Annotated in this window: 52 protein-coding genes, 4 pseudogenes and 1 other annotated feature (2 of these 57 cut by a window edge); of the genes and pseudogenes, 40 read left to right on the top strand and 16 right to left on the bottom strand. The window is 70.4% G+C overall.

The features are described from left to right. The 9 genes from J8J14_RS14005 to J8J14_RS13965 form a co-directional block, all read right to left on the bottom strand. On the bottom strand, positions 1–372 hold the beginning of the coding sequence (locus J8J14_RS14005; protein WP_209380145.1) for a sugar phosphate isomerase/epimerase family protein. Its footprint begins 465 nt before the window's first position; only the first 372 of its 837 coding nucleotides appear in the window; it begins with the start codon at positions 370–372; its stop codon lies off the left edge, out of view. After that, positions 369–1,847, bottom strand: a complete 1,479-nt coding sequence (locus J8J14_RS14000; protein ID WP_209380144.1) for a YcaO-like family protein — start codon at positions 1,845–1,847, stop codon at positions 369–371. Before J8J14_RS14000 ends, J8J14_RS14005 begins: the two co-directional genes overlap by 4 nt. Beyond that, positions 1,844–2,695, bottom strand: a complete 852-nt coding sequence (locus tag J8J14_RS13995) for an MBL fold metallo-hydrolase (protein WP_209380143.1) — start codon at positions 2,693–2,695, stop codon at positions 1,844–1,846. Before J8J14_RS13995 ends, J8J14_RS14000 begins: the two co-directional genes overlap by 4 nt. Beyond that, on the bottom strand, positions 2,686–3,738 hold the full coding sequence (locus tag J8J14_RS13990; protein ID WP_209380142.1) for a Gfo/Idh/MocA family protein: 1,053 nt from the start codon (positions 3,736–3,738) through the stop codon (positions 2,686–2,688). The genes J8J14_RS13995 and J8J14_RS13990 overlap by 10 nt, the downstream gene beginning before the upstream one ends. Then, the gene (locus J8J14_RS13985; protein ID WP_209380141.1) at positions 3,732–4,841 is read right to left on the bottom strand and encodes a class I SAM-dependent methyltransferase; all 1,110 of its coding nucleotides are present in this window, start codon (positions 4,839–4,841) and stop codon (positions 3,732–3,734) included. Before J8J14_RS13985 ends, J8J14_RS13990 begins: the two co-directional genes overlap by 7 nt. Further along, positions 4,838–5,746 carry an HD domain-containing protein gene (locus J8J14_RS13980; RefSeq protein WP_209380140.1) on the bottom strand — a complete coding sequence of 303 codons (909 nt, stop codon included), beginning with the start codon at positions 5,744–5,746 and terminating at the stop codon, positions 4,838–4,840. Before J8J14_RS13980 ends, J8J14_RS13985 begins: the two co-directional genes overlap by 4 nt. Beyond that, positions 5,743–6,948 carry an inositol-3-phosphate synthase gene (locus tag J8J14_RS13975; protein ID WP_209380139.1) on the bottom strand — a complete coding sequence of 402 codons (1,206 nt, stop codon included), beginning with the start codon at positions 6,946–6,948 and terminating at the stop codon, positions 5,743–5,745. Before J8J14_RS13975 ends, J8J14_RS13980 begins: the two co-directional genes overlap by 4 nt. A 147-nt stretch (positions 6,949–7,095) precedes the next feature. Then, positions 7,096–8,073, bottom strand: coding sequence for a Bug family tripartite tricarboxylate transporter substrate binding protein (locus tag J8J14_RS13970; protein WP_209380138.1), 978 nt, complete (start codon positions 8,071–8,073; stop codon positions 7,096–7,098). Between the two features lie 99 nt (positions 8,074–8,172). After that, positions 8,173–8,928 carry an aspartate/glutamate racemase family protein gene (locus J8J14_RS13965; protein WP_209380137.1) on the bottom strand — a complete coding sequence of 252 codons (756 nt, stop codon included), beginning with the start codon at positions 8,926–8,928 and terminating at the stop codon, positions 8,173–8,175. Between the two features lie 146 nt (positions 8,929–9,074). On the opposite strand from J8J14_RS13965, the gene J8J14_RS13960 reads away from it, so the two are divergent. Genes J8J14_RS13960 through J8J14_RS13945 form a run of 4 tightly spaced genes read left to right on the top strand, consistent with a single transcriptional unit; the run spans position 9,075 to position 13,614 of the window. Continuing rightward, entirely contained in the window at positions 9,075–10,229 is a 1,155-nt protein-coding gene (locus J8J14_RS13960) for a 2-methylaconitate cis-trans isomerase PrpF family protein (RefSeq protein ID WP_245215768.1), read from the top strand. Then, positions 10,226–11,209 (top strand): quinone oxidoreductase family protein, encoded by a 984-nt coding sequence (locus J8J14_RS13955; RefSeq protein WP_209380136.1) that lies wholly within the window; start codon positions 10,226–10,228, stop codon positions 11,207–11,209. The genes J8J14_RS13960 and J8J14_RS13955 overlap by 4 nt, the downstream gene beginning before the upstream one ends. A gap of 51 nt (positions 11,210–11,260) precedes the next feature. Then, complete coding sequence (locus J8J14_RS13950; RefSeq protein WP_209380135.1) at positions 11,261–12,223, top strand: Bug family tripartite tricarboxylate transporter substrate binding protein; 963 nt, start codon at positions 11,261–11,263, stop codon at positions 12,221–12,223. Next, positions 12,223–13,614, top strand: a complete 1,392-nt coding sequence (locus tag J8J14_RS13945; RefSeq protein WP_209380134.1) for an MmgE/PrpD family protein — start codon at positions 12,223–12,225, stop codon at positions 13,612–13,614. Before J8J14_RS13950 ends, J8J14_RS13945 begins: the two co-directional genes overlap by 1 nt. Before the next feature lie 93 nt (positions 13,615–13,707). Here J8J14_RS13945 and J8J14_RS13940 read toward each other — a convergent pair whose 3' ends face one another. Then, positions 13,708–14,616: an acetamidase/formamidase family protein gene (locus J8J14_RS13940; RefSeq protein ID WP_209380133.1), complete on the bottom strand. Its 909-nt coding sequence runs from the start codon at positions 14,614–14,616 to the stop codon at positions 13,708–13,710. A gap of 367 nt (positions 14,617–14,983) precedes the next feature. Here J8J14_RS13940 and J8J14_RS13935 point away from each other — a divergent pair, with 367 nt between their 5' ends. Then, complete coding sequence (locus J8J14_RS13935; RefSeq protein WP_209380132.1) at positions 14,984–15,913, top strand: hypothetical protein; 930 nt, start codon at positions 14,984–14,986, stop codon at positions 15,911–15,913. 241 nt (positions 15,914–16,154) lie between these two features. Here J8J14_RS13935 and J8J14_RS13930 read toward each other — a convergent pair whose 3' ends face one another. Beyond that, positions 16,155–16,442: a DUF4242 domain-containing protein gene (locus J8J14_RS13930; protein WP_209380131.1), complete on the bottom strand. Its 288-nt coding sequence runs from the start codon at positions 16,440–16,442 to the stop codon at positions 16,155–16,157. A 454-nt stretch (positions 16,443–16,896) separates the two neighbouring features. On the opposite strand from J8J14_RS13930, the gene J8J14_RS13925 reads away from it, so the two are divergent. The 11 genes from J8J14_RS13925 to J8J14_RS13875 all read left to right on the top strand — a co-directional run bounded on the left by J8J14_RS13925 (position 16,897) and on the right by J8J14_RS13875 (position 26,825). Beyond that, positions 16,897–17,136 (top strand): DUF3126 family protein, encoded by a 240-nt coding sequence (locus J8J14_RS13925; RefSeq protein WP_342452450.1) that lies wholly within the window; start codon positions 16,897–16,899, stop codon positions 17,134–17,136. Positions 17,137–17,448: 312 nt separating this feature from the next. Next, positions 17,449–17,844 carry a response regulator gene (locus tag J8J14_RS13920; protein WP_209380129.1) on the top strand — a complete coding sequence of 132 codons (396 nt, stop codon included), beginning with the start codon at positions 17,449–17,451 and terminating at the stop codon, positions 17,842–17,844. Positions 17,845–18,201: 357 nt separating this feature from the next. Continuing rightward, positions 18,202–18,858 (top strand): GntR family transcriptional regulator, encoded by a 657-nt coding sequence (locus J8J14_RS13915; RefSeq protein ID WP_280842953.1) that lies wholly within the window; start codon positions 18,202–18,204, stop codon positions 18,856–18,858. Beyond that, entirely contained in the window at positions 18,855–20,009 is a 1,155-nt protein-coding gene (locus tag J8J14_RS13910; RefSeq protein ID WP_209380127.1) for a mandelate racemase/muconate lactonizing enzyme family protein, read from the top strand. The genes J8J14_RS13915 and J8J14_RS13910 overlap by 4 nt, the downstream gene beginning before the upstream one ends. 10 nt (positions 20,010–20,019) lie before the next feature. Beyond that, positions 20,020–21,015, top strand: coding sequence for an ABC transporter ATP-binding protein (locus tag J8J14_RS13905; RefSeq protein WP_209380126.1), 996 nt, complete (start codon positions 20,020–20,022; stop codon positions 21,013–21,015). Further along, positions 21,012–22,001, top strand: a complete 990-nt coding sequence (locus J8J14_RS13900) for an ABC transporter ATP-binding protein (RefSeq protein WP_342452447.1) — start codon at positions 21,012–21,014, stop codon at positions 21,999–22,001. The genes J8J14_RS13905 and J8J14_RS13900 overlap by 4 nt, the downstream gene beginning before the upstream one ends. After that, positions 21,998–22,930, top strand: a complete 933-nt coding sequence (locus J8J14_RS13895) for an NAD-dependent epimerase/dehydratase family protein (RefSeq protein ID WP_209380125.1) — start codon at positions 21,998–22,000, stop codon at positions 22,928–22,930. Before J8J14_RS13900 ends, J8J14_RS13895 begins: the two co-directional genes overlap by 4 nt. Continuing rightward, complete coding sequence (locus tag J8J14_RS13890) at positions 22,927–23,397, top strand: RidA family protein (RefSeq protein WP_209380124.1); 471 nt, start codon at positions 22,927–22,929, stop codon at positions 23,395–23,397. Before J8J14_RS13895 ends, J8J14_RS13890 begins: the two co-directional genes overlap by 4 nt. Positions 23,398–23,460: 63 nt before the next feature. Further along, positions 23,461–25,077: an ABC transporter substrate-binding protein gene (locus tag J8J14_RS13885; RefSeq protein ID WP_245215767.1), complete on the top strand. Its 1,617-nt coding sequence runs from the start codon at positions 23,461–23,463 to the stop codon at positions 25,075–25,077. A 6-nt stretch (positions 25,078–25,083) separates the two neighbouring features. Continuing rightward, positions 25,084–26,031, top strand: coding sequence for an ABC transporter permease (locus tag J8J14_RS13880; RefSeq protein WP_209380123.1), 948 nt, complete (start codon positions 25,084–25,086; stop codon positions 26,029–26,031). Beyond that, a complete protein-coding gene (locus J8J14_RS13875; protein ID WP_209380122.1) occupies positions 26,028–26,825 on the top strand; it encodes an ABC transporter permease in 798 nt (265 codons plus the stop codon). Before J8J14_RS13880 ends, J8J14_RS13875 begins: the two co-directional genes overlap by 4 nt. Before the next feature lie 189 nt (positions 26,826–27,014). Here the strand turns inward: J8J14_RS13875 and J8J14_RS13870 are convergent. Next, positions 27,015–27,494 (bottom strand): annotated as a pseudogene (locus tag J8J14_RS13870) (ATP-dependent DNA helicase); the annotation flags it as partial. Between the two features lie 39 nt (positions 27,495–27,533). Next, positions 27,534–28,696, bottom strand: a pseudogene (locus tag J8J14_RS13865) (IS3 family transposase). Then, positions 28,350–28,466: a sequence feature (AL1L pseudoknot), on the bottom strand. It overlaps the preceding pseudogene by 117 nt. 182 nt (positions 28,697–28,878) lie before the next feature. Between J8J14_RS13865 and J8J14_RS13860 the strand changes: the two are divergent. Together J8J14_RS13860 and J8J14_RS13855 are read left to right on the top strand one after the other, a co-directional pair. Further along, complete coding sequence (locus tag J8J14_RS13860) at positions 28,879–29,040, top strand: hypothetical protein (protein ID WP_209380121.1); 162 nt, start codon at positions 28,879–28,881, stop codon at positions 29,038–29,040. 39 nt (positions 29,041–29,079) lie between these two features. Then, the gene (locus J8J14_RS13855) at positions 29,080–29,256 is read left to right on the top strand and encodes a hypothetical protein (protein WP_209380120.1); all 177 of its coding nucleotides are present in this window, start codon (positions 29,080–29,082) and stop codon (positions 29,254–29,256) included. 49 nt (positions 29,257–29,305) lie between these two features. On the opposite strand, the pseudogene J8J14_RS13850 reads toward J8J14_RS13855, so the two are convergent. After that, positions 29,306–30,411 (bottom strand): annotated as a pseudogene (locus J8J14_RS13850) (transposase). Here J8J14_RS13850 and J8J14_RS13845 point away from each other — a divergent pair. Continuing rightward, entirely contained in the window at positions 30,322–30,657 is a 336-nt protein-coding gene (locus J8J14_RS13845) for a hypothetical protein (protein WP_209380210.1), read from the top strand. The pseudogene J8J14_RS13850 and the gene J8J14_RS13845 overlap by 90 nt on opposite strands. 223 nt (positions 30,658–30,880) lie before the next feature. On the opposite strand, the pseudogene J8J14_RS13840 reads toward J8J14_RS13845, so the two are convergent. Continuing rightward, positions 30,881–31,720: pseudogene (locus J8J14_RS13840) on the bottom strand (IS5 family transposase). A 166-nt stretch (positions 31,721–31,886) separates the two neighbouring features. Beyond that, a complete protein-coding gene (locus tag J8J14_RS13835; protein ID WP_209380119.1) occupies positions 31,887–33,323 on the bottom strand; it encodes a TRAFs-binding domain-containing protein in 1,437 nt (478 codons plus the stop codon). A gap of 484 nt (positions 33,324–33,807) precedes the next feature. On the opposite strand from J8J14_RS13835, the gene J8J14_RS13830 reads away from it, so the two are divergent. The 21 genes from J8J14_RS13830 to J8J14_RS13730 form a co-directional block, all read left to right on the top strand. Beyond that, entirely contained in the window at positions 33,808–35,664 is a 1,857-nt protein-coding gene (locus J8J14_RS13830) for a hypothetical protein (RefSeq protein ID WP_209380118.1), read from the top strand. Next, entirely contained in the window at positions 35,661–36,395 is a 735-nt protein-coding gene (locus J8J14_RS13825; protein WP_209380117.1) for a hypothetical protein, read from the top strand. Before J8J14_RS13830 ends, J8J14_RS13825 begins: the two co-directional genes overlap by 4 nt. Continuing rightward, complete coding sequence (locus J8J14_RS13820; protein WP_209380116.1) at positions 36,392–38,026, top strand: peptidoglycan-binding protein; 1,635 nt, start codon at positions 36,392–36,394, stop codon at positions 38,024–38,026. The genes J8J14_RS13825 and J8J14_RS13820 overlap by 4 nt, the downstream gene beginning before the upstream one ends. Before the next feature lie 214 nt (positions 38,027–38,240). Next, positions 38,241–38,396: a hypothetical protein gene (locus J8J14_RS13815; protein WP_209380115.1), complete on the top strand. Its 156-nt coding sequence runs from the start codon at positions 38,241–38,243 to the stop codon at positions 38,394–38,396. A gap of 261 nt (positions 38,397–38,657) precedes the next feature. Further along, positions 38,658–39,329 carry a LuxR C-terminal-related transcriptional regulator gene (locus tag J8J14_RS13810; protein ID WP_209380114.1) on the top strand — a complete coding sequence of 224 codons (672 nt, stop codon included), beginning with the start codon at positions 38,658–38,660 and terminating at the stop codon, positions 39,327–39,329. Between the two features lie 183 nt (positions 39,330–39,512). Next, positions 39,513–41,207, top strand: a complete 1,695-nt coding sequence (locus tag J8J14_RS13805) for a hypothetical protein (RefSeq protein ID WP_209380113.1) — start codon at positions 39,513–39,515, stop codon at positions 41,205–41,207. Between the two features lie 27 nt (positions 41,208–41,234). Beyond that, positions 41,235–41,630, top strand: coding sequence for a hypothetical protein (locus J8J14_RS13800; RefSeq protein ID WP_209380112.1), 396 nt, complete (start codon positions 41,235–41,237; stop codon positions 41,628–41,630). Between the two features lie 19 nt (positions 41,631–41,649). Continuing rightward, positions 41,650–42,807: a hypothetical protein gene (locus J8J14_RS13795; protein ID WP_209380111.1), complete on the top strand. Its 1,158-nt coding sequence runs from the start codon at positions 41,650–41,652 to the stop codon at positions 42,805–42,807. Further along, positions 42,804–43,454, top strand: a complete 651-nt coding sequence (locus J8J14_RS13790; RefSeq protein ID WP_209380110.1) for a hypothetical protein — start codon at positions 42,804–42,806, stop codon at positions 43,452–43,454. The genes J8J14_RS13795 and J8J14_RS13790 overlap by 4 nt, the downstream gene beginning before the upstream one ends. Continuing rightward, entirely contained in the window at positions 43,451–44,473 is a 1,023-nt protein-coding gene (locus J8J14_RS13785; protein ID WP_209380109.1) for a hypothetical protein, read from the top strand. Before J8J14_RS13790 ends, J8J14_RS13785 begins: the two co-directional genes overlap by 4 nt. Beyond that, the gene (locus J8J14_RS13780; RefSeq protein ID WP_209380108.1) at positions 44,470–45,129 is read left to right on the top strand and encodes a phage baseplate assembly protein V; all 660 of its coding nucleotides are present in this window, start codon (positions 44,470–44,472) and stop codon (positions 45,127–45,129) included. Before J8J14_RS13785 ends, J8J14_RS13780 begins: the two co-directional genes overlap by 4 nt. Beyond that, positions 45,129–45,530, top strand: coding sequence for a PAAR domain-containing protein (locus tag J8J14_RS13775; protein WP_209380107.1), 402 nt, complete (start codon positions 45,129–45,131; stop codon positions 45,528–45,530). The genes J8J14_RS13780 and J8J14_RS13775 overlap by 1 nt, the downstream gene beginning before the upstream one ends. 1 nt (position 45,531) lies before the next feature. Then, positions 45,532–45,993: a hypothetical protein gene (locus J8J14_RS13770; RefSeq protein WP_209380106.1), complete on the top strand. Its 462-nt coding sequence runs from the start codon at positions 45,532–45,534 to the stop codon at positions 45,991–45,993. Further along, on the top strand, positions 45,990–47,741 hold the full coding sequence (locus J8J14_RS13765; RefSeq protein WP_209380105.1) for a baseplate J/gp47 family protein: 1,752 nt from the start codon (positions 45,990–45,992) through the stop codon (positions 47,739–47,741). Before J8J14_RS13770 ends, J8J14_RS13765 begins: the two co-directional genes overlap by 4 nt. Continuing rightward, complete coding sequence (locus J8J14_RS13760) at positions 47,738–49,015, top strand: hypothetical protein (protein ID WP_209380104.1); 1,278 nt, start codon at positions 47,738–47,740, stop codon at positions 49,013–49,015. Before J8J14_RS13765 ends, J8J14_RS13760 begins: the two co-directional genes overlap by 4 nt. A gap of 4 nt (positions 49,016–49,019) precedes the next feature. Then, positions 49,020–49,520, top strand: coding sequence for a hypothetical protein (locus J8J14_RS13755; protein WP_209380103.1), 501 nt, complete (start codon positions 49,020–49,022; stop codon positions 49,518–49,520). Positions 49,521–49,533: 13 nt separating this feature from the next. After that, positions 49,534–50,496 carry a hypothetical protein gene (locus J8J14_RS13750; protein WP_209380102.1) on the top strand — a complete coding sequence of 321 codons (963 nt, stop codon included), beginning with the start codon at positions 49,534–49,536 and terminating at the stop codon, positions 50,494–50,496. Between the two features lie 3 nt (positions 50,497–50,499). Next, on the top strand, positions 50,500–52,020 hold the full coding sequence (locus J8J14_RS13745; protein WP_209380101.1) for a coiled-coil domain-containing protein: 1,521 nt from the start codon (positions 50,500–50,502) through the stop codon (positions 52,018–52,020). Further along, on the top strand, positions 52,017–52,925 hold the full coding sequence (locus J8J14_RS13740) for a hypothetical protein (RefSeq protein ID WP_209380100.1): 909 nt from the start codon (positions 52,017–52,019) through the stop codon (positions 52,923–52,925). Before J8J14_RS13745 ends, J8J14_RS13740 begins: the two co-directional genes overlap by 4 nt. 9 nt (positions 52,926–52,934) lie before the next feature. After that, on the top strand, positions 52,935–54,467 hold the full coding sequence (locus J8J14_RS13735; RefSeq protein WP_209380099.1) for a hypothetical protein: 1,533 nt from the start codon (positions 52,935–52,937) through the stop codon (positions 54,465–54,467). Next, a protein-coding gene (locus J8J14_RS13730; RefSeq protein WP_209380098.1) for a coiled-coil domain-containing protein crosses the window boundary here: on the top strand, positions 54,464–56,045 show its 5' end (the start). 1,649 nt of this gene lie beyond the right edge of the window; only the first 1,582 of its 3,231 coding nucleotides appear in the window; it begins with the start codon at positions 54,464–54,466; the stop codon falls past the right edge of the window. The genes J8J14_RS13735 and J8J14_RS13730 overlap by 4 nt, the downstream gene beginning before the upstream one ends.

Raw genomic sequence — 56,045 nt, 5'->3', positions numbered from 1 at the left:
GCGCGGCACGCCGGCCCAGAAGGAAACCGCCTCCGCGCCGAGGATGGCACCGATATCGGTGGCGCGGTTGAGGAAGGCCACGCGCCGGTCGCGCCCCTCGCGCGTGGGCGTCAGCAGCGTGGGCTCGTGCTTCGCGCGCGGGTCCAGGAGATAGCGCGCGCCCGTCTCGATCACGCAGCCGAGCTTCCGGGCGGCCAAGTCGCGCGCCAGCGCCTCGGCGCGGCGTTCCCAGCCTTCCTCCATCGGGTCGAGGTGATGGTGGTCCAGAGTCAGCGCCACGCCGTGGTAGCCGGCATCGGCGATGATCGCGACGGCATCGGCCAGCCGGTGATTGGCGGCGCCATTGGTGTTGTAGGCGAAGCGAAGGCTCATGCCGGCACGGCCTCCCCGCGCTGGGCCGCCAGCGCGAGTTGGGCGGAGAAGGTCCCGCTCTCGCGGTAGAGCGGGTAGAGCGTGCCGACGAGGCGGTCCGCGAGCGCGGCGTCGAACCAGGCGGGGCCGCCACAGCGGGCCTCGTCCTCCGGGCGCAGGCGCACGCGCTTCGCGCCCTCCCGCGGCGCGCTGAGGATAAGCGGGTCCGAACGATCGCGCAGGCGGCGCACGCCGCGCCAGCCGATGCGGTGATAGCTCATCGTCTCGCTCTCCAGGCCGGGCACGATCACCTTCACCACGCGCACGGCATGATCAGGCGGGGAGCAGTCCACCGTGAGCACCTCCAGCCCCTCGGCCGCCAGGCGCTCCACGAGCAGTGCCAGCCGGTCGCCGGAATTCGCGACGGCGGCGGCCGGAACGGTGGGAAGGGAGGAGAAGGGCCGGCGGCTGCGGGAGGAGAGGACGTTATCGGCGAGGCGCCCGCGCAGCACGGCGGCGTCCTTGTCCATCCACTCCACCATGGCGTCGAGGGCGCGGGACTCCTCCTCCTCATACATGGCCACCCCGATCTGGCGCTCGACGTAATCGGCGGGGAGGGAGGCGCGCAGAAGGGGGATGGGCCCGTGGGTGGCGGCCTTGCGGGCGCGGGAGCCGCAGAACTCCAGCAGTGCCTTGCGGAGCGTGCGGTCCCGGTCCGGGCTGACCGCCTCGCCGCAGGAGGTGACCTGGATCGGTGCGGTCGGACGGCCCCGGTCGTCTCCCACGACATAGAGATTCGCCATGCCGAAATCCGTGGCGGCGAGCTTCACCATCACGTCGATCCCGAGGGAACGGAGATGGTCCAGAAGCCCCCGCACCTGCGGGTCCGGCACCGCGTCGGGCTCCACCACTGCGCCCTGGTCGAGCGCGCGGTAGGACAGGACGTTACCGTCCCGCTGCAGAGCCTCCATGATGCCGTGGGCGATGGCGTGCTCCATGTCGAAGCCGGCGCCCAGCCCGTTGGTGATGGGGGTGATGAGGCGCGGCGCTTCTCCCAGCTGGTAGGGATAGGCGGCCACCCATTCGCGCGGCACCAGCACCGCCTCGCCCGAGGGCCAGCGGCGTGCCTCCACCCAGGAGAGCTCCATCTCCGGCGCGTAGCGCGATCCGGCGGGCAGGCAGAGGGTGAGCGGATCAATGACGGCACGGCTGCGGGAGAGTTCGGCATAGCTGCCCATGACACGCGGCAGCTGCTTCACGGCCACGCCGCAATGCACCTCCTCGCAGAGCTCGCCGAGGGCGCCGACCTCTGCCTCCACCTCGGTGAAGCCGTAGCCATAGCCCGTGGTAGCGGGCTCGTTCTCAAGGATGAGATTCGCCTGCACCACGGGAATGCCGGTGCGATCCAGATGGTCGATCCGGAAGATGGTGACGTGGGCGTCCTTGGGCATGGTGGCGCGGAAGGCATCCGCAACCCGGCGCAGTTCGTCGCTCATCTGGCGTTCTCCTCCGCGCGGCGGCGCAGTTCTTCCATGGGGATGTGACGCACCCCCGGCGGCCCGCGCAGCTGGTCGTCCAGCACCGCCAGCGCGATGTCGCGGGTGATGCCCCGCGCGTGCTCGAAAGGGGTGCAGACCGTGTCGAAGGCCATGCGGCCGATGACGTCGCGGTACTTGCGCACCTCGTTCGGCGTCAGCGGGATGTCCTTGTGGAAGGCCTTGTGGGTGGAGACAGCGAGGTTCTCGCCATCCGTCCCCTGGTCCACCTTGAAGGCGTCACCGCAGAAGAGGGTGTTGCGGGCGGTATCGTGCAGCACCGCCTGGCCTTCGTAATGGCCGCCGACATGCATCAGCACCTGGCCCGGCCGCAGCTGCAGCGCCTCGTCATAGGGCCAGGTGACGCGGAAGGCCTTTGTCATCCGCAGGTCATCCTTCTGGATGGCCAGGACCTCGGGCTGGAACACGTCCTGCAGCTGCCACAGCGCGCCGTAGCCGTGGCAGTGCGAGGCCGCGAGGAAGCGGATGCCGCCTAGGCGGCGGATCTCCTCGATCATCGCGGGCGTGTAGTAGGGGGCCGCCTCGAAGGCGGTATTGCCGTCCTCATGCAGCAGCAGCCAGCCCGTGCCGTTCAGGCCGAAGGGCGGGCTGGTGGTGAAGGCCACCATGTCGCGGTCCAGCCGCTTCCAGGAGCCGGTCAGCCGCGCGGCCACCTCCTCCTCGGGCAGGAAGTGCCAGCCATCATGCGGCAGGTCGTTGCGCGTATCGTCGCAGACCGGGCAGGAGCGCGGTTCGAAATGCTTCTGCCAGAATCCGCAATTCGCGCAGGCCCAGGGTGTCAGTGGCATGCGGGGTCCCCGGCATAGGCGCGGTGCAGCAGCTGCATGGTGTGCAGGTCCCGCGAAGCGCTGAAGCTGGTGCGGTCGCCACTGGCCAGGGCCCTGGCGAAAGCGGCCATCTGGCGCGCGAAAGGCGAGGCCTCGGCATCCGGCACGGGCAGGGCGGCACTGCGGCCGAGCCGGTCCGTGTGCGTCACCCGGCCGCCGGCATCCTGGCCCATGGTGTTCTCCGCCAGGATCTGGCCCGTGCTGCCCAGCACCTCCAGCCGGCGGCGCGGAAGCGCGTCGGGGCAGTTATAGGCGACGTGCATTTGCACCAGCACCCCGCCCGCCGTGCGCCCGATGAGCAGCGCGCCATCATCCACGGCATAATCCTGCACCCGGCGCTGGGTGAGCGCGGCGATCGTCTCGATCGGCTCGCCCAGCAGGTAGTCCGCCAGGTCGAGGCCGTGCGGGGCAAGGTCCATCAATGCCCCGCCGCCGGCGCGGGCCGGATCGGCGCGCCAGTTGTCCCCCTCCCCCGTCACGCTCCATCCCGGGCCGAGCCAGCAGGCATAGGCGATGCGGATCGCGGTGGGCGTGCCGATCAGCCCGCCGGAAAGCGCCTCGCGGATCGCCGCATGGGCGGGGTGGTGCCGCTGGTCGAAGGCGGTGCCGTAGAGGATTCCGGCGCGTCGCGCGGCTGCTGCCATCGCCTCGGCATCCGCCAGCGTCGCGGCCATGGGCTTCTCGCAGAGCACCGCCTTGCCCGCGGCGGCGCAGGCCTCGACCGCGGCGCGGTGCAGGTGGTTCGGCGTGGCGACATAGATCGCCTGCACCGCGGGATCGGCCAGCATCGGCGCGAGGTCGCCATGAAGCGCCGCGCCCGGATAGGCGGCGCGGGCGGCCTCCCGCGCAGCGGGGCTGGGATCACTGACGGCACGCAGCGCGTGGCCGGCCGCCAGCATGGCCGGTGCTGCGTAGTCGCGCGCCACCCAGCCATATCCCACGATGCCCCAGCCCAGGCTGCGCGAGGGGGAGCAGGCCACAGGGGCCACCAGCGCCGTCACCATCGCTCGGGCAGGTCCAGAAGTTCGCGGCGCAGAGCCCAATGCGCGGTGGCTGCGCCGGACAGCGCGCGTTCCGGTGCGTCCGACGCCGCGGGATAGGTCGCGCGCGGCCCGTATTCCCGCGCGTAACGCTCGGATGGCCAGGCAATGACGCCCTCGTGCAGGAGCGGGTTGCGGCGCAGCGCCACGCCTTCGGGCGGAAGGGCAAGGCGGCCCGTCACGGCCTGGGCGGGAAGAAGGCCGGGGCCGGCGGCGACCGAGAAGGCCTCGGCGCCCATGAGCGCGGTGGGCGGGGCGGATTGCGGCACCCGTTGCTCCAGCGCGGCGCGGGTGAGCTCGGCGTCGTCATACACCCTGCCATCCGGGAAGAGGGCCGCCAGCTCCTCCGCCGTTACCGCAGCGCCGGCGGAAAGGTTCGGCCAGTCGCGATTGTGGACATGGGCGATGGCAAGCCAGCCCGCATCGCCGGCCAGGCGGCGGAGCCGGGCCAGGATCGCGCCCTTGGGCTCAAGGAAGTAGAAGGCGTCGTGGCAGGCCACGAGGTCGAAGCGCGCATCTTCCGCGACAGGCCAGGGGGCAAGGGCGGCATCCAGGCAGACCAGCTCCGCCGCGGGCGCCACCCAGTGGCGCGCCACCCAGAGCTTGGCGAAGACCACATCCGCACCCGTGCAGGCCACGCCGCGCTGCAGCAGCGCGCGCAGGTAGTGGCCGATGCCACAGGCAAGTTCGAAGGAGCTGCGTGGAGCGGTCCAGTGCGCCTCCATCAGCGCCAGGCCCGCAAGGAAGGTCGGGTCACTCCAGCGATGCGCGAAATAGTCGCCCACGGGTCCCCAGGCGAGATGCGCCATCGCCTCGCGCAAGGTCAGCGCCGCGCGGTCCCGCACCAGGGCGCGCAGCGCGGCCTCATCGGCAGTGGGCCCACGCCACCAGTCATCCTGGTCAGCGAGCAGCTGCACCAGCGCGCCGTCCCGATCGCCCTTGTCCAGCCGGGCCAATGCCTCCCCGGCCAGCTCGGGGCGGGAGGCGCGGGCGAAGACGATGCCGTCGATCACGGGCCAGCGGCGCCCAGCCGCATCGCGGACGGAGTGCGGCGTGTCCGGTGTCATGCCGCGAGGCCCATGGCGGAGAGCAGACGGTCCTGGAAGCCGCGCACGGGGCCGGCATGCACCAGCTCCATGTCCTGCAGCACGTAACGCATGGTGGCCTTGCCTGCCCGCAGGTGCTGCTCGATTTGCAGCACGCGGTCCAGCGTGTCCGCGGCATGGAAGGCGCGGCCCTCGGGCGTGCCGGCATCGGGCAGGATGCGGCGGGCCTCCCGCACCTTCTCGGCCACGGCATCCGGCAATCCGGCCAGGGCCATCTCCGTGGCGCGGGCGAAGGCTGGTTCCAGCTGCTCGCCCAGCAGCACCTCTCCGGCGAATCCGGAATCCGGGATGATGGCGTTGTGCAGGTGGTGCGCAAGGGAGGCGAGGAAGACGATGCCGGGCCGCGCGCCATAGAAGGGCGCGAGGATCACGCCATAGACGGCGGTGATGAGGCAGTGCTCTGCGTGGTTCTCCGGCGGCTCGAGCAGAAGGCGCGGGCGCCCGGGGCATGTGACGCCCGCGCGGGGCTGGCGCGCGAGCTGCGCGACGAAGGGCGGCGGCGCGGCCTCCGCATCGGGCAGGGCGCGCAGTTCGGCGCGCAGGGCGGGATCGATCTCCTCCGCGGCCTCGTCCAGGGCACGGGCGAGAATAGCCTCGGCCCCTCCCCGCTCGATGCCTAGGGTGGCGAGCACGCGGCCATCGATGTCGCCCAGGCGGGTGGCAGCGAGGGCGGAGGCCGTGGCGGCCCGCCAGGTCTCATCGGGGGAGCGACCGGAGGCGAGGGCAGCCCAGGCCGCCGCGAAATGCCGCTCCGCAATCGAGCCCTCATGGGCGGCGGAGCGGATGCGCTTGAGCTCGCCCAGTTCGCGCAGAAGGCCGAGGATGCGCGCCGGCGGGGCCTCCGCGGGCGCGACCCCGTCAGTCACTGCGCGGAGCCCTGTGGCGCCCCCAGCCAGTCCATCAGCATGCGTTCCTGCAGGTGGAAGGCGTGCTCAGGCGCATGGCCGTTCGCGACCATCGGGGCCTTGAAGAAGACCGAGAGCTGCTCCTGCACGCCGCCCTGGCCACGCTGCTGGGCGAGGTCGAGCACACGGGCGATCTCCAGCGCGAGCGGAGCGGCCAGGACGCTGTCCTTGCAGAGAAAGTTCACCTTGATCTGCATGCGGTGGCCGAGGAAGCCGGAGATGTCGATATTGTCCCAGGCTTCCTTGTCGTCGCCGCGCGGGCGGTAGTAGCGGATATCCACCAGGTGGTCCTCGACATGGTAGCCCAGCATGCTGTCCAGCACGTTCCCCTTGGTATCGAGCTTCGATGCCAGGCTGTCCGGGTCGCGCAGCGCCTCTCCGTCACGGTTGCCGAGGATATTGGTGCTGAACCAGCCATCCACGTGCAAGGCGCGCGCCTTCAGGGCGGGGGCCAGCACGGTCTTCATCATGGTCTGGCCTGTCTTGCCGTCCTTGCCGGCCACGGGAACGTTCCGCTGCTTGGCAAATTCCTTCAGCGCGGGGGCATCGGCCGCCAGCGATGGCGTGAAGTTGCCATAGGGCACGCCGCTCTCGATCGCGGCATAGGCATAGAGCATGGCCGGGCCGATGACCGGGTCGTTGCGGTCCAGCGCGCGCTCGAACGCATCCAGCGAGTGCAACGCCTCGTCATCGCCGGGCATGCGCTCGGTCGAGGCAAGATTGATCATGACGACGCCTTCCGCCCTGCTGCTTTCGCGGAAACGGCGCAGGTCGTCACTGATCGCGCGAACGGCATCGCGATGGCTCGCCGCCTCGTATTTATTGGCGCCGCTGACACCGCGGCAGAACGCGCCGCTTCCCACGGCGGGCCAGGGGCGAATGGCCGCGAGGGCATCGCCGGCTTCGGAAAGCTGCGCGTCGCTCAGCACACGATGGCTGCCGGCGGCAGCGGCAAGGTCGGAGCCGTCCAGGTCCCAGCCGCCGAAGGTCATGTCGCGGTAATCGGCCATTCCGGCAATGGAAAGATCCGCGAGGGGAAGCCCATCGAGCCTGTTGGAACCGCGGCGAATAACCTCGACCCCCGCGACGGCCGTGGTTGCCACGGCACCGCCGACACCAACGATCGCAACACCAAGGCGGCGGCCCGAACCAGAAAGCGGCATGGTAGATTCCCGACTATTCTGCTTGGTCAATTAGGGCGGCTCAGAACTCTGCCAGTCACGTCTTCGTGCGTATCACCCACTCTGAAGCCAGCGATCGCCAATGCCCTGCAGGACGGGCCCTTGCGCCACAGGTCGCCTTGACCGTCGCTATTCCGCCCGGATCCCGAGGCGGTGAATCAGGTCCGACCAGTAGACCAGTTCGGATCCGGTGAAGGCTGCCAGTTCCGTGGGGTTCATGTAGGCCGCGTAGGTCCCGCTCTCCTCGCAGCGGCGGCGGAACTCCGGCATTTCGGTTATGCGCCGGATCTCGGCGGAGAGCTTTTCCACCAGGTTCTGCGGCGTGCCGGCGGGCGCGTAGATGCCGAACCAGGCCTCCAGCTCGAATGCGGGGAAACCCGCCTCGGCAGTGGTTGGCACATCCGGCAGCATCGGGTGGCGGCTCTGGCTCGTAATCGCCAATGCCCGGATGGATCCGTCCCGCACGAGGCCCACCACGGCGGGTGGCGTGGTGATCATCAGGTCGATGCTGCCGGCCACGAGGTCGTTCATCGCCGGGCCCGCCCCCCGATAGGGCACGTGGACCATTGGCGCACCGACGCTGCGGGCGAACTGCTCGCCGCCGATGTGCTGGATCGTGCCCGCGCCGGATGAGGCGTAGTTCAGCCGCCCGGGGTTGCGGCGCGCATAGTCGGCCAGCTCGGCCAGGGACTGCACGGGCAGGCCCTTCTTCACGACAACCACATGCGGCGCCCGCAGCACCAGGGCGACCGGTGCGAAGCTGCGTACCGGGTCCCACGACAGGTTCGGGAAGAGCGCGGGATTGCCGACATGGGTGCCGGAGTAGGCGAGCAGCAGCGTGTATCCATCCGGCGCGGCACGGGCCACCGCCATGGCCGCGACGTTTCCGCCGCCACCCACCCGGTTCTCGACGACGAAGGCCTGGCCAAGCGAGCGGGTGAGCGCGTCACCCAGCAACCGGGCCGTGAAGTCCCCGCCCCCGCCGGGCGCGGCCGGCACCACGATGGACACGGAGCGTTCGGGATAGCGGACCGCCTGCGCGCGCGCGGGCGCCGCGGCGCCCGCGATGCCCAGAGCCAGCAGGCCGCGTCGCGTGCCCTCTATCATGCTGCTGCTTCCCGCCATTCCCCGAACCGGAATGGGACCGGGGACGTCTCACCATAGCCGAACCTGCCGGGCCGTACCCGGGGATTCCTGGCGCGGGCTCTATGGCGCGGAGCGCTCGAAGGCGCGGGAACGCCGCCAGCGTACCCGGCTATGCCGCAGGTGGAGCCCCGCAAGCATCGCCGCCAGCCTCAGGGGAGCGCCGATCCCCTCCACCACGGGGACGCCGACCTCCCGCTCCACCCAGGCCGGGTCCAGGAGCACGGGGCATTGCGTCACTCCCATGGCAAGGATCACGTCGCAGCCTGAATCCCGGACCAGGCGCCGCGCCCCTTCGACGAAGTTCTCCGTCATCGCCGCGAGATTGGCGCTCAGGTCCGGCAGGTCGAAGCCCGAGGCGCGCCAGGCCACGACCTTCCTCTCCATTCCGTAGCGGCGGACGATGGCCTGAAGGAGCGGGATGAGGTCATCGTGGTAGACAAGCGCGCCGAACCGGTCACCGAGAAAGCTGGCCATGTGGAGCATGGCTTCGGTCGGCGCGATGACGGGGATGTCCACTACGGACCGCCCGCCATCGACGCCGAGGTCGAGCGTGCCAAGCGGCACGACGGCGTCATAGCCCTCCAACTCCGCTTGCCGGAAGGCGGCGATAAAGGCGGGCGCGGCGAGTTGAACCTCGGCTGGCGTGAGGCCGTGGACGAAGGGCGACGCGGGCGTTCGGATGATGCCGATCTCGACCTCCGGGGAGGCATAGGCCAGGGCTGCCGCCTCCCGGCGGCGGAACTCCTCCTCCGGGTAGTCGCCGATGACGAAGGCGACACGCACGGGGTGGCGCAGCCTGCGGCGCGTTTCGGTCACTTGTTTCCTCCGCAGGCTGCCAGACCCGAGCGCGGGTGCCGGGAACGGCCGTGTGACAGGTCTTTGAGCGGAAACCGAACCTGCCCCAAGATGACCCGCCCAGCCCCGACAAGGGGCGAGCCGCGCATCTTAAGGGAGGAACGAAGTTGGTCCAGCACCCGATACCCGCCGTTTTCATGCGGGGCGGCACCAGCAAGGCGATCATGCTCCACGCCCGCGACCTGCCCGCGGACCGGGAAGCCTGGGCGCCGATCTTTGCCGCGGCCATGGGTGCGCCGGATCCCTACGGGCGGCAGCTGGACGGCATGGGAGGCGGCGTCTCCTCGCTTTCCAAGGTCTGCGTGCTTGCCCCCTCCGCGCGGGAGGATGCGGATGTGGACTATACCTTCGCGCAGGTGATGATCCGCGAGGCGCGCGTGGACTACCGGCAGAACTGCGGCAACATGAGCTCCGCCGTCGGTCCCTTTGCGCTGGACGAGGGCCTCGTGGCGGCCTCGGCCGATACCGCCACGGTCCGTATCTTCAACACGAACACAGGAAAGATCATCCACGGCACCTTCCCGGTGGAGGAAGGCCGGGCCCGCTACGATGGGGATCTGTCGATCCCGGGTGTTGGCGGCGCCGGTGCGCCGATCCGCCTGGACTTCCTGGCACCCGGTGGCGCCACGACCGGCCGGCTACTGCCGAGCGGCGCGGTGCTGGACCGGCTGGAGGTGCCCGGTTTCGGCATGATCGAGGCATCGCTGGTGGATGCTGCCAATGCCGCTGTGTTCGTCCGGGCGCGCGACGTGGGCCTGACCGGGACGGAACTACCCGACATGCTGGAATCCCGGCCCGAGGTGTTGGCCCGACTTGAGGCCATCCGCCGAGCCGCCTCTGTCCGCATGGGCATTGCCCTGGATGCGGAGGCGGCCGGGAAGGTGACAAGCGTGCCCTTTGTCGCTGTCGTGGCACCGCCCACCGATGCGCCGAGCCTGTCCGGCCAGAATGTCCGTGCCGCCGAAGTGGACCTCGTTGCCCGCGTCATCTCCAATGGACAACCACACCGGGCCCTTCCGCTGACGATCTCCCTCTGCACCGCCGTCGCCGCACGGATCGCGGGCACGGTGGTCGCCGAGGCGCTCTCTCCCTCCGCTGGCAATGGCGAATTGCGGCTGGGAATGCCCTCCGGCGTGCTGACCGTCGGCGCGGAGGTCGCACGGGAGGGCGGAGACTGGGTCGCCCGCGCTGGCTCGTTCTACCGCACGGCGCGGCGGCTGTTCGAGGGGCGCGTGCTGGTCCCCGGCAGCGCTTTCGCATGAAGGCGGTCCGCATCGCGCGCTATGGCGGCCCGGATGTCCTCCTGCACGAGGACATCCCCGTGCCGGAGCCAGCCCCGGACGAGGCGCTGGTGCGCCTTCGCCATTCCGGCATCAACTTCATGGATGTCCACACCCGGCAGGGAAAATATGAGGGTTCCCGCACCTATCCCGTCCGCCTTCCAACCACCCTCGGCATCGAGGGGGCGGGCGAGGTGGTCGCGCTCGGCCAGGATGTCCGGGATCTGCGGGTGGGGGATCGCGTCGCTTACTGCCTCCATTGGGGCAGCTACGCCGACTATGCCACCGTCCCGGCCTGGAAGCTCGCCCCGGTGCCGGACGCGCTGCCGCTCGACCAGGGAGCGGCCGCCATGTTCCACGGGCTGACGGCGCATTATCTCGCTCATGATCTCGGCCGCGCCGGGCCGGGCGTGAGCTGGCTGGTCCACGCGGCCTCCGGCGGGATCGGACAGCTTCTGGTGCAGATGGGCGCGCAGCTCGGGGTTACGGTCTACGCCACGACCTCCACGCCGGCGAAAGCGGCCGTCGCGCGCGCACGCGGCGCCACGGAAGCCGTGCCCTATGAGGGCTTCGCCGAGGCCGTGCGCGAGATGACGAGCGGTCGTGGGGTGGACGTGGTGTTCGATCCGGTCGGCCGGCCTACCCTGCGGGAGAGCCTTCGCGTTGCACGGCGGCAGGGGCTGGTGGTCAACTTCGGCGCCGTTGGCGGCGCGGTGCGCGACCTTGACCCGATCGAGCTGGGAGAGGCCGGGTCGCTCTTCCTGACACGCCCGCGGCTGGCGGACCACCTGCCGGATGCCACCACGGTCCGTCGCCGCGCAGCGGATGTCTTCAGGGCACTACTGGACGGGACACTGAGCATCGAAATCGCCAGCCGCCACACGATGGAAGATGTCGCGGTGGCACACGAGGAATTGGAGTCACGCCGGGCCGTGGGGAAGCTGATCCTCGACCTGCACTGAGCTTCGAAAACAACCAACCTTCAACGAAAACCAAAAGAGGGAACGACCGAAGTGACGACACGCCGCAACCTGCTGCTCACGGCGCTCGCCGCGCCGTCGATCGCGCGCGCCCAGGGCACCGCGCACTTTCCCAACCGCCCGATCCGCATCATCCTGCCCTACGGACCTGGTGGCCAGTCCGATACCGTCGCCCGCCTGATCGCGCCTCATATGGGAGCGGTGCTGGGGCAGTCGGTCGTGGTGGAGAACCGGACGGGCGCGGGCGGCTCCATCGGCGCCGGGATCGTCGCCGCCGCCCCGGCAGATGGTCACACCCTGCTCTTCGACGCGCCATCCTTCCTCATTGTTCCGTTCGCCGTGAAGAACCTGCCCTTCGACTATGAGAAGCACTTCACTCCGCTCGGGATGGCGGTGTCGCAGCCCTACATCCTCGGCGTCACAGCATCCTTCCCGGCGCAGGACATCGCGAGCTTCGTTGCGCACGGGCGAACCGGAAAGACGATTGGCTTCGGCACCCCGGGCGTCGGGAGCATCGGGCACCTGGCCGGCGCCATGCTCGGCAGCCGCGCCGGAATCCTGATGGAACATGTAGCCTATCGCGGTGGCGCGGATGCTGCGCGAGACCTCGCTGCCGGGAACCTGGAAGCCGCGATCATCACGCCCAATTCGCTCGATGCAATCGTGCAGTCAGGCCGCGCCCGTGCCCTGGGGCAGACAAGCGAGCGCCCGAGCCCCCTGCTGCCAGGCATCCCGACGATTGCCTCGGCCGGCTTCCCCGGCTTCGACCTGACGAGTTGGAACGCGGCCTTTGCCCGCAGCGGTACACCGGAGCCGATCCTCGATGCCCTGGAGCGCGCCTTCCGGGCCGCCGTGGATAACCGGGAGGTGCAGGACGCCTTCCGCCGCATGGGCGGCGAGCCAGGCACGGAGAGTCGTGCCGCCTTCGGCGAGCGGCTCGCGCGGGAGCGCGCCGTGGTCCGGAATATCGTCGAGAGTACGGGGATTGCCTTCTGATGGCGCTGGCGCCTCTCTCCATCCAGATCGCGGAATTCGTCGCCGCGATCTCCCTCGATCGGCTGCCCGACAGCACCGTGCGTGCCGTAAAGCGCCTCGTCCTGGACACATTGGGCTGCGCGCTGGGCGCGGCGGGGGCGGAGCCGGTGCGGATGCTGGAAGCGATCCTGCCCCCGCCCGGTACGCGCAGCGCGCGCTGCATCGGCAGCGGGCGGCACACGACCGCGGAGGGGGCGGCCGGTGTGAACGGCGCCCTGGTGCGCTACCTCGACTTCATGGACGTGTACTGGTCCCGGGACATTTGCCACCCTTCGGAGAACATTCCCGTCGCGCTGGCCTGTGTAGAGGAGGCGGGCGGAACCGGCCGCGCGCTGATCGAGGCGATCGTTGCCGGCTACGAAGTGCAGATCCGGCTCTGCGATGCCTTCTCCTTCCAGGACCGCGGGTTCCACCACGTCAGCGCCGCCGGCTTCGTCGTGCCCTTCGTCGCCGGCAAGGCCTGGGGACAGGCGCCCGCCATGATGGCGCATGGAAGCGTGCTGGGCGGTAGCCGCCACCTGACCCTTGGCGTCCTGTCCTACGGTAAGCTGAGCATGGCGAAAGCGATCGGCTACCCCGCCAATGCGGCGGAGGCGATCACGGCGGCCCGGCTGGCCGGCGCTGGCTTTACCGGCCCGCTGGCTGCCTATGAATGGCTTTTTGGCAGGACAGCAGGGCGAGAGGAGGATCCAGGCGCCCTCGCGCTCGATTTCGATAGCTGGCGGCTGGAAAAGGTCAGTCTCAAGCAGTTCCCGGTGCAGTACGCCCTCCAGGCACCCGTGGCAGCGGCGATCCGGCTCCACGGTGAGCTTCGCGACCGCCTCGACGAGGTGGCGGCAATCCGTGCGCGGGTCCGGCCGGAAACCCTCGCCCGCGCGGCGGATCCCGAAAAGTTCCGGCCCACGGACCGCGAAACCGCCGATCACAGCCTGCCTTCCTGCATTGCCATGGCACTGTGCGATGGGATGCTGACGGAGCATCAGTTCGAGGCCGCGCGCTTCCGGGATCCGGACGTGATGCGGCTCACCGCCCTGGTCGAGCCCGTGGGCGACGCGGAATTCGAGCGTCGCTTTCCCCATGGCCGTCCCGGTGCGGTGGAGGTGGTATTGCGGAACGGCGGCCGGTTGGAGGCCGCGGAGGAGGTGCCCTTGGGGGACCGCGATCGCCCGATGGAGGACGCCGCCGTCCGGGCCAAGTTCCTCTCGCTAGCCGAGCCGGTCATAGGTGCCGACCGGGCAGCCCGGATCATGGCCCTCGTGGAGGAGTTGGAGTCGCTGCCCTGCCTCGACCAACTGCTTGACCTCTGCGCGGCACCTTCAACCTGCCTTCCTGAAGGCGAAAAGGCTGAATGATCAGAGCGGGATGAGGGCAGTGGAATGATGGGAGCTGCCCCGGGCTGCCTGTGATCGGCAGCTGAGGCGCCCCCATGGCAGGCTCCCCCGGTGCTACAGCTTTGTCAGCCAGCGCTTGGCAATGCGGCAGGCGACCGTGAAGGCGGGGTTGAAGACATTGCCCACATCATACCGGACGACTTGGCCCATCAGATGGCTGGCGGCCCGCGCGTCCAGCCCATAATCCTCGCCAAGCCACCGCGACATCTCGGTCGTGGCATGCTGCAGCGCCTGATCGAGCGGCCGGGCATTGCCGATGGTGAAGATGTCGTCGGCCGTCTCGCCGCGCGGCCAGGAGATCGTGCGCTTCAGGACACGGAACGTCACCTCCATCTCGAAGGAGGTTTCGATGCCCGTGCCGACGATCTCACCATCGCCCTGACAGGCATGGCCGTCACCAAGATAGAAGAGCGCCCCCGGCACGGAAACCGGGAACCAGGCCGTCGTCCCCGGCGCAAACAGGCGGTAGTCCATATTGCCGCCGTTCTGGGCGCTGGTTGCGGTGGAAAGCGCCTGCCCGCCTGCCGGCGCGACCCCGAAGCAGCCTATCATGGGTTGCAGCGGAGGAGAGAAATCCTCAAGTCCTCTCACCGGCTCCCTCAGCCGCACCGTCCCTGCCTCGCCATCGATCTCCCATACATGACGCTCCGACGACGGCCTGTCTTTGATCGCGGCTGGTTCGAGCACGGTGAGGGCAAGGGGCGAATAGGTCCATCCGGTTGCCCGGCTAGGGGTCAGCCGGTCGATATGGACGGCCAGCGTGTCTCCGGGTTCGGCCCCTTCGATATAAAAAGGTCCTGTCATCGGGTTCGGCCGGCTTCCGACGGCAATCTCACGGGCATCAAGGCCGGACGCGTCGATCGTGTCAGTCACCACCGTATCCCCGTCGGCGACCCGAAGGCACGGTTCTGCGGCGCCGATCACGCTGAAATAGCGGGTCGGGCGAAAGCGATGCGTGGCCATCGGGCTCCTCGTGAGGTCTCTTCGGTGCAGGCCATGGCGTGTGAGCAGGTGGCGCTACAGCTGCGCCGGGAACGCTAGGAACCGGTTGTGGGCCGGTCAACACCGCCTGCGGGATATGGGCTTTGCTGCCTGTCCGTCGTCGGATGCTTTGGGACAGGTGAGGATCTGACCTGACAGCGCTGGGCCGACATGCGCAGCTTGGCCGCCTCATTGCACCCTGGTGAATTCAGCCGAGTGGGCTTCCATCTTTACGAGCGGTTCCGTCCTGAGGTCCCGGCCGACGTTCGGGGCTGGGGAGCCAAGGGAGAGCCGAACCTCCACGAGGTGCGGGAGGCTGCCCGGAGATGAGCGGCGAAGGGAGCAACCGGTGACCGACGAAGGCGTGGATTTCACTGCCACACAGCAGGCCGCCGACAATGGCAGCCCCGGAGCGACGGCCGCCTTCCCGTATGACCGCATGACAGTGGAGCGCTTCCGGGAGGCCTTCCCTCGGGCACGCTGGCGCGACGACCTGCGGGCTTGGTTCGTGCCAGGCACCCGGGCCGAACGCCGCCTGACGGCATGGATGAGCCGGGAGTGGTCGGGCGTGCTGGCCTATGCCGACCAGCGCGGCCGCGACGCCTTTGCCTTCGAGCCGATCACGAGCCCCTACCTGGAGGTCGCCGATGACTTCGTGGTCCGCACGCCGTATTCCCGGACCGCCATTGCCGAGCTGCGCCAGGTGCCCTGGGCCCGATGGGACCCGGCGCTGAAGGCCTGGCGCGTGCCATTCCGATCCTTCGAGGAGCTGCGCAGGCGCTGGCCTGCGATCGAGACGGCGGCCCGCCTGGCTGAGCCTGGGGAGCGACGGAAACGTGAGGAGAGCCGCAAGGCCTCGCCTGAGCATGGGGAGAGGCAAGCTGAAGCTGCCGAGCGCCGTCGGAGACGCTACCCCGTGCCGGAGGATGCCCTGCCACCGGTCGGCCGCGTTCTGATGACCCATGTGGGATGCGTCCTGTTCGAAGAGATCACAGGCGAACTTGTCGAGCCCGCGGTCGCCGCGGCTTTCTACCCCGCTGTCACCAGCGGGCCCGCTGCGCTGGTCTGGGCAGCGTGGCGCAGGCCCAGTCATGCCGAGTTGGTTCAGGCCTGGCCCGCACGGGTGCCGCCCGGCCCAGCCGAGCAGGCGCGCGGCTGGTGGCAGCCGACGATCGAGACATTGCGAGAGGAACGTCGCAGGGCGGCATCGCTGGAACGTGCGCGGGAGACGCGTCGGGCCAAGCGCGTTGCGCCACCATCCTCCGAGCAGGAAAGCTAACTTGTTACGACGATGGCTTCGCTTCCGTAGGCGGTAAATTCTTGCCGACGGTGGAGCGCCGCTCCGGGTGGCGAAGCGACCAAAGCTGACGTTGAGATCGGTCCATGACGCTGGTGCGGGGGACGCGATGGGAGATAGGGATGAGCCGCCTGGAGGCGGTACCGGCCTGGTACCCGACCTGTTCAGCCCGATCAGGTTTGCCCCGCCTGCAGCACCATTCGGTCGCGGGCACCCCAGGTGTTCAGGCCTGGGTGGCACCTTCAGCGGTGGTCGGATCGATCATCCGTTCGACCTTGCTGATCTTGTTCGCCGGGAAGCCGCCGCGCTGAGCGTGGTCGCGGATCATCTCCTCGTTTGGCGCAACGTAAATGCAGTAGATCTTGTCGCCCGTGACATAGCTTTCGACCCACTGGATCTCGGGGCCCATCTGGCGGATCACGTCGCACGACGTCCGCGAGGCGCTTTCCAGGTCCTGCGCCGAGGCTTGGCCAACACCTGGCATGTCGCGCTCTATGACGAACTTGGGCATCTTCGGTCCTCCGGCGCTTGCGTGAAGTACCCGTCGGCTCTTGCCACGGTATGCGCCATATGAGCATCGATACAAACCTAATCTGCACCTACGCTGGCCAGCATCCCTCCCACGGCCGACCTGCATACGGATGCAAGGCCCCGATAGGCTCAAGGAATGCGCCCCTACGGGAGGAACTCTGTCAGTGCGTGGTTTTCGGATACTCCGCTGCCCGGGCCACCTTTGCCTCTTTCGATCCGCTAAAAGTGAGTAAGAGACGCACGGACCCATGCCGTGCCAACCTGCTCACCTATCCCGGCCCAAAGCCACACATTCCAGGTTACGGCGAGGCGCAGCAGGTCCTTCCCTCATCGGCGGCCATCTCTGTTGCAGGGGGACTGTCTCTGGTAGATGAAAGTGGCGTTGTTCGAGAAGGTGGGAGTTGCCAGGGTTGACAAGGTCTGAGATTGAGCGCGTGCAGGCCTACCTCCGTCGGCTGCTGGGGACGGAGCGCATCAGCATCGTAGCCCCGAAGCAGGCGGGAATGAGCGTCGAGGTCGAGGCCGGGGGCGAGGTGATCGGCACGCTCCACCGCGATGCCGAGGACGGCGAAGTGTCCTACGCCGTGCACCTCACCATTCTTGAGGAAGACCTACCCCCAGCCGCCCAACCCGCGCCGGCGCTGATTTCCGCCACATCCAAGCGAAAGCGCTGACGGTCCCGGTTACGCCGGCACCGTTACAGCGTCCGCTACGGAACTGAACCCCGCCGTGGTGCAGCAGAGGATGCTGGGGAGCGCCGCTTGCAGGGAGCAGGCCTCCTCTGTCCGGATCCGGGAAGCCTTGGCACGGCTACGACAGGCTACATGTCTGAGGGTGCCATCTTCTTTAGGGTACGGAGGTTTCGACGACGCTGTGACCGATGGCTACGGGTTTTGGCCCGTCGGGGGCAGCCGCTTTAATCTGGGCCGGCATTTGGTGCCGATGTAGGCTTCAGGCATACGACCATTCTCATCCAGGGAGTTCATATGGCCTCGGAATTTCAAGGTCGGCGTATCCTCGTGGTCGAGGATGAGCCGCTGGTCACCTTCCTGCTGGAAGACGTGCTGATGATCGCGGGTGCGCAGGCTGTCGTGCAGGCCGCGAGGGTTCCGGAGGCCCTGTCGGCCATCACGAAAGCCATGTCCGAGGGCGGAATCGACGCCGCCGTGATCGACTATACGCTCGCCGATGGCCGTTCGGCCCTCCCGGTCGCGGATCGCCTCGCCGCGCTGGGTGTGCCTTTCGTTTTCGCGACCGGCCTCGAAGCATCAGCAGTGAACAAGGGGCAGCACGTGGACGCGCCCGTTATCACCAAGCCCTATGACCCCGACGAGGTCGTGTCCTGCCTCGCCGGACTGGTGGGCAGGATTTCGGCGGGCTAGTGCGGTTGAGGGCAACTCGGCCAGCAACTCTCTCGGTCGGCGCTGAACTCTAGCTCTGACGCAGTTCCTCTGAAATTGGCTGCTGGCCTGCTGTGGCAGTCAGCAGAGGGTGGGGTGGGCCAGGCTGTCTGGGACTGGCCTCGCCTCGTTGGTGCCCCCCATGGAGCGGCGGCACTCGCGGACCGGGCCCGACACAAGCCAGCTGGAGAGACTGGGGTACCACCCGGCCTGGAGCGCAGGCGCATCGTCGCCCTGCTGCCCGACAAAGAGACGGCGACCCCCGAGGCGTAGCTCCATCAGCATCCCGTGATAGAAAGGCTTGCACCAGCGGGCGCGCCCTGCCTAGGATCATGCACGATGCAGGATACACGGGCCGTAACGCGGGTCGGTCTGGCTGAACAAGTCCGGACCCGACTCCAGGAACGCATCATGGATCAGGAGCTTGCGCCGGGTGCCCGGCTGAACATCGACGCCCTGGCCAGAGAGATGTCGGTCAGCAGCACGCCGCTGCGGGAGGCGCTGGCCGGGCTCTGCGCCCGCGGCCTCGTCCGGAACGAGGCCTTTCTGGGCTTTACTGTGGCGCCCATGCCGGACCAGGCGTTCCTGCGAGACCTGTATGAGACGCGGCTGCGGCTGGAGCCCTGGTTGGCCGGCCAGGCCGCCGCTCGGATGACGCCCGAAGCGATCACCCGCCTGCGGGACAGCCTGGCCGACATGGGCGCTCATGTGCGCAGCGGTCCCTGGCAGACCCATCGCACCCATGCCGCGGCGGACGAAGCCTTCCACGCCACCATCGCGGAGGCGTCGGGCAACCAGCCGGCCCGGCAGGCCCTCGCCGCCCTCAACGCCCAGGTCCATGCCTCGCGCCTCTACATGACCGCCCAGAGGGGGGCGGAAGAGACGACACGGGAGCACGAGGCCATCCTGGGCGCCCTTCTGCGCCGCGATGCCGCCGCCGCCGAGGCTGCCATGATCCATCACCTCACGGCATCGCGGGAGCGCTTGGCCCCATGAAGGACTGGACCGGCAACGCGGCCCGGATCGCACGCATCATCCTGCATCCCGTGCTGCACGTGATGGGGGAGGCGGGCGCCTATGGCATGGCGCGCGGCCTGGTCGCGGCACGCGGCGCCACCGTCGTGGAGGTCGAGACCAATACCGGGATCAGCGGCTTCGGGGAGGCCTGGGGCCCGCCGGGCTTTGCCGCTGCCTATCTCGATTTCGTCCTGGCGGATTGGCGCGGCGCGCGCCTTGTGGACCATGGCGCGCTGTTCCACCGACTGCTGGCGCGCAACTACCACTTCGGCGTCCAGAACGGGCTGATGGCGCTACTCTCCGGCATTGACATGGCCGTGCATGACGCGCTGGGGAAGGAGCATGGGCTGCCGGTGCATGCCCTCATCGGCGGCCGCGCGCGGGACAGCGTGCCGGTCTATGGCTCGGGAGGGTACTTCACCGCCGATCCCGCGCTCGGCCTGGAGGCGCAGCTGCCGCGCTTCCGCGACTTCGCGGCCTGCAAGATCAAGATCGGCCGGGGCATCGCCGATGACGTCGCGCGCGTGCGGCTGACGCGCGAGGTGCTGGGGCCGGACATGCGGATCGCCGTGGATGCGAATGGCAACTACGGCCTCGACCAGGTGCTGGCGAGCATGCGCGCCATCGCGCCCTTCGGCATCGACTGGTACGAGGAGCCGCTGCCTCCGGCGGATGAGGAAGGCTACCGGGCGCTGATGGCGCGGCGCGAGATCCCGGTGGCGACGGGCGAGGCGCTCTACACGGCCTTCGCCTTCGACCGGCTGCTGGCGCCGCGGGCCATCGACATTGCACAGCCCGACCTGGCGCTGTGCGGGGGGCTTTCTCAGGGGCGGCTCATCGGCCAGCTCTGCACGCTCCGGCATGCGCGCCTCTCGCCGCATGTCTGGGGCACGGGCCTTGGCCTGGCGGCGGCCGTGCATCTCGTCGCGGCCCAGCCGCCCTATCCCGCCGTGGCGGAAAGCGAAGTGGACCCGCCCTGGGTGGAATACGACATCGCCGAGAACCCGCTGCAGGACGAGCTGCTGCGGGAGCCCCTCCGCCCCAACGGTGGCGTCATCGCGGTGCCGGAGGCGCCCGGGCTGGGCGTGGAGCCCGACCGGGCCGCGCTCGAGCGCTTCCGGCCGAGGTGAGCGCCCCGGGATGAGCGCCACCGCTGCCCCGCTGCTGCAGGCCGAGGGTCTCTCCGTCGCCTTCCAGGGCGCGAAGGGCTGGATGACGGCGGTGGAGGACATCTCCTTCGCGCTCGCCCAGGGCGAGACCCTCGCCCTGGTCGGCGAGAGCGGCAGCGGCAAGTCGGTCACGGCCATGGCGGTGGCACGTCTCCATGCCGGCGCGGCGGGCACGCGCGCCACTGGCCGGCTGCGCTGGCGCGGCGCCGGCGGCGATGCGGCCGATCTCCTCCTCCTCCAGGGTGAGGCGCTCCGCCGCGTGCGTGGGCGGGAGATCGCCGTGGTCTTCCAGGATCCCGGCAGCGCGCTGGATCCGCTCTTCACGATTGGCGACCAAATCGCGGAGACGCTGCGCCATCTACGCGGCCTGGGGCGGCGCGAAGCGGCTGGGAAAGCCGTCGCGCTGCTTGGCCTCGTCGGTATTCCCGATCCGGCGCGGCGCGCGGGGGAGTATCCGCATCAGCTCTCGGGCGGGATGCGCCAGCGGGCCGTGATCGCCCTGGCCCTGGCCGGCGAGCCGCGCCTGCTGATCGCCGACGAGCCGACCACCGCCCTGGACGTCACGATCCAGGCGCAGATCGTGGATCTGCTGCGCGACCTCCAGGAACGGGAGGGCATGGCGATGATCTTCGTCAGCCACGATCTCGGGCTGGTCGCCGGCCTCGCGCATCGCATCTGCGTCCTCTATGCCGGCCAGGTGGTGGAGGAGGGCCCGGCGGCCGAGGTCCTCGCCACGCCACGCCATCCCTATACCCGCGCCCTGCTGGACTGCATTCCCTCGCTGGAGGGTGAGCCGCCGCGCGGCATTCCCGGGCTGATGCCCAACCCCCTTGCCCCGCCGCCGCATTGCCGCTTCGCCGACCGCTGCGCCATGGCCGTGGCGGCCTGCCGCGAAGCCCCGGTGCCGCTGCTCGACGCCGCCCCGGGCCGGCGCAGCCGCTGCATCCGATGGGAGGAGGTGGCGTGAGCGCGCCGCTGGTCGAGGGCCGGGACCTGGTGATGGAGTTCGGCGGGCCCAGCCTCGTCGCGCCCCGCCGCCGCCCCGTGCGCGCCGTGGCCGGGGTGGACATCTCGGTCCGGCGTGGCGAGGCGCTGGGGCTGGTGGGGGAGAGCGGCAGCGGCAAGTCCACCATCGGCCGCATGCTGCTGCGCCTCGCCCGCCCGACGGCTGGGCAGGTGCTGTTCGACGGGCAGGAGATCACGGGGGCCGACCGCGCCACGTTGCGCCCACTGCGGCGCCGCATGCAGATGGTCTTCCAGGATCCTTTCGGCAGCCTCAACCCGCGCATGGGCATCGGCCAGGCTGTGGCCGAGGGGATCAGCCTCCACCGGCTGGCCTCCGGCCAGGCCGCGCGGGACCGCGCCGCTTCCCTGCTGGAACGCGTGGGCCTCTCCCCCGGCCTGTATGGAAGGCGGCCCGCTGCGCTCTCGGGCGGGCAGCGCCAGCGCGTGGCCATCGCGCGCGCCCTGGCGGTGGACCCGGACTTCATCGTGGCCGATGAGCCGGTCTCTGCGCTCGATGTCTCGGTCGGGGCCGAGATCCTCAACCTCCTGCGGGAGTTGCGGCGCGAGAGGCAGCTCGCCCTGCTCTTCGTCTCTCACGATCTCGGCGCCGTCCGCACGCTCTGCGACCGCGTGGCGGTGCTCTATCTCGGGCGGGTGATGGAGGAGGGAGAGGCGGCCGAGGTGCTGCGGGCACCGCGCCATCCCTATACCCGGGCGCTGCTCTCCGCCTCGCCGGGACGCCCGGGGGAGGCTCGCGGCCCACGGATCATCCTGCGCGGCGAAATCCCCAGCCCGGCGGCCCCGCCCTCCGGCTGCGTCTTCCGCACCCGCTGCCCCTACGCCCTTCCCGCCTGCGCCGAGACCGTGCCGGCGCTGCGCCCGCTGGACCCCACCCGGCGCGCCGCCTGCATCCGGGACGACATCCTGGCCATGGAGACGGCGGCATGAGCGCCGGGCGGATCCTGGTGGTGGGCGGGCGCGGCTTCATCGGTAGCCGGCTGCTGCGCCTCGCGCTCTCGCAGGGCCGGGCTGTCGCCTCCTTCGGTCCCGGGGATAACGAATGCGGGGACGGTGTGGCGCGCTTCGACGGCGTCGCGGAAGAGGGCGGGCGGCTGGCCGCGGCTCTGCGGGCCTTCGCTCCGGACGCCGTGATCTGGGCCGCCGGCCACAACCCTTCGGGTGAGGGCCTTGCGCGCACCGCCCTCGCGGACCCGGGCGCGGCGGTGGGCGTGAATGCGGGTGGCTTCACGTCCGTGCTGGCCGCCTGCAGCGCGACGGGCGTGCGGCGCGTGGTGCAATGCGGCTCCACCGTCGTCTACGGCCCCCCCGAGCTCTACGAGGCGGTTCGCGTCGACGAGACGGCCGCCCCCTCGCCGCGCACCGCCTACGGGCTTTCAAAGCACATGGCCGAGCTGGCAGCGGACTGGGGGATGTATGCGCTCGGCCTGTCCGTCACCACGCTGCGCCTGCCGCTCGTGCTCGGGCCAGGCCGCTGGTATGTCGGCGCGGCCACGCTCTATGCCCGCCTGCTCCGCGCAGCGGCCCATCATGTCCCGATCGAGACGGTAGCCCCCGCCGCGCCCTTTGATGCGCTCCACGGCGATGATGCGGCGGAGGCGCTGCTGCTTCTTGCCGGCATGCCGGATGCGCCGCGACGCCTGAACATGGCCGGACTGACCCTGACCTATGCCGCCCTGGCCGAAGCCCTCGGCAGGCTGCGGCCGGAGGTGCGGATCACCCTGCGGCCGGAAGCCCTGCCGCAGGACCTGCCGCTGGTCGATGACGCGCGGCTTCGCGCGCTTGGATGGGCGCCTCGGCGTGGGCTGGAGGCCATTCTGTCGGAGACGCTGTGCGAGATGATGGAGGAGAAGGCATGACCTGTGAGGAGCGCCTGGCCGCACTGGGCCTCACCCTGCCGCCCTTGCCCAAGCCGGCCTTCGATTATGTGCCGGCGGTGGTGGAGCGGGGCCTTGTCTGGGTGAGCGGGCAACTTCCGCGCGATGCCGAGGGAAACCTGCCCGTGCTCGGGCGGCTGGGGGCGGAAGTCGATGTGGAGGAGGGGCGGCGCGCCGCGGCGCTCTGCGCCTTGCAGGGCCTGGCGGCCCTGCGCTCCGTCGCCGGCTCGCTGGATGCCGTCGCGCGGGTGGTGAAGCTCACGGGTTTCGTCGCCTCCGCCACGGGTTTCGCCGAGCAGCCCCGCGTGATCGATGCCGCCTCCAACCTGATGGGGCAGGTCTTCGGCGAGGCGGGGCGCCATGCCCGGAGTGCCGTTGGCGTGGCCATGCTGCCGCGCAACGTGCCGGTCGAGATCGAATTCGTCTTCGCCCTCCGCGACGGGGGCTGAGACACCGGGAGAACGCCGCTCGCCGTCCATGCAGCCTACGCTCACAGAAAGGGATGAATAGCGATGTCAGACCTGCGTATCGACCGCCGCTCCGCCCTGCTGGCCGGAGTAGGCCTGATGGGGGCCGGCCTGTTGCCGCCTGGCCTGGGCACCGCCTGGGCCCAGGGCGCCCCGCCCGGCGGGAACGATCTCTACGGGCCCGATGATCCGCAGGCGCGGCGGGGCGGCACGCTCACTGTCGCCATCGCGAACGAGCCGCCGAATCTCGATCCCTTCCATCAGGCCGGCGATGCGCGCACCGCCATCACGGTGCTGATGTATCAGGGGCTGATGTACGAGCATGCCTCCGGCCAGGCGAAGCCGCTGCTGGCGGAGTCCATGGCGATCTCGGAGGACGGCCTCACCTACACCTTCGCGCTGCGCCGCGGCGTGCGCTTCCACAACGGCCAGCCGATGACCTCGGCCGATGTCAAATACAGCTACGACTATGTGCGCGACCCCGCGAATGGCAGCCCCGGCGCCGCCGATTTCGGCGCGATCCGCACGATCGACACGCCGGACGACCATACGGTCGTCATTCGGCTGGCCGAGCCCAATGCCTCCCTGCCGATGACCCTGACGAACCGCTTCGGCTGCGTCGTGCCGCGCGACACCTTCGCGAACCCGCAGGCGCGCACCCGGCTCTCGCAGCAATCGGTGGGCACCGGGCCCTTCATGCTGCAGGAATTCCGCCCGCAGAGTCACATCCGCATGGCGCGCTTCCCGAACTACTGGGTGCAGGGTCAGCCCTATCTCGACGGCATCCTGTTCAGCGTGCAGCCGAATGCCGCCAGCGTGCTCGTGGCACTGCGCGGCCGCCGCGTGGATCTCGCACTGCTGGCCCGCCCGCAGGATGCGGAACAGCTACAGGGCCAGCCCGGGCTGTCCATCACCTCGGCGCCATCGCTCCGCCAGTGCTCGCTGGACCTGGATTGCAACCACGCGCAGCTGAAGGATGTGCGCGTGCGCCAGGCCATTGCCCTGTCCATCGACAAGCGGGCGGTGATGCAGGCGGCCATCAGCGGCAAGGGGCAGGTGCTCGGCACCATTCCCGCCGCCATGCAGGAGAGCTGGGGCGCGCCGCTGGAGAGCCTCCCATACCAGAAGACCGATCCGGCCCGGGCCAAGGCGTTGCTGGCCGAGGCCGGGCTTGGGGACGGCTTCGCGCTGGATCTTGTCAGCATCATCGGCTTCGAATGGATGGATCCCGCAGCCGTCACCATCGCGCAGCAGCTCTCGGCGGCGGGTATCCGGCTGAACATCCAGCGCGTGGAACTGGGGGTCTGGCTCAACGCCTTCCGCACGCGCAACATGCGTTTCACCTTCAACGACTGGGGCACCCAGCCGGATCCGCACATCCTGTACTACCGCCACTTCCACAGCACCCCGCGCGGCGCGGACTTCCGCAACTGGAACAACGCGGAGGCGGACCGGTTCATGGATGCGGGCATGGCAAGCGCCGACCCCGCCGCCCGGAAGCAGGCCTATCTCGGTCTCCAGCGCGTGATGGACGAAACCGTGCCGACCATCATGCTGTACTCGCCGGACCTGGTGACCGTCTCGCAGCAGCGGGTGCGCAACTACGTCCAGCATCCGACCGGCTGGTGGTTCGGCCTGGCGAAGACCTGGATCGCGACCTGACGGAACATGGTCGAGGCCCTCCTCCGCAGGATCGGCGCCACGCTTGCCACCGCCGTGCTCGCGACGGGCGTGGTGTTCCTGCTGATCCGCGCCGTGCCCGGCGACGCGATCGGCGAGATGCTCGGGCAAAGCGCGGGCGATCCCGCGGCGGAGGCGGCGCTGCGAGCCTTCTTCGGATTGGACCGGCCTGTCTGGTCCCAGTATCTGAGCTGGGCGGGGGATGTGCTGCAGGGTGATCTCGGCACCTCCATGCGCCAGGGCCTGCCAGTGTGGGGCATCGTGACGGATGCCTTCCTCGTCACCTTGCAGATCGGCCTCGTGACGCTCCTCGTCGCTATCCTGGTGGGCGTTCCTCTGGGCCTGGCGGCCGGGTCGCGCCCCGGCGGGGCGATGGACATGCTGGTGGAGGGCTTCACCCTGGTCAGCCTTTCCGCGCCCGTCTTCTGGACGGGAATGGTCCTCCTCATCCTTGCCGATGCCTGGCTCGGCTGGGCGCCGCCCCTGGTCTACACGTCGCCGGAGATATCCTTGTCGGACAACCTGGAGAGCATCCTGCTCCCGGTGCTCGCACTTGGGCTGCTCCAGGCCGGGGCCTATGCGCAGTTCACCCGGCAGCAGACGGCGGCGCTGCTCCGGCAGGATTTCGTGCGCGCGGCCACGGCGCGCGGCCTGCCCGCGCGGGTGATCTTCGGCCGGCACGTGCTTCGCAACATCGCCATCCCGCTCGTGACCTATGCCGGGCTGATCCTGGTGCAGATCCTGGGCGGGGTGGTGGTGGTCGAAACGCTCTTCGCCATTCCCGGCCTGGGCCGCACCCTGCTCGCGGCCATTCAGGGGCGCGACTATCCCGTCCTGCAGGGCGCCCTGCTCCTGACTGTCGGCGTCGCCTTGATGGTCAATCTCCTGGTCGATCTAGCCTATGCGCTGATCGATCCGCGCGTGCGGGGAGCATGATGCGGCGCGGCCGGATCGAATGGCTGCTGGGCGGCGGGCTGGTGGTGCTTTTCCTCGCCATCAGCATTGCGCCGGGCCTCTTCGCGGGCTCGCCCGATGCGGTGGCGGTCACGCGGCGGCTGGAGGCCCCTTCGGCCGAATTCTGGTTCGGCACGGATGAGACCGGGCGTGATGTCTATGCTCGCGTCGTGCATGGCGCGGGCAGTACGCTGGGTGTCGTGGCGACCGCCATTGCGCTGGCCGGTGTGCTGGGTGGCAGCCTTGGCGCGCTGGCGGGCTTCGCCGGGCGGTTGCCGGACCTAGCCCTGTCGCGTTCCGCCGATGCGCTCCTTGCCTTCCCGCCCATCATCCTCGGCGTGGTGCTGGCCAGCACCCTCGGTACTGGGGCCGGCAACCTGATCCTGGCGCTCGCGATCATCTACGCGCCGGTCTTCTTCCGCGTGGCACGGGCCGCGGCCCTGATGGAAACCGGGCGGGCCTATGTCGAGGCGGCGCGCACGCTTGGCCATGGCGAATGGGCGGTGCTGACCCGGCATGTCGCACGCAATGTGGCACCGTCAGTGGTATTGCAATGCGTTATCCTCTTTCCGCTCGCGCTTCAGATCCAGGCGGCGCTCGGCTTTCTGGGACTTGGCGTTCCCCCGCCCAGCCCGGATTGGGGAGCCAGCCTGCAGGAGAGCCGCAACTACCTGACCGTCGCGCCCTGGCTTGCCATCTTCCCGGGCCTTGCCCTGCTACTGGCGGCGATGGCCACCTCCCTGCTGGGCAGGGCGCTGCAGACGGCCGGGCGGTGAGTTCCAAGCTCGTGAGCGGAGCCCCTTCCTCCCTCGCAACGGGGTCACCCCCCTGCCAGGTCCATGAGCAGCGCCGCCAGCCGGTGCGCGCCGAGTTGGGCCAGGGTCTCGGCGCTCAGTGCGCAAGGCCGCGCCGCCCGAGCGGGGGCCTGCCTGGAGCTCGCCGGGGATTTCGGGAGACGTGCCATCTCAGGTGGCCCGATCCTGATGCTCAGCGGGCGCTCCCGCCATCCATTCCCTTAGCTTCGACCACCGCCTGCGCGTGTTCCTGTTCCTGACTGCGATGGCGAGCGCGCGCCGCTGCCCCACGAGCACGACCAGCCGCTTGCCCCGGGTCACGCCCGTGTAGAGGAGGTTCCTCGCCAGCATGGTGTAGTGCTGGGTGGTGAGAGGGATGACGACGGCCGGGTACTCGGACCCCTGTGCCTTGTGGATCGTCGTCGCGTAGGCCAGCACCAGCTCGTCCAGCTCCCCGAAGCCGTAGACGACCTCCCTCCCCTCGAACCGGACGGTGAGCTCCCCCTCCTCCATGTCGATGCCCGAGATCACGCCGAGGTCGCCATTGTAAACCTCCCGGTCATAGTCATTGGCCACCTGCATGACCTTGTCGCCCGGGCAGAAGGTCCAGCCGAAGCGCTCCACCCGCAGCTCGCCCGGCGGGTTCAGGGCTGAACCACCCCGGATTTGCCGGAGGCTGATTGGTTTGGGCTACGCTACCAGGGCAGACTTCTCCAGCGCGGCGTAGTAGCGCCTCCGCTTCGGCCGGTGGCATGTTGCCGAGCGGCTCGAGGAGGCGTCGGTTGTTGAACCATTCCACCCACCCGAGGGTGGTGTATTCGACTGTGCCAGGGACTGCCCCGGGCCACGGCGCGGGATCACCTCGGTCTTGAACAGCCCGATAACGGTCTCGGCGAGGGTATTGTCGTAGCTGGCACCGAGGCTGCCGACCGAGGGCTCGATCCCGGCCTCAAGCAGCCTTTCCGTGCACCGGATGCTGACGTATTGCCCGCCCCAATCGCTATGATGGGTCACGCCGCCCTTCGCCGGGCGGCGGTCATGCAGCGCTTGTTCCAGGGCATCGAGAACAAAGCCCGCATGAACCGAACGCGAGACCCGCCTGCCGAAAATGCGGCGGGCGAAGACGTCGATGACAAAGGCGGCATACACAGAGCCCTGTGAGGTGGCCACGCAGGTGAATTCAGACACCCACAGCATGTCCGGAGGCGACCTCCGGAAGTGCCGGTTCATCTTGTCCGACGAACAGGGCGTAGCCTTGTCGGTGATCATGGACCCAACCTTCCTGCCGCGGGCGACACCGTGCAGCCGCATCAGCCGTTCTACCTTGCAGCGAGCAACCGAGATGCCCTCGCGGCCGAGCTGCCGCCACACCTCGCGGGTCCCGTAGACCCCAAAGTTGGCGGCATGCACTCATCGGATCCCCTCCATGAGCACCAGGTCCCGCCGGGCGCGCGGCAAGGCCTTAGCCAGATCATCACGCCGGGCAACATGGACGTGGTAGGCCAGTGGGTCGATCGGCAGCACCCTGCAGATCGGCTCGACACCGTAGACCCCGCGGTGATCGTCGATGAAGGCGATCATGGCGTCCTGCGGCGGGCGAGCTTCACCACCGCAAAATTGGCCGAGGCCTTGCGCAGGATCTCATTAGCTTGGCGTAGCAGCTAGCGGACCTACCGCTCCAGAGCCTCGATCCGCTCCCCCTCCGCACTCGTCGGGCCCGGCCGCAGGCGCTAGTCGCGCTCCGCCTGTCTCAAGCAGCCGCGCAGCGTCTCCGTCGTGCAGCCGATCCTGGAGGCGATCGAGCCAATCGCCGCCCACTGCGAGGCGTGGTCGCCTCCATGGTCCAGCGCCATCCGGACCGCCCGCTGCCGGACCTCAGGCAAATACCGGTTCGAGGTCTTCTTCGTTATGGCTCCATCCTCTCAAGAGTTAGAGCCTCCAGGGAACCCGGGGCGGTTCACCGCGGCGAAGTCCAGCCTACGGAGATCGAAACGCTCCTGCCCTGGTAGCCCGAGCCGGACGCACAGGACGCCGCGTGAGCCGTCGGGCACGCATCCCGGCCCTGACCCTCGACGAACTCGAGGCCTGGCTCACCGCCCAGCCCGACATCACCCGTCGAAACTGGACCGTCTCCTCCATCAACGTCTTCGCGACAGCCCTCGCGGTCGGCCCCGAGCGGGTGCCCACCGACGACTAGCTTCGCATAATCTTCAAGCCCGACCTCCCGACAACCCCGATGGGCCTCGGTGCAGTCTCGGCCGTCCTCGACCATTCCAACGCTGTCCGGCAGGGACTACGGTTCGATGGCGGCCGGCACTGGCGCCCTCTCCTCCGCCAGGAGGACAGCGCCGTCATCACCCAGTCCTGGGCGGCGGGCTTCATGTTCGCATTCAAGCGCTTGCCCGCCCCCTAGCAGCCTGTCGGGTTTGGTTTAGCTGCCAGCGAGATAGTTAGGTGGTGGATCAGGTGGCCAGCCGCAGGCGGTGCAGCCTGCGGCAGTTGTAGGCCAGCGCGATCCGGTTCCACTCGGCTGTTACTTTGGCGAGGCCGCGGAGGTGGAAGCGGGTGAAGCCGAGGGCGGATTTGATGATGCCGAAGACGGGTTCGACGGTCTGCTTGCGGTGGGCGTAGCGGGCTTTGGCACCGGGGGTGTCGAGCCTGGCCTGCATGGCGAGGCGCCAGAGCTCGGTGATGCGGCGGGGAGCCTTGCGCTCGGCTCGGCAGACCGATGCCTTGTTCCATACCGAGGACAGTTGAGGCGAAGCTCGGCGCGTCGGCGGGGGTGGCGACGACGCCGGTGGCGATGATCAGCTGCGACCCCTCGGCGCAGACCACGGCCTGGGCGTTGTAGGCCTGGCGGTACTCGTGAGCGTCGGAGCGGCGCATCAGCGCGCTGTCGGGGTCGGCGAGGTTGGACTGCCGCTCGGGTGGCGGATCGTCCTCGGGCGGCTTGGGGGGGCGACCGCGCGGGCGGTCCTTCTTCGCCTCGTAGGCGGCATGCTTGGCCTCGTATTCGGGCCGGGCCGGCCTCGGCGCGGGCCTGTTCCTCAAGCCAGGCGCAGGCGGCATCGAGCTTGGCCTTCATTGCCTCGCGCCTTGCGATTTCGGCGGGCAGCGCCTGCCGGTTGGGATGCGCCTCGGCGCGGGCAGCCAGCGCGGCGATGTCGGCGGCAAGCCTGGCGCGCAGTTCGTTGGCCCGGTCGTAGCGCACTGAGCGGATCTTGGACGCGTTGGCGTCGAGCTTTGTGCCGTCGATCGCCACCATCCCGAGCCGCAGCAAGCCGCTCTCACGTGCCAGCAGCAGCACCTGTAGGAAGGCCGCCTCGAACGCCGCGCGGTTGGCCTGGCGGAAGGTCGCGATGGTTCGTGGTCCGGATGCAGGTTCGCCGCCACGTAGCGCACGCCGCGCCTTGCCGCCCGGGATCGGGCGGACGGCGAGGGCGCCAAGCGGCACCCGATCCACCCCCACCACCACAAAGTGCGCCAGGTCGTCCGCCGGCAGCCAGTCCTTTCGGTCAGGTGGCAGCAGGAACGCCTGATCACGGCCGAACGAAACGAACTGCGTCATGCTGAACGGATTTGCCGATCTCAGGCCCATTGTGAAGCCGACAGGCTGCTAGCGCCCGATCTTCGAGATGGCCACCACGTCACGTTCATACTGCCGATCATCATCCTCAAGGCCGAAGAGGAGGTTAAGCAGCTCACCGCCAGCCGTCCCGACGCCCGCGCCCACATGGCGCGGGCCCACCACCTCCCCAAGGCCTTCTGCGCCATCCGCGACTACCGCCAGGCCCGCCGCCCCAACTCGGCCTGACCTGCGCCGCCAGCACGCCACCGCACTAGTGGGGCGCAGACAACGGTTACGCCGATGCCGGCGGTCGGAATGGGCCACTTCTTCCCATGGGTGCTGAAGGAATGGGCAAGCTTCCGGACGCGCATCGGCTGCACCCCTAGATCGCCCGGGTGATAGGCATCGCGGCCTTCCCGCAGGACATTGGACAAGAACGAGCCTTAGAGCCGTTCCGGGGAGTTCTGGTTCAGCCTGAAGAGGTTGCGGCGAGGCGGCGGAGCATGAGGCGGATCATAGCCAGGCGGATGAAGGCGGCAGCTTTGCGTGCGTGACGCTCATAGTCGCGGGCCAGCCTGCGGCAGCGGCTGATCCAGGCGAGCGTTCTCTCCACGGTCCAGCGCTTCGGCAGAACGACGAAGCGATGCTGGTCACAGCGGCGGACGATCTCGAGGGTCCAGTTGCCGGTTTCTGGCGACGGTGGCCGCCATCCTTGGGCCCTGGTAGCCCGCATCGGCCACCAGGTGCTTGATGAAGGGGAACCGGCGCCGGGCCTGGCGCAGCACGGCTTCGGCACCCTCCCTGTCCTGCACATTGGCCAGATGGATGACAACGCTCAGCAGAAGGCCGAGCGTATCGACGAGCACATGTCGCATGCGCCTGAGCACCTTCTTGCCAGCGTCGTAGCCGGACGGATCAAGCGTTGCGCGCCCTTTTGAGCTCCCTTTGCGCTCTGGGCATCGATGATGGCCAGCGTCGGGCAGGCCTCGCGCCCCGCCTGCTCGCGCACCTCAACATAGAGGGCGTGGTGAATGCGCTCGAGCGTGCTGTCCCAGTCCCGGCGGTCTAGGTAGTTCCAAACCGTGCTTCGGGGTGGCAGGTCCTTCGGCAGCGCCGTCCACTGACAGCCAGTCGAGAGGATATAGAAGATGGCGTTCAGCACCTCCCGCACATCCACCATCCGGGGACGCCCACCGCGCTTGGCGGGACGGATCAGCGGTGCGACCAGCCCCCATTCGGCGTCGGTCAGGTCACTAGGATAGCCCAGGCTAGGCCGGTCATAGGTACGGCGGTGTTCCGGCTCCCACATGCGACACCCTCCATCCAGGTACCGAGGACCGGATCACAGCCGACCCAACAGATTCAACTTCTTTCCGGAAGGGCTCTTAGATTGCGGCAGCCGCATAGGAGGGGTCCCTTCAACCCTCAATGAGCCTGTTGGTTGTGTCACCTCCGCTTGCGGCCGGAGAGAGCATTCAGCGCGGCCGAAATCCGCCACGAAGAAGATGGCCACGTCGGTCGAGCAGTTCCTTCAATCGTGCGATCTGATTATCCAAAGTTTCTAGCTGCCATCTGGGCGGCCTTAGAGCGGCGGCTTCAGCGCTGGCAGCTTTGGAAGCTTCGAGGTCACCAAGCCCAAAGTAGCCCTCGGCCTTCGTCGCAAGCAGCCAGAACTCCTGCTCCCTGGCCCGTGCCTGGTGGCCTGTATTGATGTCACCCTGCCGCTCGGGCACCTGCTTGCGTGCCCGAAGGGCATCAAGTTCTCGCTCACACAGTACCAGGACCTCACGCCGAATGCGATTTGCCCAGACGAGATCAGCCAAGCGCTCGTTGTCGTCCACGTCGGGCGCCACGTCTGCGTGCAGTGTAAGAAGGTAGGCGAGATTGATGCCATTGTAACTGTCGTCGCGGAGGTAAAAGCCGCGTCCATAGTAGCGGATCGCACGTTCGAGGTGATCCGTCCCACGGCCCTGATCAAACAGCCGCTTTTCGATCGCGCCCGCAAGCCCCATCGTCTCGGGGTCGTTCGATACCTCAGGCTGTAATGGCTGGAGAAGATGCAAGGCTTCGTCAAGCGCTGCCGCTTCGTTTGGCTGCTTGGCCTTGTATGTCGCGAGCACCAGCCGTTGTTGAATATATGGATCGTGCAGAAGTGCTGCCCCCGCCTCCCCAGCAGCGGAACCACAGAACTGAAGGGCAGCAGCGAACATGGCCTTCGCCGCGGCGAAGTCGCTTCGCGCCAAAGCACCCTCGCCCTGCGCTACGAGCGCCGCCAGCGTCTGGTCTCCAGGTCCAGGCGCTGAAGCCCGCCTGGAGCTTTCAGCCGCATGGGAAACGGCATCGGCCGCCTTCTGCATGGCCTCCTCTACCTGTTTTCGCAACTCGGGCGGCCTCAGCTCCTTCAGGAATGTATAGATGGGACTATCGACCCTTGGATCGTTCAGCACGGCATCCAGTGTCTTGCTCAGCTCGTCACGGAAACGCAGCACCTCGTCGTAATCGATGGCATCCCCCAGGTGCGTGTAGCTGGCAATTCGGACATGGTTCAGGTCAAAGGGATAGGGAAGCTTGTTCTCGGAGATCACGATGGTTGTCTGCGGCCGAAGCGCGTGGCGAATGCCGAGCTCGTAAAGGGCATTCGGATTGGAGGTGGACAAGTCGGCAATCACCACGTCGGCGCTGAGAAGCCACTCGTACATGGGAACGTCTATGGCACCGGAGTGGCGGATCTCGTCCGCCCGCACACATTCGAGACCTTTTGCCTCGACCGCCGGCTTGATCATAGTCTTGTAGGACTTATTGAGGTCCAGCTTGCGTCCGGTGGCGAGGTCGGTTTTCACACCGAAACCCATCACGACGAAGCAGCGCTTCCGCCCGCCTGGACGAGCAACATCAAGCCGGTCCTCTGACATACATCCTCCCATGCCGGCTGCCCGCATCGCACAGGGCGCACAAAAGGACAGCAAGCCTGCAGCATCATTCCCGCAGCATCTATGACGGCTTTTTGTTCCAATTTGATCGTTATCCAGCCGGCCTGACGAACGCAAGCATTCCGATTGTCGCCTTTCCCCACAACGCCTCAGGCAAGCGGAGTGCTTTTGTCACACGGAACGGCGCTAGGCTGTTAGAGCACGCACACGGGACTGCGGAGGGATGATGGGGGGGCGGCGCGGAGACAGCAACGAATTTGCTTGCAACCCCGCAAAGAAGCTCCTCATGCTGATTGTGACGCGAAAGCGCTGAGCATGCCGCGCCTCTGGAGGGCCTCGGGATGACGTGCGAGATCGGGGCTGCGTCCCGGGATCGGAGGTGCCTTGCGCAGCACCCCGTCCTGACCTTTGCGTATCCGGCGGTGCAGGCCGAACGAGCCGAGCAGCGCCGGGCGGAGCGCTCCTGATGTCCTCCGCGGCGACGGCGCCCAGCTTCGGGCAGATCAGTTCGGGGCACGAAGTCCTCGCGCTAGAAAAGGCGTTCGACAGCAAAGACAAGAGCGCCATCGCGGAGCAGCGTTGGCTTTTCCGGATGCTCCGCAGCGTCAATATCCTCATCCTCGCTGTCGGCTTGCTCAGCGGCCTCATACTGGCCGAGGCGCTCGTGGCGGAGCATATACCGGCGGCTTGGCGTTCCGCGGTTGATGCGGCGACATGGGCTTGCGGCCTCGCGATCACCGTCTGCGGGATCCTCGCCACCGTGATCGGCCAGTTTGCCCGCGGCGGCGACCAGCTGGGCCTCTGGCGGACCTTGCGCTCCGAGGCGGAACTCGCGCGGGGACAGAAATTCGCCACCCTCGCTCGCCTCGCCGCCGCCTCTGGGCCAGGAGCGGCGCTGGAGGCACTGGAGGCAGTGCGGGTGGGCCTGCTGGAGGACCAGCGTGCCTACTATGAGCGTCGTGGGCGCGAGCACCGGGCCTCCGCCGGAGTCACCAGCCTATGGACCGGCGTGTCCCTGGCGCTCGCTGCCCTTGCGAGCGCCGCGGCGATCACCGTGCTCATCGGTGTGCAGGCGCAGTGGCTGCTCGTGATCGGGGTCATCGGAGCCGCCATCGGCGCCTATGCAGTGGACCGCGAGAATCTTCACCGAGACCGGGGCAATGCCGAGCTTTATGAGCGGACCGCACTGCGGCTCAACGCCCTGGCGGGTGGCGTGGACCGGGTCGCGGCCGAGGTGATAGGCGGCAGCCCCCAGGCCGTGGTCGCCTTCACCGACCTCGTGGTCGAGGAACTTCAGGCGGAGCACCGGCAATGGGTCGAGGCACTCAAGGTCACCCAGGAGCAGCTCGACCGGCTCGACGAGCGCCTGCGCGAGGCACGGGTCCGCGCCGGCCGTGATGCGTCTGCTCGCGGGACGGTCCAGGGCGGGGCAGCAACGGGCGCCGCGCCTGCGGGTGAAGGGACGTCGCGCGCTGCAACGGGCGCGGGCCGGGATTCTGTTGCGGAGCTCACGCGCTGGAAGCCACTGCTTGGCGCCGCCGCTTCCATCCTTCCGCCGCCGCATGGGGAGCGCGCGCGCGTGCTCTCCTCGGAGCTTTCGGCGGTTCTCGAACCCCTCGCCAGCGGCGCCCCTGTCAGCTCCGGCATCGCTGCCGCGGCGACGCTCGCGGACCGTTTGCGCGCCGAGAACCCGCTGGGCCAGTGGCTGGCGACGGCGCTGCCGAAGCTTGCACCTGTGGTCGGCACGGTGCTGCCGCCGCTCGGGGTGGTGCTCGGCATTGCTGCAGTCGGAGCGCGGCTGGGGGAGGATGCCTACCGGCGATGGGTCGCCCGGGTGCTCCAGGCCCCCATCGCGCCCGGCGTCATCGAGCCGGCGGCGTTGACCTCGACCATGGTCCTCGCGGCGCTGGAGATCTCTCCCGAGTTCGCTTCAGCCTGGGGCCCCGAACGCCAGGCGGGGAATCTGGACGTGATCACCGAGATGGGCCGGCAGGCACTCGCGGACCCAGAGGGACTGTGGTCGCGGGAGGGGGACCGCTTCAACGGGGACCGCGCGGCCTTCAACCGCGGGCTCGTGGCCCTGCAGCGGGTTCTGCTCGCCCGGGCCGTGGAGGACGACACGGCCAGCATTACCCGCGCCGAGATGCCGGGCGGAGCGACCCCTGCCACGGTGCTGGACGCCGTCTCCCGGCTGCAATCCGATCCGGAGGGCCGGGCGACGCTGCAGACAGCCGTGCAGCTCGTGCACGAGCTGAGGAACCAGGGGGTGGACGATCCGGTCGCCGCGCTCCGCATGGTCCGGCCGGAGGATGGATCTCCATGAGACGCCCGATGCACGCCGGCGCCCGCGGTGGACTGGCCCGTGCCCTGATTGTCGCCTGCGCGGCCATGATGCTCGCCGGCTGCGATCTGGGGCAGCAGGTCGCGGCCGGGGCGGGCGGCGCCATCGGGCAAGTGCTGAACCCGACCATGGCCGAGCTGCAGGAGGTCAAGGCCCTGCACGGGAGAGGGGCATTCGCGGCGGTCGCGGACCGCTCCGTGTCCTGCGAGCCCGCACAGGAGGGCTGCGGCCAGCTCCGCCTCCTCAGGGCCGACAGTTGCCGCCGGCTGGGCATGAACGCGGGGCCGCGGCGGCGCGAGTACCTGGACTGCGCCATCGCGAATTACGGGGCGACGCTCGTAGCGGCCGGGCAGCGCCCGGATCCGATGGTGGACCGCAGAGAGGCGGAGTCAGGGCTGCTGGACGCGAGCCAGCGTCGGCGCGACGCTGCGGGTGACCGCGCCGACGCGGCGGCACAGAACGACGCGCTGCTGCGCCGCGCGATGGCGGCGCAGGCCGGGCCCGCGGCGCGGCCGGCGGGCTTCTACTACGCGGCGGACGCCACCTTGAACGGAGTGCTCCAGGCGGGCACGTCGGGTGGTTGCGTCCGCATCGCTGAGGCGGAGCGCCTCCTCGATCAAGCGGGCGCGGATGGCACCGCATTCGGCCGGCCTGCCCAGGATCTGCGGCGCGCGATCGCCGCCGCGCGGAGCGCGAGGGGATGTGCCGCGTGAGCGCGAGCTTGCCTTACCCGGGCGTCCAGCTGCGCCTGTGCACGCCGCCGGCGATCGGGGAAGCGGTGCTGGCCGTGCAGATGCGCCTGTCGGAGCACGGCTTCGCCTGCGCCGACCTGCGCGGCGCGCGGTTGCCCCGCACAGGGACGGCAGGCGCACCGGTCGGCGACATTGCCGGCGTGTTCGGCCCGCGTACCGCTTCCGCCGCCACGGCGTTCCAGCGTGCCCGTGGCCTTCACCAGGACGGCATCGTCGGCGAGCGCACCTGGGGCGCGCTGTTCGGGCAGCAGGCCACGGCGGCCGCCTCGCCCCGCACCGCCACCGTGCCGGCAGCTTCCGCCGCCCGCTCACCCGTCAACCCGGAGACACGCGACACGGACCAGGCGAAGCTGCACCCGGCGATGCGCGAGCGCCTCGTCCGGCTACAGGCGGCTTTGCGCGACAGGGCCGTACCGATGCGGGTTTTCGAGGCCTTCCGCTCGCCGGAGCGGCAGCAGCACCTCTTCGCGCAAGGCCGCGATCGGAACGGCCGCATCATCGGCCGCGTGGTGACCCATGCGCGCCCGTTCGAGTCCTATCACCAGTACGGCCTCGCGGTGGACATGGTGATCGACAAGCCGGGGGTGAACCCTTGGGAGGACGGCACGCCCGAGACAGCGGGCTGGTGGCGGACCTATCACGCGCTGGCCCGCGAGCACGGACTGGAGCCACTGAATTTCGAGAAGCCCCATGTCCAGGTCGCTGGCCTTTCCACGCGCGGGCTTCTCGCGGGCAAGCTCCCCGACGGCGGTGACGAGAGCTGGGCCGACAACCTGTCGCAGGTACTGGCCCGCTGGACCGGATCGCCCAAGCCGCCACCGCTCGAAAGGCTGGAACGGCCCCCTCTTGAACCGATCAGACCCGGTCCGGTCACGGCGGAGGAAGCGGGCGGCGATGGCGATACGGTGGCCGGCGCAATCCAATGGCGGAGCCTGCCGGCCGTTCAGGAACGGGATTGGTTCAACCCATTCAGCGGGCGAAAGTGGCGGGTGGATCGCCACGGTATCTATCTGAAAGATCGTGACGGCGGGCTTCATCCCGTCCGCAGTCCCGGAAACCCGGCCACCTGCGGAGCCATCATCGCTGCGTTCGGCTCCTTGATAGCAAAGTACTCCGCCAAGCATGGGGTCCCGCCGGAGCTGATCATCATGACCATCGCCACAGAGGTGGGCATCTACCGGAAGGACGGTTTCACCGGCCCGAGGACCTTCCGGTGGGAAGCGCACAGAACCGACTACAGCGCCGGACCGATGCAGATGCTGGCCGAGACGGCGCGAGACCTGAACCAGAAACAACGGCTGGGTTACGCGGACTCCGACTTTCCGCGCTTCAACGCCAAGCCGAACCCGCCTCCAACGGACCTCGCGATCTACAGGCCCGAGGTCGCCCTGGATCTGGGCGCAGCCTATATCCGGCGCGGGATGGATTCCACCGAGACCAACCCGATCCTGGTCGCCGCGGCCTACAACGCCGGGAGTCTTAAGCCGAGCGGCGACAATGCCTGGGGTCTCCACTGCCATGGCGACCACCTGGACCGCGCCGCCGAATGGTTCGGCGATGCCTGCGCGCTACTCGCCGCATCCGGGCGCTGAAGGGGAGCTGCCCGCCGCAGGCACTGCTTCGAATACGCCCGCGTAAGTGATCTGCTGTTTGGATGGGCCCGCGATGTGACGGCTCGTGTCTCCCAGGCAGTCCGGCTTCTGCTCCCGGATTGGGGCAACGCGGTCAAATAGCCCCATCGTTCCGACCGAAACCCTGCACTTGCCTCGCATGCCGGACACAAAGAGAAGCTCCGCGCCAAGGCCGGTGCTGACCGGCCCTGGCGCGGAACTGTTGCGTGATGCCATCAAGCAGGGAGTCATCGTCCTGCCGGAGCTGCTGCGGCACTACCTCCCAAAGGGGATCAGGCACGAAGTCGCCGATGGCGAAGGCGCCATGCACAAAGCCATGCCAGGCCGCTAGGTAGATGACATCCGGGATTCACAGCATATCGTGTCGCGGTCATGCAAATCTGACCAGGTCTCGGTTTTGACACAGGTGTTGAAGCCAGACATAGCCGCATCGCGCTTCACTCTCCTCCAGACGCGAAGCCTTCACCGAAACAAACTTGTATCAAGCGGGACGAGTGGTTCAGGCTGGTCAGACCGATGAAGGCGGTCCCGTGTATCGCACCCTGCGCGACCTGCGGCACCAGTCAGGATCACCACTGAGCCGGAGAGGTCCATGAAGCCCGTCCATCTCCTCGTCGTCGGCGACATCCGTCTCCACCGCGATGGCATCGCCTGCATCCTGCGGCATGATCAACGCTTCGCGGAAGTCAGTTGCGTCACATCGGGCGAGGACGCACTGCGCACCGCTGCGGCGCTGATGCCCGACGCGATCCTGCTCGACATCGAGGGAGAGGATGTCATCGGGTCCATCAGGCAACTGGCCGCTGCGATGCCCGGGGTGCCCGTGATTACCCTTGCCATCCCGGAATCCGACGATCACGTCCTCGCCTGTGCGGAAGCGGGCGCGGCTGGATATGTCACGCGTGACGGCTCACCCGACGACCTGGCGGAGGCCGTCCACGACGCCTTGCGGGGCGAGTTCCGTTGCCCGCCGCGCCTCGCCCATCTCCTGTTCCGCCGTGTCTTCGCGCTGCGCTCGGGCTTCCCTCTGCCGGCCCCGCCCTCGCGCCTCTCGGAACGCGAGGAGGAGGTGCTGCAGCTGCTGCAGCAGCGCATGTCGAACAAGCAGATCGCCCGCTCCCTCGGCATCGCAGTCGCCACGGCGAAGAACCACGTGCACCACATCCTCACCAAGCTGAAACTGGAACGGCGGGGGGACATCGCACGGCCCCGCCCCGGTGGCCTCCCGCAGATGCATGAACCCCGGGTTCATGGGCCGGCATGAACCCTTTTTGAACCTTCAAGCCGGGTGCCAGCCAATCCTGCACCCGCCAAGATGCCTTTGCTGGGCCGGAAAGCTCCGCCCTCGCGCATTGGCCTCATAAGCTGGCTCTTCGCGGCGGATCCGGACCGGGCATGGCAGGGTCCCCGCCCGCGGGGCAACCAGGCATGGAGGCAGGGTTACGAAATGGCGACGCTCATCGTTCCCGGCGTCCAGGTCCAGGCCCGCTTCGACATCGTCCCTCCGCTGCCAGCGGCCAGCGGCATCGTCGGCGTCGTTGGCCTCGTGGATCGCGCCCCTGCCGATGGCGCCCTCGTCGGCGTCACCCGAACCTCGGAACTGCGGGAGATACTGGGCCCGGGCACGGAAGCGAGCATGCCGGAGGCGGTCCACGCGCTCGCCAATGGCGCGGCGGAGGTCGTGGTCTCGGCCGTCCCGGGCGGAGCGCGCGCGCAGACGGAGCTGCGCAACCCCGACGGAGCGGTCTGCGTCCGGCTTGTGTGCCGCGCTGCCGGCGCCTGGGGCAATGAGCTGCGCGCCGACCTGCAGGCGGTGACCGGCGCCGATAACGCACCGGTCCGGGTGACCCTTCGCCTGCTGCGCGGCGGCCGTGTGGCGGAGACCTTCTCGGATCTCCGTGTCGCGCCCGGGCAGCCGGATGATCTCTTCGAGACGATCAACCGCAACTCCCGCCACGTCGTGGCGCTGGATCCGGGCTTCGGGGCCGGAACCCTGCCGGCGGATGGCACCTTCGCCTTCGCGGCGGATGGCGCCCCCCTTCCAGTCAAGGAAGCCGCCGGCGCGCGCGACCTGCTCCAGCTGCTGCCGGGCGACGGCGTGGATCCCAGCGGGCTCAGCGTGCAGATCACCGCCACCGGGCCGCGGATCGGCCTGCGCGTGTCGCAGCGCGGCCTCCAGGAAAGCTACGCGGGGCTTTCCATGGACCCGGACGATGAGCGTTACCTGCCGGACGTGCTGCTGCGCGAAGGTCGCCTGGTCCGTGCCCGCATCCTGCCCTCCCTGCCTGCCGAGGCGCGCCTTCCACGCGGCACGGACGCGCCGCAGGATTTTAGCGGCGGCAGCTCGCCGGGGGTTGCCGACTACGCCACCGCCATCGACCGTCTGGAGGACGACCCCCGGATCGACCTCGTCCTTGCCTCTGTCGAGGCAGCCCGGCCCGGTCCCGAGGTTGCAGGCATCCATCAGGCGCTGCTTGCCCATGCTGTCCGCATGGCGGATGCCGCCGCGCCCCGCATCGCCTTCGGTGCCGTCACCCCGGCGGAGCAGGGATCGCCGGACGCCATCCGCGCCCACGCCGCAGCCGTGCGCGGGCGGCGCTTCGTGCTCGTCTCGCCCAGCGGCGCTGCGGGCGCCGTGGCCGGCGCGATCGGCCGCCTCAGCCCCGAGATCGCGCCGACCTTCAAGCCCTTGCCGCTGTTCGATATCGCCCCGGCGCGCTACCGCGAAAGCGAGCTGAACCGCCTTCTCGGCCCGGGCACCAACCTGTTCGTCGTGCAGGACCGCATCGGGGTGGGCGTCGTCGCGCTGAAGGGCATCGACACCACGGGGGACCAGATCTCGGTCACCCGTGTCGCCGATTCGGCCATCCGGGAGACAAAGGCGACCGCCGAGCGCTTCATCGGCACCACCAACACGGATGAGGCACGCACGGCGCTGCGGCAGCAGCTTGTCGCCACCTTCACCCGGATGGAGCGCGCCGGCTGGCTGGTGCCGTCCACCGACGGGACGGACCCGGCCTTCCTCGTGGATGTCTACTCGACGCAGCAGGATTTCGGGCAGGGCATTGTCCGCGTGGATGTCGCCGTCCGGCCCGTGCGTGCCATTGACTACGTCTACGCCACCATCCGCGTGAAGGTCTGAGCCGGCCGCCAGCAGAAGGGAGGACGCATGCCCACCATCTACGCCGCGAGCGAGAGCACCGTCAGCCTGGACGGCAAGCCGATCGAAGGCGTGCGCGCCCTCGAGTTCCGCCAGGCCCGCCAGCGGACCAATGTCTACGCGCTCGGCAGCACGGAGCGCATCGCGGTCATCTCCGGCCCGGAATCGGTGGAAGGCCGGCTGGTCGTGGCCTCCACCAGCCCCGCCCTCGACGCTGTCGGCGCAGGCATGTTCCAGCTCATGGCCACGCTGCGCCATGGCGAGACGAGCCGGACCGTCACCTTCGACGAGTGCTACCTGACCGGCCGCAGCTTCGCCATGTCTGCCGGCGAGCACGGGGAAGGCACCTACATGTTCAGCGCTGCCCGCGTGCGGGACGACCCGCCGGCGGCGGCCCCCGCATGACCAGCGGCAGGAGGCAGCGATGAGCACCGCCTGGAACTCCGTCGGATCGCGTGAGGCGATGGAGCTCCGGGCGCTGCGCCCGCTGCCCGGCGCGCCGGGCAGCTGGCAGCTCGGGGGGGCGGATGGGCCGGTGATCGGCGCCCCCTCCTTCCGTGCGCGCAGCCAGGCGCTGGAGATCGCCGCGCGCTCCAACGATCCCCTGGGCGTCGCGATGGCCCATCTCCGCTCACTCTGCTTGCTGCGGGAAGGTTTGGCCGCGCCCGGTGAGCTCGATCTCGCCGTGCTGGAACTGGCCGGCGCCTCCGGCGAGCAGGACCGGCTCCCGGGCTTCGCGGAAACGGCCCTTCTCGTGGCGCGCGAGGGCCGCCTGCCGCTCGATACCATCGCCGCTGCCCCGGCGCCCGAAGTGGATGCCATGGCCGCCGCGCTTCTGCCGCCCACCGTGGAGCATGGCTTCACCCGCATCCTCTTCGCTTCATCCCCTGTCTTGGAGCCCGAAGCAGTGGTGGAGGCGCGCATACGGGACCTGCTGCGGCGTGCGGGGGCCAGCGCGTCCACCACGGCGCCCCGGGCGGCCGCGCCAGGCTCTGCCTCCGCCCGGCCTTCTACGGCCGGGGACGCCGCGGCTCCCGCATTGCTTCCTGCTGCGGGCGTTGCCGCCCTGCCGGAGCGGGACAACCCGGCAAGGCCCTGGAGCAGCGGCACCGGAACAAGGTCCGGTCCAGCCGAGGCGCCGCCGCCCACAGCACGCCCCTTTCGCCTCGCTCTTGCCTCCGCCACCCGCGGACCGCATGGCGCAATCGCTCCCAACCCGGCCGTCGCCCCCAGCACCGATCCGCTGCCCCGCAGCCCGGGTCTTGCCGCCGTGGAGGATCGCGGCCTGCGGGATCGACCGGCCAGCCCGGCGCTGGCCCTGGTCACGGAGCAGGCCCGGGGCTCCGTTTCCGCATTCCCTGCCGGTGTCGGCCCCAACCTGGCTGGCCGGCGGACGGCCTGGTCGGCCGAGCCGGTGGACCGGGCGATCCCGCCATCCAATGCTTGGCCAGCCACGGATACCCACCCCCCGCCCGCCCCTTCGGGCGCCACGCCCATCTCTCCTCCGCCCGTTCCATCCCTCGCCGCGGCACTGGCCGCCGCGCTGGAGGATGAGGCCGAGCTGCGGGGGCTCGCGCCATGACCGCGACTCCCCTGCTCGGCGATATCTCCCTCAGCCGCATCCAGCGGATCGAGCACGCGGTGGATGGCGGCTTCCTCGGCGCTCGCGTCCTCGGGCTGGCGGGCGATGTGCAGGAAGGGGCCGGCCGTGGATCGCACCACATCCACATCCAAGGCGTCCTTGCCGGTGAGGGCGCGGCCGGCGAGCTGGAAACCCTGCAGCGCGCAGCCGCCAGCGGCGAGGAGCTGACCTTCGCGGCCGACATCGCGACGGCTCTGGAACTCGGCAAGGTCGTCATCCTCCGCCTGCGGGTAGCGGAGACGGCCGGCCATCCCGGCCTCTACGGCTATGAGCTGCTGCTGGCCGAGAGCCCGCCCCTGCCCCCACCGGCCGAGGTCAGCGGCCTTGGCGCCCTGGGCGAACTTGCCGGGCTTGGCTTCGACACGGACATCCTGGACGAGGTCGCGGGGCTGGCTGCGCAGGCCGCCAGCGCCATTGATGCCGTGCAGAGCGCCATGGAGCAGCTGGGCAGCCTCGCGGGCCTGGCGGATCTCTCCCTGGGCTCCGGGATGCTGTCCGGGCTGACGGAGTTGGCGGGCACGGCCGGCCGCTCCGGCGAGAGGCTGGCCGGTGCGTCCGAGGCACTGGCGGCGAGTTTCGGCCTATGACCCTTCCCGCCGTCGCCTCCGTCACCCTCGGGCGCCAGCGCTACGACAGCCACGCGCTCGGGCTCGAGGTGCAGCTCGGCCTCCTGCCATCGGTGAACCGGGCCCGCATCACCCTGCCACGGGCGGTGGCACCGGACGCCGCCCCGGGTGATCCGGCCGAGCTCTCGCTCCGGGCCGTGGACGGCTCCTCCGTTGTCCTCCACGGCACGCTCCACGCCCTCTCCGCGGCGGGCGCGGGCGCCACCGAGGCGGTGCTCGCCGATGACGGGGCCCGGCTGGCCGCACTGCGGCCCTGCCGGACCTACCAGGGCCAGGATGGCGGCACCGTGGTGCGCGCCCTGGCCGAGGAGGCCGGGGCCGGGATCGGCGCGCTGGAACTGGACCTGCCGCTCGCCGCTTATGTGGCCCATGGCCGGCGCAGCGCCGCGGAGCATGTCGCAACGCTCGCCAAGCTGGGCGGAGCCCTGGCGGGCTGCGACGAAGCCGGGCGCATCGAGCTGCGCGCCCTCCCCTCCCGCGCCGAGCGGGCGCTGCGCTACGACCGCGAGATCCTCGCCTTGCGCGTGACCCGCCGGGCGGCGCCGGAAGTCCGCCAGGTGATGCTGGGCAATGGCCCCGCCGCCTCGCCCGAGGCGCCGGACGCCCTGCTTCAGAGCCGGAGCCCGCTGCCGGCCGACGCTCCCCCGCCGGGGGCACAAGCCCGCTGGCTTCCGGCCCCTGCGCTGCGAAGCCCGCGCGCCGCGCTGGCCGCGGGGCAGGCGCGCGACACCGAGGCCGCTTCCCGCGCCACCCGCGTAGAAGCCCGCGCCATCCTGTTGCCCTGGCTGCGCCCCGGGATGGTGCTGGAGATCCAGCAGCTGCCGGACCGGCTGGACGCGGCGGGCCCCTGGCTGGTCCTGACGGTCTGTCATGCCCGGCTGGCGGGGGCGCCGGGCGAGACCCGCTTCACCGCCGTGTCGGCCGCTGCCGGCCCCTCGCTCCTCGCCTCCCTGGCCTCCGCTGTGGGAGGCCTGCTGTGAGCGCCGCCCTGTTTGACAGCATCGCGCGCATTGCGCGGCACGAGGTGGAGGCGCGGCCTTTCGCCGCCATCGGCCGGGTGACGGAGCTGCACCCCGGCACCGGCCTTCCACCGGACCATGCCGTCACGGTCACGCTTCGCGACAGCGGCGAGGTGCTGCCCCGCGTTCCCGTCGCCGTGGGCGCCTTTGGGCTCAGCCTGCTGCCGGAGGAAGGCGAGCTCGTGCTTGTCGTCTTCGCGGAGGGCGACTGGCACGCGCCTGTCGTGCTGGGCGGGCTCTACCACGCCGCCCTCGCCCCGCCTGCCACGGATGCCAGCCTTCTCGCCCTTCACCTGCCGAAGGGCGAGGCGCAGCCGAAGCTGCGCCTGGAAGTGGAGAGAAGCGGCGATGCGCTGCGCCTGAACCTCGGTGAGGAGGCCAGCCTCACCGCCACGGCGGACACGCTGGCCCTGGCCATCGGCAAGATCGCCCTCCGGCTCACCTCGAAGGGCGGCGGGAGGCTGGAACTGGCCGCCGGTGGCAGCACCATCACGCTGAAGGAGGACGGGGACATCGTCATCGAGGCGAAGGGCAAGCTTGTCCTGAGCGGCGCGGAACTGGAGGCCAAGGGCAGCGGGAAGGCCGCGCTCAAGGGCGCAACGGTGGAGATCAACTGATGGGCCAGCCCGCCGCCGTCCAGGGATCTCAGGTGGTGGCGGTGGACACGCATATCGTGCTCGTCCCCTCGCCGGGGGGGCCGGTGCCGACTCCGCTGCCGCATCCCTTCTCCGGCGCGCTGGATGGCGGGCTGGTGGGTTCGGTGACGATCGGCGGGAAGCCGGCCGCCGTGGTGGGCTCCACCGCCACCAACGCGCCGGCGCATACCCCCACGCCCCCCGGGACCGGCTTCGCCACCCCGCCAGCCAATCGCGGCACGGTGCGCCATGGCAGCGCGAGCGTCACCATCGCGGGACAGGCGGCCGCCCGCGCCGGCGATCCCGTGGCCACCTGCAACGACCCGGCCGATGCGCCGGTGGGGCAGGTGATCGCAGCCGGCACCGTGCTGGTGGGGGGCTGAGATGAGCGGCTTCGGCACAGACCTTTCGGTCCTGCCCGGCCTCTCCGCCACGGGGGCCGACCGGATCGACCTGCGCCCCCGCCGCCGCCCCGTGCGCGGCCCCCTGCCGCCCGGCGCGCAGGAGGCGCTGGACCTTTCCACCATCGCAGGGCGGGAGAACCTTGCGCAGGCGTTGATCCTGCGCCTGATCACCCCGCGCGGCGCCCTGGCGGCGCTCGGCCATGCCACCTATGGCTCGCGCCTGCATGAGCTGGTCGGCCGCAACAAGAGCGAGGCGCTGCGCCTGCTCTGCCGTGCCCATGTGCTGGAAGCGCTGGCGCAGGAGCCGCGCATCCTGCCCAGGGCGCTGGCCGTGATCTTCGACCCGCAGCAGGAAACCCCGTCCAGCTTCGTCTTCCGGCTGGACGTGCAGCCCCGCAACGACACGGCCCCGCTGAGCCTCTTTCTCGAGGCCGTGCTGTGAGCGGCACGAGCACAGGCTTCACCGCACGCCCCTATGACGCCATCGTGCGGGACCTGCTGACGACCCTGCTGGGCGGCACGGTGCGCGAGAGCCTGACGGCGCCGGCCGAGGGAATGGCCGTGACACCGCTGCTGCTCGCCAGGCGCCCCGTGCGCAGCGTGAGCTTCCTGGAAGGGATGGTGCAGACCGGCGCCGGGGCCGCCGCGCGCCAGATCCCCTTCCGCTTCACCCCCGCCGATTTCGAGCTGGTCTCCGCCTCCGGCGCGGGAGAGCCGGACGCCATCCGCTTCCGGCCGGAGGGCCGGCGCCCGGTTCCCGGCACGCCGCTGACGGTCAACTACTTCCCCGTGCAGGCCGACCCCACGGAGCTCACCGATGTCAGCGTGGGCTCCGTCGTCCGGACCCTGCTGGAGACGGTGGGGCGCGAGCTCGCCCTCTCCTACCAGATGCTGGACCGCATCTATGACAGCGCCTTCATCGACACGGCCGAGGGCGGCTCGCTGGACCGGCTCGTGGCCCTTGTCGGCGTGGCGCGCCTGCCCGCCGCGCGCCCGCTGGTGGGCTTGCGCTTCGAACGCGCAGAGCGCGAACCCGGCCGCATCACCGTGCCCGCCGGCACCGCGGTCGGCGACGCGGCCGGGGCACGCTACCTCACCATCGCGCCCCTGACGCTGGAACCAGGCGAGTCGGATCGCGAGGTCGATGCGGTGGGCGAGGCCGATGGCACTCCCCTTGTCGAAGCGGGCTCGCTGACCCGGCCGGAGACGCTGGTCGCCGGCATCGCCCGGGTGGGCAACCCGCGCCCGGCACGCCGCCTCGCCGCGCCGGAGAGCGACGAGCAGCTGCGGCGCCGCGCGCGCGGCGCCATGGGTGCGGCCGGCCGCGGCACGCGGGAGGCGCTGGAATTCGCCCTGGCCGCCATGCCCGAGGTGCGCAGCGTGCGCGTGCAGGAACAGCCGGACGGGCTGCCCGGCACGGTGCGCCTCGAGATCGCCCTCAGCGACACGAGCGAGGCCGCGCGCGCCCGCGTGCAGGCCCGCATCGACGATGTCCGGCCCGCCGGGATCCGCGTGCGATGGGGCGATGCGGCACGCCGCCGGCTGACCCTGCTCGTCACCCTCCGCCTGGCCGGGAGCAGCCTGGAGCCGGCCGCCCTCGCCTCGCTCCAGTCCGGCATCGAGGCGGCGCTGCGCGCCCATGTCGCGGCGCTCGGCCCCGGCGCGGAGCTGCGGCGCAGCCAGCTCCTCCGGCTGGCGCTGCAGGACCCGCGCGTCACCGACGCGACCGTCTCCATCCGCAGCGACGACCCCGCGGCCCCTGAGGCGGAGCAGCTCACCTTGCCCGGCGACACCGTGGCGGAGCTCCAGGCCGTCACCTTCGCGCCACCGGCCTTCGAGCAGGCGCCAGGCGACACTCCGCCGAGCCGCGCCGTGGCCGGCGCCGTCCTGCCCGTCCTGCCCGCCCCCGGCATCACGATGGAGGAGGTGCGCGGCGCCATCGCCAGCGCGGTTGCCGCCCACCTGGCCACCCGCGCCCCGGACCGGCCCCTGACCCTGGACAGCCTGGCCGCGGCCATCCGGGACGACACGCGCTTCGCCCTGGTGCGCGGCTCCGCCAGCATCACCGTCGAGGCCGGCAGCCGCTTCCTTCAGCTCACCGACGGCACCGGTGCCTATGTTCCCGGCCCCAATGAGCGGATCGAGGCCGGCACGCTGGACATCGTGCCCGACGACGGGGGCTCCCCATGAGCAGCCGGGAGGACATGACCGCGCGCCTGCCGCCCGCCTATCGCGAAGGCGAGCTGGCCGGCCGCCTCCTCGGCGTGATCGGCGCGCAGATCGAATTGCTCAATGACGAGGCGCGCGAGGTGCAGCGCGCGCATTTCTGGCGCACGGCGCTGAACGGGCCGGAGGTGACCGCGCTCGGCGCCCTGCTCGACATCCCGCCCGAGCCCGGCCAGGGACGGGACGAATACCGCGCCTGGGTGGACGCGCTGCGCGACACCATCCTCGGCATCGGCGGCCCGACACCGGCCGCGGTGCGCTCCGTCGTCACCGGCTATGCCCGCCGCCATGCCGAGGCGGCGCGCCTGCCGCGCCTCCTGCCGCAGCAGGGCGAATGGGGCGCGGGGGAGGAAGACCCGCCACCGAGGCTGGTGGAGAACCCGCGCCGCTGGCGATGGGTGCCCGCGCCCGGGGACGGCGCGATGGAACCGCTGCAGCAGATCACCGCCGAGAATCACGGGCTCGATCCTGCTCCCGCGAACCTGCTCCTGCGCGGCCTGGCCGGCGGGCCTGAGCGCTCACCCCTGGTGGTGAACCTCACCACGGGGGAGGCCCTCGCCTTCTCCGCCGACGTGCCGCCCGGCTCCACCCTCGCCCTCGCCGCCCAGCCCGATGGCACGATGCACGCGCGGCTGGATGGGCTGGATGTCACGTCCCGCCTCGGCTCGATCGCCGGGCTGGTGCCGGGTCAGCCCTGGACGCCGGCACGGCTCGTCGCCCCCGCGCGCGCCATTACCCTCCGGCCAGGCGCGAACCGCATCTGGTTCCTGCCTGTCGCCCGCTTCGACGTGCCGGGGCTGGACCGCTATCTCGCGGCGCTGGCGGATGCGGCGCTGGTGCAGGGCCGCTTCGACGCCGCGTCCTTCGACGCCGCGCTGTTCCACCAGGAACCCGCCCTCCGGCTGAGCATCGGCTTCCGGGAGACCGTGGCGGCCGCCTTCCGCGTGGATATCGACGCTAGCCGCATGCTGGCGCCTCGCGGCCGCACGGCCGAGGCTCTGGCCACGCGGGAGCGGCTCGATTTCGCCCTGGCGCGGGCCGTTGCACGCATCCGTGCCCTCGGCGTCGCCAGCGAGCTGCGCCTGCTGCCCGCGGCGGACATCCAGCCCTCCCCGGACAGGCTGGTGGCCATCGGCCCGAAGCGGCTGCGCGACACTGGCCCGACCGGCGCCGACCGGCTGCTCCCGCGGAGCGCCACCTTCGACGACAGTCCGTTCGACGCCACTGGATTTGGATAGCCCCGTGCGCGCCACCCTCCTCCTTCTCCTCCGGGATCACCGGGGACGCCCCATCGGCCAGCGCCGCGCGGCCAATGCCGTGATGCGCTCCGGCGCCGGACTCGTCGCGCGGGCCTTCGCAGGCCAGGGCGCGGGAATCACCCATATGGGCGTCGGCAACAGCGATGCGGCCGAGCCCGAAGACTTCTCGCGCGAGGCGCTGCGCAACGAGGGCGTGGAGGGGGAGCGCCTGGCCGGCGCAACCGAAGTCGCCATCCCGCCCGAGGCCTTCCAGTTCGTCAACGACGCGACGCGGCGCGTCATCCTCGTCCGGCTGCGCGCGACCCTGCCGGATGCGGCTGCGGTGGGAACGGTGCGGGAGGCAGGGCTGCTCTCCCGCAAGGCGGACGGAGCAACCCTCTACAACCGCGTCACCTTCGCGCCGCTCGCCAAGGGCGACGACCACGAACTCACGCTCTTCTGGGAGGTCGCCTTTCCCTATGGCGACCTCCAGGCCCTGTTCTGAACGGAGACGGATGATGGCAGGCAAGGCAGCCTTCAAGATCCAGCTCCAGGGCTTCGCGCAGGCCAATCGCGATGCCGAGGTGGAGCTGAAGAACGAGGCGACCGGGCAGGTGATCACGCGTAAGCCCTTCCTCGACGGCTCGCTGCTGATCCGCGACCTCGATCCCGGCGCCTGGGAGGTGAAGGTCAGCCACCCCAACCTCACGCTTCCCATCGCGCGCCAGCGCATCCGCCTCTTCCCTCAGAACATCCCGACCTATGTGCCCATTCCGATCCCGGCGAACCTGTTCCGGGATACGCCGATCCGCGACCTTCCGGACGCCGATCTCGGCCCGGTGCAGCAGGCCGTCGCGGCGGTGCAGGCCCGGGTCGCGCCGGTGGCGGACAAGGCGCCGGGCGAGGTGATCCGCGCTTCCGACTTCAACGCCCTCTCCACCGCCATCGGGGACCTGGCGGGATCGGTCGGGGAACTCTCCCGCCTCGTCTCGCCGCGCGGCCACGACCATCCCGAGATCGCGGAGCGGATCGACGAGGTGCAGGCCAACCTGCGCGCCTTCGCCGAGGCCTTCGGCCGGAGCCTGGTGGAGCTGCGGCGGGAACTGGAGCTGCTCAGCCTGCGCCGGGCGGCGGATGACGTGCTGAACCTGGGCAATGCCTCGCCCCTGGTGCGGGACGACCTGAAGCGCCGCCTCGACGAGCTGGAGGACTCGCTGCAGACCGATACCGGCACCTTCACCGGCAAGCTCGCCCGCGCCGGCCAGGCCATCCTCAACGGCGTGCAGACCGTGGGCGAGGCCCAGCCGCCGGAAACACGGGAAGCCTTCCTCAACGATGCCGTGACACGGAAGCTGAACGCGGTGGCCAGCCAGTACAGCAGCACCGGCACCGTGCAGAAGCGCGAGACGGAGCTGCAGACCTACACCCGCACGGGCGTCTCGATCGGCAACAAGCTCGGCGGCGTGATCCGGGGGACATGAGGGATGCCCACCGTCGAGGCACTGGAGCGCCTGTCCGCCATCCTCGGCCGCCTAGCGCCGCTGGCGAAGGCGCAGCCGGGCCAGCCCATCGAGGCGGCGCGCTGGAACACGCTCGTGGAGGGGGTGCTGGAACTCACCCGCGCCGTGCTGGACGAGGGGGACCGCCCGGCCAGCGTGCCGCCCCATGACCATCCGGAGCAGGTACGGCTGAACTGGCTGCACCCGGACCTGCGCGCGGCCTTCGAGCGCGGCGGCCTTTCCGACCCTGCCACCGCGAGCCGGCCGCTGGAGCTGGACATCCAGATCCGGCGCGCCACGGACCGGCTGGACCGGCTGGAGGAGCAATCCGCCACCCTGCGCGAGCGCGTCGTCTCCTTCGCGACCAACGACGCCCTGCGCGGCGACGAGGTGATCCGCCTCCGCCGCGCGGCCGAGGCCGGTGGCGCCGGCACGGCCGACCAGATCACCGCCCTGCGCCGCTCGCTCGATATCGTCAGCGCCGATGCCCGGCGCGCCATCGTGGCCGCCAGCGCGCTGAGCGTGAACGGCCAGCCCCTTGATGCCGGCGCGCTGCTCGGCCGTGTCGGGGAGCTGGAGAGGCTGAGAGACGGCCTGCGCCAGTCCAACCAGGAGATCCTGACCGCCGCCGGACTGGAGCGCCGCCTCGCCGAGATCGAGGCGCGGAGCGTCAGCAGCGAGGAACTGGACGAAGCCCTGAAGAGCAGGCCGGGAGGGCTCAGCACGGAGGATCGCGACGCGTTGCGCGACAATCTCCGCGCAGAGCTGACGGATGGGATACGGGGCGACCTGGACGCGCTGGAGACACGGCTGCGCGCCAACACCGCCGAGCAGGTCGGCGGCTTCGACGCGCTGGTCACGCGCCGCCTCGCGGAGGCCACCCCGGCCCTTCGGGACGAGATCCTGGCCGGCTCGCGCGAGGCACAGAACGCCGCGAACGCCGCCTTGCGCCAGGAACTTCTGGCCGCCACCGATTCCCGCCTGGCAGCCTCCGATGCGCGGCTGGTGGCGAAGCTGACCGAACAGGCGGGCGCGCTGGAGGCACGCCTGCCCGCCATGGCCGGCGCGGCGGTGGAAACGGGCCTGAGCACGCGTCTCGCCGCCTTCCAGGCCGCGCTCGACACGCTGGGGAACCGCCTTTCCATCAGCGAGGCGGGGCTCGCCGAACAGGGCCGGCTGCTGGGCCAGGCCAATGAGCGCCTCGCCGTGTCGGAGCGGAACTCCGCGGCCCAGCTGGGCCAGCTGCGGGACCAGATGCTGCGGGAGATGAGCGACCTGCGGGGCAGCATCGGCCGGGACATGACACAGCTCCGCACCGACACGACGCGCCTGATCACCGAGACCGAGACGCGCAGCATGACAACGCTCCGCACGGAGATGGCCCGGTCGGAGGAACGGCTGAACGCCAGTATCGGCACGCGCCTGGCGGCCTCCGGCCCGGGCACCGGGGTCGCAGGCGGCGGCATCGGGGGAACGGGCGTCTTCCGCCCGGACCGCATCCGGTGATCGCCGCCTTCGAGCAGCGCCTGGCCGAGGTGCTGGGCGACCGCCTGCCGCCACCCTTCGGCGGGCGGGTCAGCACGGCCCCCCTGCCCGGCGCAGGCCCGAGCATCCTGCTCGGCATCACGGACATCCTCCCCGCGGGCACCGACTTCGGCGCGGCGCGGCGACCGGAGGTCACCACCCGCAACCCCGATCGCCGGCTCCGCGTGCTGCGCCTGGCACTGACCATCGAATTGCGCGTCATCCCTGCGGACCCGGCCGACAGGGCGGAGGCGATGGAGGGGCTGGAGCGCGCGCTCTATCTCAGCGAGGCCGCTGATCTCACCACGGGTGTGGCCCTGCGCGTGCCGCCGCCGGAAGATCCTGGCTTCCAGATCACGCGCCTCTCCGTGCTCGATGCGCGTCCGCCCAGGGCCGGGGATGCGGACGGAGCAGCAATCCTCCACCTGCTGTCCGAGGGCTGGTTCTGGCCAACCGAAATCCCGGGCGAGACCGGCGCCGCCATCCAGGACATCCGCCTGCGCACCGCCCTTCTCCCGCTCCGCCTCGTGGGCGCCGCGGGCCCGCTGGTCGCCGGAGGGCCCGCGGTGGCCCTGAAGCTGGAATCCGACGCAGCGGGCGAGATGCGCCTGCGGGCGGACGCATCGCCCTCGCAGGAACCCTTCGGCACCCTGTCCCTCGCCCTGCGCCGCCCGGATGGCAGCGCCGGCACAGGCACGCTTTCGGGCGGCACTGATGGGCCGGGCGGCACGCGGCTCGTGCCGCTGACCGCCGACGGCGCGGCCTTCGGCTACACGCCGCCCCCGACCCCCGGACAGGAGGAGCTCCTGATCCGTCTGACCGATCCGGATGGCAATCCGCGCGGGTCTCCGCTCGGTCATTTCCCGCTCCGCACCGGGCCGGGCTGAGGCGGGGCGATGTCGGGCTCCCTCAACCTCATCGCGGCCGAACGGTCCATCATGGAGCCCGCTGGCGTCCTGGCCGCCTTGTCGTCGGTCGAGGTGACCGCTCAGGGCCAGGCCTTGACGATCGACTGGGGCCGCACCCCGCGCGGCGCCAATCGCGCCGAGGTGGCCCGGGCCCCCTTATCCCTCACCGCATGGGCGCGCGAGGCCGCGCTGGGCGCCCTGGCCCTTGCCACGGCCGGCGGTGGCTACGAGCTGACGGCACCGGCCGGGCGGCGCCTGGGCCGGGTGGCGCTGCGCGGGCTCAAGGCCGGCACACTGGCCATCGGCGGTCCGGCGGACCTCCAGGCGCTGGGCCTCAGGCTCGCCATCTCGGTGCCGGACGGCAGCGGCCGGTACACGCCGGCGGGCGCCACGCCCGGCCTGCCCGCCTCGGGCCTGGTTCCACCCTTGCCAACGCCACCCTTCTCCGCCGGGGTTCTGGACCTCGGCGGGATCCTGGCCCGTCGCATCCGCCTGACCCTCGTGACCGGCGACCGGCCCGACAGCTTCGCCCCGATCGAGGGCATGGCGCTGGAGGGCGCCGAGGGCTTCGCCTCGGACTCGCCGCTGGATCTGGCGCTGGCCGTGGAGGGCGGGGCCGCGCTCTGGGCCTTCCCCGGCGAGATGCCGGCCGGGAACGCCGCCGAGACGGATCTCCGCACCGGGATCGAGACGGCGATGCAGGCGGCGCTGGACAGGGGCGAACCGCCGCGCCTGGCGCTGCGCCTCACCGCAAGCCGTCCCTCCACGATCGGATCGCTCCGCTTCCGGGCGGAAGGCGCCCTGCTCCGGCGCATCGCGGCGCCGCCGGGTCTCTCCCTGGCCGGCGAGGCTCTCTCCCTCGCGGCCGGGCCCGGCGAGGCACCCCCGGACGGGGAGGTGCCCACCGCCGCCAGCGCCGACCTGAGCATCCGCTATTTCGGCATCCGCCTGGTCCCGGAGCTCAGCGACCCGCCATCCGGCGCCTCCGGCAGCCTCGTGGCGGGCCATGTGGTCGGCCCGGCCGACATGCTCCGCCCCCTGCCGCCACTCGCCCTGCTGGGCGCCCGCCTGGCGCGGATCGGGGTGAGCGGCCGCGCCCCGGAAGCCACCACCCTTCTCCTCACCCTTCAGGACGGCGTGACGGGCGCCGCTCTCGGCGTGCCGGCGAAGCTGACGCTTCCCGCCTCCCGCCGCTTCGGAACGCACTGGTTCGCTCTCCCGGATGCCCCTCTCGTCCAGGGGCCGCTCGTCGTCGCCCTGCGCGCCACGGCCGGCCGCTTTCTCTGGGCCGCGCGAGAGGACGGCGCGCCGTCCCTGCGCCTGGCCGTTCTGGATCCGGACCCGGGCGGCCGCCCGGTGCGGATCGGCAGCGGCACGCTTCTGTCGGTCGGCGCCACCTCCATCCGCCGGACCGGCCTCGCCCTGCCGCCCGCCGCCTTCGCCGGCGCCTGGCCCAGCCTGTCCAGCGACCTGTTCCTCACGCTCGACTTCGCCGACCTCATCCTGCGGTATGCCAGATGACCCTGCTCGACGACCTGCGCGGGCTCGACCTCTCCGGCATCATGGCCGCCCGGGCCAGCATCACCGTGTCCCTGGAAGGCCCCGCCGTGAGCGGGTTGGTCGAGCACGGGCCGCTTGGCGCGCTGGGCGAGGTCGGCGACCAGCTGCGGGAACTGCGCGCCCTGTCCGAGGATCCCGCCGCCCTGCTCGGCCCGCTTCTCGGTGCCGTGGGCGGCCTCGCCGGCACGCTGCGGCCCGCCGACGTCCCGGTGGAGCCCTATATCCGGGCCGTGAAGGAGGGCGCCGAGGCCGTATCGGGCCTGCTCCGGGACGTGGACGGCACCCCGGCCTCCTGGCTCCGCGCCCTGAAGCTGCCCGTGGGAGAGGCGCTGACCTCGCTCCTGCGCGGCGCGGACGAGTTCGACCATGTCGCCCTGGCCGATACGGGCCGCTTCACCCATGCGCTCGCCCTCACCGCCGCTGGCCTCCCGCGCCAGCCCGCCGCGCTGGTGGAGCAGGGGCTGGGCATGATGCTGCCCTTCGGGGACGCCGATCTCGGCGCGCTCCGCCGCCTGCTTGACGGCACGCTGCCGGCGCTCGGCTCCATCGCCCTGCCGGCCGGCCGCATGGCGGGGCTGATGACGGCCATAGGGGAGGTCCGCGATGCGGCCACCGGCCCGGATGCCGGGCCTGCCGTCACGGCGGCGCTGGGCCGGCTGGCGGAGGCCCGCAAGGCCACCCTCGGGCAGCTGCGCCAGGATCTTCTCTCGCTCCAGGCACGGCTTTCCGCCCTGAGGCTGCCCCAGGCCGTCGCGCCGATCACCGCCGCTGCGGGCGCCTTCCGCACCGGCGAGTCCGGCTTCCGCGAGATGATGGAGGAGCTGCGCGGCCTCATCCGGTCCACGCGGTCGGAGATCGATGCGCTGGACGCCGCCCGGGTGGAGGAACTGGTGGCGCTGTTCGAGGGCATGCTCGACACGCTGGAGGCCGATGCAAAGGCGGCTGTCGAGGAGCGTGTCGATGCGCTGGCCGACGAGTTGGTCGCCTATGTCCGCAGCTTCCTCGGCCACCTGCACCTGGCCGAGATGCGCGGCGCCCTGCACGCCCGCTTCGAGACCTATGCCCGCGCTGTCCGGGACGCCGATCTGGACCGCTTCGCGCGGGAGGCGCGGGAGCGCCTGGCCGGGCTGGGCGGGTTGATCTCGGCCGATGACCTCGGCGAAAGGCTGCGCGCGCCGCTGCAGGCGATCGCGGCCACGATCAGGGAGGTCGTCAATTCCGTCGCAGAGGCGCTGCAGGCCATCGCCGCCGCGGTTTCATCCCTGGTGGCCCAGGCGCGCGGGCTGCTGGAGCAGGCGGCGGCGCTGCTCCGCGGCTTCAAGGCCACGCTGGACGAGGTTGTCGCCGCCATCGACGGGATGGACATCGAAGGGGCCACCCAGTCCATCCTCGACCGCCTGTCCGGGTTGCGGCGCAAGGCGCAGGACCTGCTCTCGGGCGTGGAGCTGCCTGAGCCCCTCCGCCCTGTGGTGGAGCAGCTTGTCGCGGAGCTCCGGGCGCTGGACCTCGATGCGCTGCTGCTCGAACCCGTGCGCCGGG

Origin of the sequence: Pararoseomonas baculiformis (assembly GCF_017813395.1) — a bacterium.
Taxonomy (GTDB): domain Bacteria; phylum Pseudomonadota; class Alphaproteobacteria; order Acetobacterales; family Acetobacteraceae; genus Roseomonas; species Roseomonas baculiformis.
The sequence above is the reverse complement of the archived record's forward strand: the minus strand, read 5'-3'. Positions and strand labels throughout refer to the sequence as shown.

What these genes read in the sequence shown, in the direction of transcription:
- J8J14_RS13930 (WP_209380131.1), bottom strand. Translation starts at nt 16,442, where the DNA reads ATGCCCAAGTTCGTCATAGAGCGCGACATGCCAGGTGTTGGCCAAGCC.
- J8J14_RS13835 (WP_209380119.1), bottom strand. Translation starts at nt 33,323, where the DNA reads ATGTCAGAGGACCGGCTTGATGTTGCTCGTCCAGGCGGGCGGAAGCGC.
- J8J14_RS13745 (WP_209380101.1), top strand. Translation starts at nt 50,500, where the DNA reads ATGCCCACCGTCGAGGCACTGGAGCGCCTGTCCGCCATCCTCGGCCGC.
- J8J14_RS13890 (WP_209380124.1), top strand. Translation starts at nt 22,927, where the DNA reads ATGACCTGTGAGGAGCGCCTGGCCGCACTGGGCCTCACCCTGCCGCCC.
- J8J14_RS13770 (WP_209380106.1), top strand. Translation starts at nt 45,532, where the DNA reads ATGAGCGGCTTCGGCACAGACCTTTCGGTCCTGCCCGGCCTCTCCGCC.
- J8J14_RS13970 (WP_209380138.1), bottom strand. Translation starts at nt 8,073, where the DNA reads ATGATAGAGGGCACGCGACGCGGCCTGCTGGCTCTGGGCATCGCGGGC.
- J8J14_RS13880 (WP_209380123.1), top strand. Translation starts at nt 25,084, where the DNA reads ATGGTCGAGGCCCTCCTCCGCAGGATCGGCGCCACGCTTGCCACCGCC.
- J8J14_RS13830 (WP_209380118.1), top strand. Translation starts at nt 33,808, where the DNA reads ATGTCCTCCGCGGCGACGGCGCCCAGCTTCGGGCAGATCAGTTCGGGG.
- J8J14_RS13875 (WP_209380122.1), top strand. Translation starts at nt 26,028, where the DNA reads ATGATGCGGCGCGGCCGGATCGAATGGCTGCTGGGCGGCGGGCTGGTG.
- J8J14_RS13885 (WP_245215767.1), top strand. Translation starts at nt 23,461, where the DNA reads ATGTCAGACCTGCGTATCGACCGCCGCTCCGCCCTGCTGGCCGGAGTA.
- J8J14_RS13735 (WP_209380099.1), top strand. Translation starts at nt 52,935, where the DNA reads ATGTCGGGCTCCCTCAACCTCATCGCGGCCGAACGGTCCATCATGGAG.
- J8J14_RS13790 (WP_209380110.1), top strand. Translation starts at nt 42,804, where the DNA reads ATGACCGCGACTCCCCTGCTCGGCGATATCTCCCTCAGCCGCATCCAG.
- J8J14_RS13800 (WP_209380112.1), top strand. Translation starts at nt 41,235, where the DNA reads ATGCCCACCATCTACGCCGCGAGCGAGAGCACCGTCAGCCTGGACGGC.
- J8J14_RS13795 (WP_209380111.1), top strand. Translation starts at nt 41,650, where the DNA reads ATGAGCACCGCCTGGAACTCCGTCGGATCGCGTGAGGCGATGGAGCTC.
- J8J14_RS13920 (WP_209380129.1), top strand. Translation starts at nt 17,449, where the DNA reads ATGGCCTCGGAATTTCAAGGTCGGCGTATCCTCGTGGTCGAGGATGAG.
- J8J14_RS13855 (WP_209380120.1), top strand. Translation starts at nt 29,080, where the DNA reads ATGGGCCTCGGTGCAGTCTCGGCCGTCCTCGACCATTCCAACGCTGTC.
- J8J14_RS13995 (WP_209380143.1), bottom strand. Translation starts at nt 2,695, where the DNA reads ATGCCACTGACACCCTGGGCCTGCGCGAATTGCGGATTCTGGCAGAAG.
- J8J14_RS13825 (WP_209380117.1), top strand. Translation starts at nt 35,661, where the DNA reads ATGAGACGCCCGATGCACGCCGGCGCCCGCGGTGGACTGGCCCGTGCC.
- J8J14_RS13810 (WP_209380114.1), top strand. Translation starts at nt 38,658, where the DNA reads ATGAAGCCCGTCCATCTCCTCGTCGTCGGCGACATCCGTCTCCACCGC.
- J8J14_RS13805 (WP_209380113.1), top strand. Translation starts at nt 39,513, where the DNA reads ATGGCGACGCTCATCGTTCCCGGCGTCCAGGTCCAGGCCCGCTTCGAC.
- J8J14_RS13895 (WP_209380125.1), top strand. Translation starts at nt 21,998, where the DNA reads ATGAGCGCCGGGCGGATCCTGGTGGTGGGCGGGCGCGGCTTCATCGGT.
- J8J14_RS13750 (WP_209380102.1), top strand. Translation starts at nt 49,534, where the DNA reads ATGGCAGGCAAGGCAGCCTTCAAGATCCAGCTCCAGGGCTTCGCGCAG.
- J8J14_RS13940 (WP_209380133.1), bottom strand. Translation starts at nt 14,616, where the DNA reads ATGGCCACGCATCGCTTTCGCCCGACCCGCTATTTCAGCGTGATCGGC.
- J8J14_RS13905 (WP_209380126.1), top strand. Translation starts at nt 20,020, where the DNA reads ATGAGCGCCACCGCTGCCCCGCTGCTGCAGGCCGAGGGTCTCTCCGTC.
- J8J14_RS13985 (WP_209380141.1), bottom strand. Translation starts at nt 4,841, where the DNA reads ATGACACCGGACACGCCGCACTCCGTCCGCGATGCGGCTGGGCGCCGC.
- J8J14_RS13910 (WP_209380127.1), top strand. Translation starts at nt 18,855, where the DNA reads ATGAAGGACTGGACCGGCAACGCGGCCCGGATCGCACGCATCATCCTG.
- J8J14_RS13990 (WP_209380142.1), bottom strand. Translation starts at nt 3,738, where the DNA reads ATGGTGACGGCGCTGGTGGCCCCTGTGGCCTGCTCCCCCTCGCGCAGC.
- J8J14_RS13975 (WP_209380139.1), bottom strand. Translation starts at nt 6,948, where the DNA reads ATGCCGCTTTCTGGTTCGGGCCGCCGCCTTGGTGTTGCGATCGTTGGT.
- J8J14_RS13760 (WP_209380104.1), top strand. Translation starts at nt 47,738, where the DNA reads ATGAGCAGCCGGGAGGACATGACCGCGCGCCTGCCGCCCGCCTATCGC.
- J8J14_RS13775 (WP_209380107.1), top strand. Translation starts at nt 45,129, where the DNA reads ATGGGCCAGCCCGCCGCCGTCCAGGGATCTCAGGTGGTGGCGGTGGAC.
- J8J14_RS13785 (WP_209380109.1), top strand. Translation starts at nt 43,451, where the DNA reads ATGACCCTTCCCGCCGTCGCCTCCGTCACCCTCGGGCGCCAGCGCTAC.
- J8J14_RS13955 (WP_209380136.1), top strand. Translation starts at nt 10,226, where the DNA reads ATGAAGGCGGTCCGCATCGCGCGCTATGGCGGCCCGGATGTCCTCCTG.
- J8J14_RS14000 (WP_209380144.1), bottom strand. Translation starts at nt 1,847, where the DNA reads ATGAGCGACGAACTGCGCCGGGTTGCGGATGCCTTCCGCGCCACCATG.
- J8J14_RS13915 (WP_280842953.1), top strand. Translation starts at nt 18,202, where the DNA reads ATGCAGGATACACGGGCCGTAACGCGGGTCGGTCTGGCTGAACAAGTC.
- J8J14_RS13945 (WP_209380134.1), top strand. Translation starts at nt 12,223, where the DNA reads ATGGCGCTGGCGCCTCTCTCCATCCAGATCGCGGAATTCGTCGCCGCG.